At 55.1% G+C, this 56,189-nt stretch carries 59 protein-coding genes, 2 tRNA genes and 1 other RNA gene (2 of these 62 only partly in view); 22 read left to right on the plus strand and 40 right to left on the minus strand.

The window, feature by feature from the left end:
• The 4 genes from tdcA to garL form a co-directional block, all read right to left on the minus strand.
• Positions 1-366, minus strand: the 5' end (the start) of a protein-coding gene (gene tdcA, locus USF70_RS12850; RefSeq protein WP_008501504.1) for a transcriptional regulator TdcA. The gene continues 555 nt to the left of window position 1, outside the view; the window shows 366 of its 921 coding nt (coding positions 1-366); it begins with the start codon at positions 364-366; the stop codon falls past the left edge of the window.
• Positions 367-1,042: 676 nt separating this feature from the next.
• Positions 1,043-1,419, minus strand: an RNA gene (gene rnpB / locus USF70_RS12855) — RNase P RNA component class A.
• Between the two features lie 59 nt (positions 1,420-1,478).
• Entirely contained in the window at positions 1,479-2,369 is an 891-nt protein-coding gene (gene garR, locus USF70_RS12860; RefSeq protein WP_320735683.1) for a 2-hydroxy-3-oxopropionate reductase, read from the minus strand.
• Positions 2,370-2,390: 21 nt separating this feature from the next.
• Positions 2,391-3,161, minus strand: a complete 771-nt coding sequence (gene garL, locus USF70_RS12865) for a 2-dehydro-3-deoxyglucarate aldolase (RefSeq protein WP_064673356.1) — start codon at positions 3,159-3,161, stop codon at positions 2,391-2,393.
• Positions 3,162-3,534: 373 nt separating this feature from the next.
• Between garL and garD the strand changes: the two genes are divergently transcribed.
• On the plus strand, positions 3,535-5,106 hold the full coding sequence (garD, locus tag USF70_RS12870) for a galactarate dehydratase (RefSeq protein ID WP_087823151.1): 1,572 nt from the start codon (positions 3,535-3,537) through the stop codon (positions 5,104-5,106).
• A gap of 153 nt (positions 5,107-5,259) precedes the next feature.
• Here the strand turns inward: garD and rsmI are convergent, their stop codons facing one another.
• Positions 5,260-6,123, minus strand: coding sequence for a 16S rRNA (cytidine(1402)-2'-O)-methyltransferase (gene rsmI, locus USF70_RS12875; RefSeq protein WP_023309315.1), 864 nt, complete (start codon positions 6,121-6,123; stop codon positions 5,260-5,262).
• A gap of 62 nt (positions 6,124-6,185) precedes the next feature.
• Here rsmI and USF70_RS12880 point away from each other — a divergent pair, with 62 nt between their 5' ends.
• The 4 genes from USF70_RS12880 to dolP are packed head-to-tail and all read left to right on the plus strand — an operon-like array spanning position 6,186 to position 9,913.
• Positions 6,186-8,363: a penicillin-binding protein activator gene (locus USF70_RS12880; protein ID WP_320735684.1), complete on the plus strand. Its 2,178-nt coding sequence runs from the start codon at positions 6,186-6,188 to the stop codon at positions 8,361-8,363.
• A complete protein-coding gene (locus USF70_RS12885) occupies positions 8,321-8,716 on the plus strand; it encodes a YraN family protein (protein WP_320735685.1) in 396 nt (131 codons plus the stop codon). Before USF70_RS12880 ends, USF70_RS12885 begins: the two co-directional genes overlap by 43 nt.
• 21 nt (positions 8,717-8,737) lie before the next feature.
• Entirely contained in the window at positions 8,738-9,328 is a 591-nt protein-coding gene (gene diaA / locus USF70_RS12890) for a DnaA initiator-associating protein DiaA (RefSeq protein ID WP_003861754.1), read from the plus strand.
• A 9-nt stretch (positions 9,329-9,337) separates the two neighbouring features.
• Positions 9,338-9,913: a division/outer membrane stress-associated lipid-binding lipoprotein gene (dolP, locus tag USF70_RS12895; RefSeq protein ID WP_029739641.1), complete on the plus strand. Its 576-nt coding sequence runs from the start codon at positions 9,338-9,340 to the stop codon at positions 9,911-9,913.
• Between the two features lie 67 nt (positions 9,914-9,980).
• Here dolP and USF70_RS12900 read toward each other — a convergent pair whose 3' ends face one another.
• Entirely contained in the window at positions 9,981-11,018 is a 1,038-nt protein-coding gene (locus USF70_RS12900; RefSeq protein ID WP_064673360.1) for a permease, read from the minus strand.
• Positions 11,019-11,058: 40 nt separating this feature from the next.
• Positions 11,059-11,703, minus strand: coding sequence for an NAD(P)H-binding protein (locus tag USF70_RS12905; RefSeq protein ID WP_320735686.1), 645 nt, complete (start codon positions 11,701-11,703; stop codon positions 11,059-11,061).
• Between the two features lie 128 nt (positions 11,704-11,831).
• Between USF70_RS12905 and USF70_RS12910 the strand changes: the two genes are divergently transcribed.
• Positions 11,832-12,350, plus strand: coding sequence for a type 1 glutamine amidotransferase domain-containing protein (locus USF70_RS12910; RefSeq protein WP_023333577.1), 519 nt, complete (start codon positions 11,832-11,834; stop codon positions 12,348-12,350).
• Here USF70_RS12910 and USF70_RS12915 read toward each other — a convergent pair.
• Complete coding sequence (locus tag USF70_RS12915) at positions 12,330-12,764, minus strand: YhbP family protein (protein WP_064673362.1); 435 nt, start codon at positions 12,762-12,764, stop codon at positions 12,330-12,332. The genes USF70_RS12910 and USF70_RS12915 overlap by 21 nt on opposite strands.
• Positions 12,765-12,778: 14 nt before the next feature.
• Between USF70_RS12915 and USF70_RS12920 the strand changes: the two genes are divergently transcribed.
• Positions 12,779-13,108: a GIY-YIG nuclease family protein gene (locus tag USF70_RS12920; protein ID WP_023309323.1), complete on the plus strand. Its 330-nt coding sequence runs from the start codon at positions 12,779-12,781 to the stop codon at positions 13,106-13,108.
• Here USF70_RS12920 and USF70_RS12925 read toward each other — a convergent pair.
• Both USF70_RS12925 and ubiT read right to left on the minus strand, forming a co-directional pair.
• Positions 13,095-13,598, minus strand: coding sequence for a GNAT family N-acetyltransferase (locus USF70_RS12925; protein ID WP_023309324.1), 504 nt, complete (start codon positions 13,596-13,598; stop codon positions 13,095-13,097). The genes USF70_RS12920 and USF70_RS12925 overlap by 14 nt on opposite strands.
• Positions 13,592-14,116: a ubiquinone anaerobic biosynthesis accessory factor UbiT gene (gene ubiT / locus USF70_RS12930; RefSeq protein WP_029739636.1), complete on the minus strand. Its 525-nt coding sequence runs from the start codon at positions 14,114-14,116 to the stop codon at positions 13,592-13,594. The genes USF70_RS12925 and ubiT overlap by 7 nt, the downstream gene beginning before the upstream one ends.
• Before the next feature lie 211 nt (positions 14,117-14,327).
• On the opposite strand from ubiT, the gene ubiU reads away from it, so the two are divergent.
• The 3 genes from ubiU to USF70_RS12945 all read left to right on the plus strand — a co-directional run bounded on the left by ubiU (position 14,328) and on the right by USF70_RS12945 (position 17,295).
• Entirely contained in the window at positions 14,328-15,323 is a 996-nt protein-coding gene (gene ubiU, locus USF70_RS12935; protein ID WP_023309326.1) for a ubiquinone anaerobic biosynthesis protein UbiU, read from the plus strand.
• Between the two features lie 7 nt (positions 15,324-15,330).
• A complete protein-coding gene (locus USF70_RS12940; protein ID WP_033146738.1) occupies positions 15,331-16,209 on the plus strand; it encodes a U32 family peptidase in 879 nt (292 codons plus the stop codon).
• Between the two features lie 78 nt (positions 16,210-16,287).
• Positions 16,288-17,295 carry a luciferase-like monooxygenase gene (locus tag USF70_RS12945; RefSeq protein ID WP_047060267.1) on the plus strand — a complete coding sequence of 336 codons (1,008 nt, stop codon included), beginning with the start codon at positions 16,288-16,290 and terminating at the stop codon, positions 17,293-17,295.
• A 62-nt stretch (positions 17,296-17,357) separates the two neighbouring features.
• Here USF70_RS12945 and mtr read toward each other — a convergent pair whose 3' ends face one another.
• The 12 genes from mtr to USF70_RS13005 all read right to left on the minus strand — a co-directional run bounded on the left by mtr (position 17,358) and on the right by USF70_RS13005 (position 31,051).
• Entirely contained in the window at positions 17,358-18,602 is a 1,245-nt protein-coding gene (gene mtr / locus USF70_RS12950) for a tryptophan permease (protein WP_143346436.1), read from the minus strand.
• A 142-nt stretch (positions 18,603-18,744) separates the two neighbouring features.
• Positions 18,745-20,649, minus strand: a complete 1,905-nt coding sequence (locus USF70_RS12955; RefSeq protein WP_320735687.1) for a DEAD/DEAH family ATP-dependent RNA helicase — start codon at positions 20,647-20,649, stop codon at positions 18,745-18,747.
• Positions 20,642-20,722, minus strand: coding sequence for a protein YrbN (gene yrbN, locus USF70_RS12960; protein ID WP_097397692.1), 81 nt, complete (start codon positions 20,720-20,722; stop codon positions 20,642-20,644). Before yrbN ends, USF70_RS12955 begins: the two co-directional genes overlap by 8 nt.
• Positions 20,723-20,829: 107 nt before the next feature.
• Entirely contained in the window at positions 20,830-21,714 is an 885-nt protein-coding gene (gene nlpI, locus USF70_RS12965) for a lipoprotein NlpI (protein ID WP_023309331.1), read from the minus strand.
• A 108-nt stretch (positions 21,715-21,822) separates the two neighbouring features.
• On the minus strand, positions 21,823-23,961 hold the full coding sequence (pnp, locus tag USF70_RS12970; protein WP_024906369.1) for a polyribonucleotide nucleotidyltransferase: 2,139 nt from the start codon (positions 23,959-23,961) through the stop codon (positions 21,823-21,825).
• A gap of 242 nt (positions 23,962-24,203) precedes the next feature.
• Positions 24,204-24,473 (minus strand): 30S ribosomal protein S15, encoded by a 270-nt coding sequence (gene rpsO / locus USF70_RS12975; RefSeq protein ID WP_003861789.1) that lies wholly within the window; start codon positions 24,471-24,473, stop codon positions 24,204-24,206.
• A gap of 154 nt (positions 24,474-24,627) precedes the next feature.
• The gene (gene truB, locus USF70_RS12980) at positions 24,628-25,578 is read right to left on the minus strand and encodes a tRNA pseudouridine(55) synthase TruB (protein ID WP_221702924.1); all 951 of its coding nucleotides are present in this window, start codon (positions 25,576-25,578) and stop codon (positions 24,628-24,630) included.
• Entirely contained in the window at positions 25,578-25,982 is a 405-nt protein-coding gene (rbfA, locus tag USF70_RS12985; protein WP_003024988.1) for a 30S ribosome-binding factor RbfA, read from the minus strand. The genes truB and rbfA overlap by 1 nt, the downstream gene beginning before the upstream one ends.
• An 89-nt stretch (positions 25,983-26,071) precedes the next feature.
• Positions 26,072-28,759, minus strand: coding sequence for a translation initiation factor IF-2 (infB, locus tag USF70_RS12990; protein ID WP_029739629.1), 2,688 nt, complete (start codon positions 28,757-28,759; stop codon positions 26,072-26,074).
• Between the two features lie 24 nt (positions 28,760-28,783).
• The gene (gene nusA / locus USF70_RS12995; protein WP_029739628.1) at positions 28,784-30,286 is read right to left on the minus strand and encodes a transcription termination factor NusA; all 1,503 of its coding nucleotides are present in this window, start codon (positions 30,284-30,286) and stop codon (positions 28,784-28,786) included.
• Positions 30,287-30,314: 28 nt separating this feature from the next.
• On the minus strand, positions 30,315-30,767 hold the full coding sequence (gene rimP / locus USF70_RS13000) for a ribosome maturation factor RimP (RefSeq protein WP_014833432.1): 453 nt from the start codon (positions 30,765-30,767) through the stop codon (positions 30,315-30,317).
• A 207-nt stretch (positions 30,768-30,974) separates the two neighbouring features.
• A tRNA-Met gene (locus tag USF70_RS13005) sits at positions 30,975-31,051 on the minus strand.
• A gap of 287 nt (positions 31,052-31,338) precedes the next feature.
• Here USF70_RS13005 and argG point away from each other — a divergent pair.
• Positions 31,339-32,685, plus strand: a complete 1,347-nt coding sequence (gene argG / locus USF70_RS13010; RefSeq protein WP_024906366.1) for an argininosuccinate synthase — start codon at positions 31,339-31,341, stop codon at positions 32,683-32,685.
• Between the two features lie 192 nt (positions 32,686-32,877).
• Here argG and USF70_RS13015 read toward each other — a convergent pair.
• From USF70_RS13015 to rlmE, 6 genes are all read right to left on the minus strand, one after another.
• A tRNA-Leu gene (locus tag USF70_RS13015) sits at positions 32,878-32,964 on the minus strand.
• A gap of 9 nt (positions 32,965-32,973) precedes the next feature.
• Positions 32,974-33,306 (minus strand): preprotein translocase subunit SecG, encoded by a 333-nt coding sequence (secG, locus tag USF70_RS13020; protein ID WP_023333590.1) that lies wholly within the window; start codon positions 33,304-33,306, stop codon positions 32,974-32,976.
• Positions 33,307-33,529: 223 nt separating this feature from the next.
• The gene (gene glmM / locus USF70_RS13025) at positions 33,530-34,867 is read right to left on the minus strand and encodes a phosphoglucosamine mutase (RefSeq protein ID WP_023309339.1); all 1,338 of its coding nucleotides are present in this window, start codon (positions 34,865-34,867) and stop codon (positions 33,530-33,532) included.
• On the minus strand, positions 34,860-35,708 hold the full coding sequence (gene folP / locus USF70_RS13030; RefSeq protein WP_320735688.1) for a dihydropteroate synthase: 849 nt from the start codon (positions 35,706-35,708) through the stop codon (positions 34,860-34,862). Before folP ends, glmM begins: the two co-directional genes overlap by 8 nt.
• Positions 35,709-35,806: 98 nt before the next feature.
• Positions 35,807-37,741 carry an ATP-dependent zinc metalloprotease FtsH gene (ftsH, locus tag USF70_RS13035; protein WP_029739626.1) on the minus strand — a complete coding sequence of 645 codons (1,935 nt, stop codon included), beginning with the start codon at positions 37,739-37,741 and terminating at the stop codon, positions 35,807-35,809.
• A gap of 102 nt (positions 37,742-37,843) precedes the next feature.
• Positions 37,844-38,470, minus strand: coding sequence for a 23S rRNA (uridine(2552)-2'-O)-methyltransferase RlmE (rlmE, locus tag USF70_RS13040; RefSeq protein ID WP_003861812.1), 627 nt, complete (start codon positions 38,468-38,470; stop codon positions 37,844-37,846).
• Between the two features lie 127 nt (positions 38,471-38,597).
• Here rlmE and yhbY point away from each other — a divergent pair, with 127 nt between their 5' ends.
• A complete protein-coding gene (yhbY, locus tag USF70_RS13045) occupies positions 38,598-38,891 on the plus strand; it encodes a ribosome assembly RNA-binding protein YhbY (protein WP_003861814.1) in 294 nt (97 codons plus the stop codon).
• A gap of 151 nt (positions 38,892-39,042) precedes the next feature.
• Here the strand turns inward: yhbY and greA are convergent, their stop codons facing one another.
• Positions 39,043-39,519, minus strand: coding sequence for a transcription elongation factor GreA (gene greA / locus USF70_RS13050; protein WP_014171793.1), 477 nt, complete (start codon positions 39,517-39,519; stop codon positions 39,043-39,045).
• Positions 39,520-39,747: 228 nt separating this feature from the next.
• Between greA and dacB the strand changes: the two genes are divergently transcribed.
• The 3 genes from dacB to pmrB are packed head-to-tail and all read left to right on the plus strand — an operon-like array spanning position 39,748 to position 42,886.
• Complete coding sequence (gene dacB, locus USF70_RS13055) at positions 39,748-41,181, plus strand: serine-type D-Ala-D-Ala carboxypeptidase (protein ID WP_214580142.1); 1,434 nt, start codon at positions 39,748-39,750, stop codon at positions 41,179-41,181.
• Positions 41,182-41,183: 2 nt separating this feature from the next.
• On the plus strand, positions 41,184-41,846 hold the full coding sequence (gene pmrA, locus USF70_RS13060) for a two-component system response regulator PmrA (protein ID WP_213730044.1): 663 nt from the start codon (positions 41,184-41,186) through the stop codon (positions 41,844-41,846).
• On the plus strand, positions 41,843-42,886 hold the full coding sequence (gene pmrB, locus USF70_RS13065) for a two-component system sensor histidine kinase PmrB (RefSeq protein WP_064673369.1): 1,044 nt from the start codon (positions 41,843-41,845) through the stop codon (positions 42,884-42,886). The genes pmrA and pmrB overlap by 4 nt, the downstream gene beginning before the upstream one ends.
• Positions 42,887-42,920: 34 nt before the next feature.
• Here the strand turns inward: pmrB and cgtA are convergent, their stop codons facing one another.
• The 4 genes from cgtA to rplU form a co-directional block, all read right to left on the minus strand.
• A complete protein-coding gene (gene cgtA / locus USF70_RS13070; RefSeq protein WP_047347706.1) occupies positions 42,921-44,096 on the minus strand; it encodes an Obg family GTPase CgtA in 1,176 nt (391 codons plus the stop codon).
• 15 nt (positions 44,097-44,111) lie between these two features.
• Positions 44,112-45,077 (minus strand): DMT family transporter, encoded by a 966-nt coding sequence (locus USF70_RS13075; protein WP_023309346.1) that lies wholly within the window; start codon positions 45,075-45,077, stop codon positions 44,112-44,114.
• Positions 45,078-45,173: 96 nt separating this feature from the next.
• On the minus strand, positions 45,174-45,431 hold the full coding sequence (rpmA, locus tag USF70_RS13080; protein ID WP_004385076.1) for a 50S ribosomal protein L27: 258 nt from the start codon (positions 45,429-45,431) through the stop codon (positions 45,174-45,176).
• A 19-nt stretch (positions 45,432-45,450) separates the two neighbouring features.
• On the minus strand, positions 45,451-45,762 hold the full coding sequence (rplU, locus tag USF70_RS13085; protein ID WP_003025032.1) for a 50S ribosomal protein L21: 312 nt from the start codon (positions 45,760-45,762) through the stop codon (positions 45,451-45,453).
• Positions 45,763-46,019: 257 nt separating this feature from the next.
• Between rplU and ispB the strand changes: the two genes are divergently transcribed.
• Together ispB and sfsB are read left to right on the plus strand one after the other, a co-directional pair.
• Entirely contained in the window at positions 46,020-46,991 is a 972-nt protein-coding gene (gene ispB, locus USF70_RS13090; RefSeq protein ID WP_024906360.1) for an octaprenyl diphosphate synthase, read from the plus strand.
• 229 nt (positions 46,992-47,220) lie between these two features.
• Entirely contained in the window at positions 47,221-47,508 is a 288-nt protein-coding gene (sfsB, locus tag USF70_RS13095; RefSeq protein ID WP_023309348.1) for a DNA-binding transcriptional regulator SfsB, read from the plus strand.
• A 60-nt stretch (positions 47,509-47,568) separates the two neighbouring features.
• Here the strand turns inward: sfsB and murA are convergent, their stop codons facing one another.
• The 7 genes from murA to mlaF all read right to left on the minus strand — a co-directional run bounded on the left by murA (position 47,569) and on the right by mlaF (position 52,362).
• A complete protein-coding gene (gene murA / locus USF70_RS13100) occupies positions 47,569-48,828 on the minus strand; it encodes a UDP-N-acetylglucosamine 1-carboxyvinyltransferase (RefSeq protein WP_023309349.1) in 1,260 nt (419 codons plus the stop codon).
• Positions 48,829-48,878: 50 nt separating this feature from the next.
• Positions 48,879-49,133, minus strand: a complete 255-nt coding sequence (ibaG, locus tag USF70_RS13105; protein WP_008501458.1) for a BolA family iron metabolism protein IbaG — start codon at positions 49,131-49,133, stop codon at positions 48,879-48,881.
• A gap of 126 nt (positions 49,134-49,259) precedes the next feature.
• Complete coding sequence (mlaB, locus tag USF70_RS13110) at positions 49,260-49,553, minus strand: lipid asymmetry maintenance protein MlaB (RefSeq protein WP_033146747.1); 294 nt, start codon at positions 49,551-49,553, stop codon at positions 49,260-49,262.
• The gene (mlaC, locus tag USF70_RS13115) at positions 49,553-50,188 is read right to left on the minus strand and encodes a phospholipid-binding protein MlaC (protein ID WP_033146748.1); all 636 of its coding nucleotides are present in this window, start codon (positions 50,186-50,188) and stop codon (positions 49,553-49,555) included. Before mlaC ends, mlaB begins: the two co-directional genes overlap by 1 nt.
• A gap of 18 nt (positions 50,189-50,206) precedes the next feature.
• Positions 50,207-50,755 (minus strand): outer membrane lipid asymmetry maintenance protein MlaD, encoded by a 549-nt coding sequence (mlaD, locus tag USF70_RS13120; RefSeq protein ID WP_033147081.1) that lies wholly within the window; start codon positions 50,753-50,755, stop codon positions 50,207-50,209.
• Between the two features lie 4 nt (positions 50,756-50,759).
• Entirely contained in the window at positions 50,760-51,542 is a 783-nt protein-coding gene (gene mlaE / locus USF70_RS13125) for a lipid asymmetry maintenance ABC transporter permease subunit MlaE (protein WP_010436044.1), read from the minus strand.
• Positions 51,543-51,549: 7 nt separating this feature from the next.
• Positions 51,550-52,362 carry a phospholipid ABC transporter ATP-binding protein MlaF gene (gene mlaF, locus USF70_RS13130; RefSeq protein WP_024906354.1) on the minus strand — a complete coding sequence of 271 codons (813 nt, stop codon included), beginning with the start codon at positions 52,360-52,362 and terminating at the stop codon, positions 51,550-51,552.
• A 227-nt stretch (positions 52,363-52,589) separates the two neighbouring features.
• On the opposite strand from mlaF, the gene USF70_RS13135 reads away from it, so the two are divergent.
• The 5 genes in view from USF70_RS13135 to lptA are tightly spaced (at most 14 nt apart) and all read left to right on the plus strand, a layout consistent with a single transcriptional unit that may run on beyond the window.
• Positions 52,590-53,567, plus strand: coding sequence for a calcium/sodium antiporter (locus USF70_RS13135; protein ID WP_182382750.1), 978 nt, complete (start codon positions 52,590-52,592; stop codon positions 53,565-53,567).
• Positions 53,568-53,580: 13 nt separating this feature from the next.
• A complete protein-coding gene (gene kdsD / locus USF70_RS13140; RefSeq protein ID WP_032659705.1) occupies positions 53,581-54,567 on the plus strand; it encodes an arabinose-5-phosphate isomerase KdsD in 987 nt (328 codons plus the stop codon).
• A 14-nt stretch (positions 54,568-54,581) separates the two neighbouring features.
• The gene (gene kdsC, locus USF70_RS13145; RefSeq protein ID WP_023309356.1) at positions 54,582-55,148 is read left to right on the plus strand and encodes a 3-deoxy-manno-octulosonate-8-phosphatase KdsC; all 567 of its coding nucleotides are present in this window, start codon (positions 54,582-54,584) and stop codon (positions 55,146-55,148) included.
• Positions 55,145-55,720: an LPS export ABC transporter periplasmic protein LptC gene (gene lptC, locus USF70_RS13150; protein WP_033146749.1), complete on the plus strand. Its 576-nt coding sequence runs from the start codon at positions 55,145-55,147 to the stop codon at positions 55,718-55,720. The genes kdsC and lptC overlap by 4 nt, the downstream gene beginning before the upstream one ends.
• On the plus strand, positions 55,689-56,189 hold the 5' portion of the coding sequence (gene lptA, locus USF70_RS13155) for a lipopolysaccharide ABC transporter substrate-binding protein LptA (RefSeq protein WP_167818725.1). It continues 54 nt past the right edge of the window; the window shows 501 of its 555 coding nt (coding positions 1-501); its start codon is at positions 55,689-55,691; its stop codon lies off the right edge, out of view. Before lptC ends, lptA begins: the two co-directional genes overlap by 32 nt.

Below are 56,189 nucleotides of genomic sequence, written 5' to 3' on the forward strand. Positions count from 1 at the left end.
CACTTCCTTGAATTTTTTGATCATCTCGGACAGGAAGGTAAAGCCGATCAGCGACGGGTAGCCAAAGGAGACGTCCATGACGGTGCTGAAACTCAGGCTGTTAATCTCACTCACCATGTTTTTCATTTCGCGGGTGATCGACTCAGAGTACGAGAGCAGAACCTGGCCCGCGGCGGTGAGTTTTACGCCGGTGTTTTTACGCACCATCACTTCCACGCCGAAGTAGGACTCAATATCGCTGATGATTTTGCTGACGGCGGGTTGCGTCAGGCCAAGCTGTCTTGCTGCAGAACCTATGGAGCCACTTTTAATGACTTCCTGAAATACCACGAGGTGCTGTGTTTTCGGTAGAATAATAGTGTTCATAATATTCTGCGCTTATTTCCCTATGACGGAGCGAATTCTACCTAATAGTGTTTAAGGGGGTATGTGCTGTCACTCACAATTTGCTTTTCCGCACGCTTCACTGGAACAATGACAACCAAAAAACACATTTATTATCAATAACATGAATAAATTAGGCCACGCCATTACGCTGATGTCGATCAATAAAAGCAGTAGTAATAAATTTATTTTATGGCGATAACCTTGGTAAATTTTCCTGCGTTAAAAAAATCAATAAAGACGATCTTTCAGGCAATTAAAGACCAATAAATAACCGCTATTTGCTTGAAACATTCTTTCAATTTATTAAATTTTTCCGATGCGAATTTTCAGGTTTGCGGAAAAGAGTGGAATGCGTCACATATTCACGGGAGAAATGTATTTGATTTCAATATATGCATATCAAACGAGAAAAGATTCGCGATCATAAAAGCAACAAACATAACAAATTATCAATACTAAAAATCACCTGTTTTTTAGCGTGAAATTTTGTGATGGCGATCGTCTACAGGTACAGGATCGATACGAAAGGTATAAAAGCAGTGAAATGTGCTTAATGTCGCAAATATGAGAATTGATGTCGTTTGTCCGGCGCTGCGCTTACCCATCCAGCATCACCCGGAAAGCAAAAACCCCGCCGAAGCGGGGTTTTTTAAGAAGTTGAAGCTGACCGATAAGCCGGGTTCTGTCGTGGACAGTCATTCATCTAGGCCAGCAATCGCTCACTGGCTCAAGCAGCCTACCCGGGTTCAGTACGGGCCGTACCATGTGAACCCCTATTTGGCCTTGCTCCGGGTGGAGTTTACCGTGCCACGGACTGTTACCAGCCGCGCGGTGCGCTCTTACCGCACCCTTTCACCCTTACCTGATCCCGCTTGCGCGGGCCATCGGCGGTTTGCTCTCTGTTGCACTGGTCGTGGGTTTCCCCCCCAGGCGTTACCTGGCACCCTGCCCTATGGAGCCCGGACTTTCCTCCCCTCCGCCCGTCTCCCCCGAAAGGGACGACGACGAAGCGGCGACTGTCTGGTCAGCTTCGGCGCGCAGTATAGAGGGTTTGCGCGCCGCTGTCACCCTCAGGTGTGGGCAAGGCGTGATTAACGCGCCACTTCCACCTTCGCCAGTTTTTCGTAGTAGCACGCAATCGCGCTGTGATCGGCCGTGCCCAGGCCATCCGCACGCAGCGCCTGCATCATCTCCATGACCGCCGCGGTCAGCGGCAGCTGCGCGCCTACGCCGTGTGACGTATCCAGCGCGTTCGCCAGATCTTTAATGTGCAGGTCGATGCGGAAACCGGGTTTGAAATTACGATCCATCACCATCGGCGCTTTGGCATCCAGCACGGTACTGCCCGCCAGACCACCGCGAATGGCCTGATAGACCAGATCCGGGTTGACGCCCGCTTTGGTTGCCAGCGTCAGCGCTTCGGACATGGCGGCAATGTTTAGCGCCACAATCACCTGGTTGGCCAGCTTGGTCACGTTACCCGCCCCGATGTCCCCGGCATGCACCACCGAGCCCGCCATGGCTTTCATCAGGTCGTAGTATCTATCGAAAACGGCTTTATCTCCGCCGACCATCACCGACAGCGTGCCGTCGATCGCTTTCGGCTCACCGCCGCTGACCGGCGCATCCAGCATATCGACGCTCTTCGCTTTTAACGCCTCGCTGATTTCACGGCTTGCGAGCGGTGCAATAGAGCTCATATCAATCAACACCAGACCCGGCTTCGCACCGTCGATAATGCCGTTCTCACCCAGCGCAACCTCTTTAACATGCGGGGAGTTGGGCAGCATGGTGATGATGACATCGCACTGCTCGGCAATGGCCTTCGCGGTGGTGGCCGTTTCAGCGCCCGCCGCTATCACCTCTGCCACGGCCTGCGGATTGTGATCGGATACCACCAGTGAGTAACCCGCTTTGATGAGGTTCTTACTCATTGGTTTACCCATGATCCCCAGGCCAATAAAACCCACTTTCAGCGTCATAATCTGTTTCCTCAATGATGGTTATTTTTTAAAAGCGTCGGCTAATTTCTGCGTGGCCGAGCGGAATACCCCGAGGTCGCTGCCGACGGCAACAAACGTGGCTCCCCACTCCAGATAGCGACGGGCATCAGCCTCAACCGGCGCCAGAATGCCGCACGGTTTGCCGTGAGCTTTAGCGCGGGCAAAGATGTGCTGGATCGCGCGCTGCACGTCAGGGTGGCTGGCATTACCCAGATGGCCAAAGGCGGCCGCCAGATCGCTCGGGCCGACGAAGATACCGTCCACGCCGTTTGTGGCTGCAATCGCGTCAACGTTATCAACGCCCTGCTGGCTCTCGATCTGAACCAGAATAGTGATGTTGTTATTCGACTGCGTGAAGTAGTCCGGCACGGTGCCAAACATATTGGCGCGATGCGAAACGGAAACGCCGCGGATCCCTTCTGGCGGATAGCGCGTTGAGGCTACGGCCAGGGCCGCTTGTTCTTCCGTCTCCACAAACGGGATCAGGAAGTTGTAGAAACCGATATCCAGCAGGCGCTTGATAATTACCGGCTCGTTAGTTGGCACGCGCACTATCGGGGCGCTGGGGCTGCCTTTCAGCGCCATCAGCTGCGGAATAAAGGTGCTGATATCGTTCGGCGCATGTTCGCCGTCCAGCACCAGCCAGTCAAAACCGGCCAGGCCCAGCACTTCGGTGCTGATAGGGTTTGCCAGCGCGGACCAGCAGCCAATCTGAATCTGGTGTGCCGCGAGGGCCGCTTTAAATTTATTCGGGAAGATATCGTTACTCATCGTATTTACCTTTTTAATTCGCAGCCTATATCAGCATCATTTTATTTATCCAGACACCGCACCAGCATTATATTTATTATTCTGACGTATTTTGGCGTTATAAAATCGTCATTCAGTATAAAACGCAACCCACGACCGCACATTGTTTTAATGCTCAAGCATTGCGTAACATTTCAAAGAATTTTTTTGCATATGCACAAGGCGCTGGGCGCTAATGCACAGAATCAGGCATTACCGGTTCTGGAGCGATCGCGATCACATTTTCATATCCCCTATGCTGACATGCTTTAATTCTGAAAGCCGCGTATTTATTTCTACCATTAGAAAATTGGCTGAATTTATTATCAGACACTTTGCTGGAGAATACTGAACAATGGCCGACATTGAAATTCGACAGGCATCGCCGACGGCGTTTTATATAAAAGTCCACGACACCGATAATGTGGCGATAATTGTCAACGACAATGGCTTAAAAGCAGGCACCCGCTTCCCGGACGGGCTGGAACTGATTGAGCATATTCCGCAGGGACATAAGGTCGCCCTGGTGGATATCCCTGCTAACAGCGAAATCGTACGTTACGGTGAAGTCATCGGCTATGCCGTTCGCTCTATACCGCAGGGGAGCTGGGTTGAGGAGTCGCTGGTGGCGCTGCCGGAAGCGCCGCCGCTGAACACGCTTCCGCTGGCGACCCGCGTGCCGGAACCGCTTCCTCCGCTGGAGGGCTATACCTTCGAAGGCTACCGCAACGCGGACGGCAGCGTCGGCACCAAGAATCTGCTCGGCATTACCACCAGCGTGCACTGCGTGGCGGGCGTAGTGGATTACGTGGTGAAAATCATCGAACGCGACCTGCTGCCGAAATACCCGAACGTCGACGGCGTGGTGGGCCTGAACCACCTCTACGGCTGCGGCGTGGCGATTAACGCACCCGCTGCGGTAGTGCCGATCCGCACCATTCACAATATTGCCCTCAACCCGAACTTTGGCGGCGAGGTGATGGTAATTGGTCTGGGGTGTGAAAAATTGCAGCCAGAGCGCCTGCTGCAGGGCACCGAAGATGTCAAAGCCATTCCGGCAGACGAGGCCAGCATCGTGCGCCTGCAGGACGAACGCCACGTGGGTTTCCGCTCAATGGTCGACGATATCCTGCAGGTGGCTGAACGCCATCTGGACAAGCTCAACAAGCGCCAGCGCGAAACCTGCCCGGCGTCTGATTTGGTAGTGGGAACACAGTGCGGCGGCAGCGATGCCTTCTCCGGCGTGACGGCCAACCCGGCGGTGGGCTATGCGTCCGATCTGCTTGTCCGCTGCGGCGCCACGGTCATGTTCTCCGAGGTAACCGAAGTGCGTGACGCCATCCATCTGCTTACGCCGCGCGCCGTTAATGAAGAGGTCGGCAAGCGCCTGCTTGAGGAAATGGCCTGGTACGATAGCTATCTCGATATGGGCAAAACCGACCGCAGCGCCAACCCGTCTCCGGGGAACAAAAAAGGCGGCCTGGCCAACGTAGTGGAAAAAGCCCTCGGGTCGATTGCCAAATCCGGCCAGAGCGCGATTGTGGAAGTGCTCTCTCCGGGCCAGCGCCCGACGAAACACGGCCTGATTTACGCGGCAACGCCGGCCAGCGATTTCGTCTGCGGCACGCAGCAGGTGGCGTCCGGCATTACGGTACAGGTCTTTACCACCGGGCGCGGCACGCCGTACGGCCTGATGGCGGTGCCGGTGATCAAGATGGCGACCCGTACCGAGCTGGCAAACCGCTGGTATGACTTAATGGACATCAACGCGGGCACCATCGCCACCGGAGAAGAGAGCATTGAGGACGTGGGCTGGAAACTGTTCCACTTCATTCTGGATGTCGCCAGCGGGCGGAAGAAAACCTTCTCGGATCAATGGGGATTACATAATCAGCTGGCGGTGTTTAACCCGGCACCGGTGACGTGATTTTTCGCACCACATCTATCCCGCATTTAGGTAACCCGCCGGAGACGCCGCAAACCTTCCAGGTTGAGGCGATACCTGTTGGCTAAATGACGCATAACGACCTGCAGGCCGGGTTAGGCGCAGCCGCCACCCGGCAAAACAGGCGGCAGGGGCTTACTCCCCCTGCTGCTCCAGCGCATGCTTATACAGCGCATTTTTCTTCACGCCGTGAATCTCCGCCGCCAGCGCAGCGGCCTTCTTCAGCGGTAGTTCCGCCTGCAGCAGCGCCAGCGTGCGCAGCGCATCGGCAGGGAGCGCGTCTTCCTGCGCCTTATGCCCTTCGACGATCAGCACCATTTCACCCTTGCGGCGGTTTTCGTCTTCCTTCACCCACGCCAGCAGTTCACCCACCGGCGCGCCGTGGATCGTTTCCCAGGTTTTGGTCAGCTCGCGCGCCAGCACCACGTAGCGGGCTTCTCCCCACACGGTCACCATATCTTCCAGGCTCTCCAGCAGGCGGTGCGTGGATTCGTAGAAAATCAGGGTGCGCGGTTCCGCTTCCAGATCTTTTAACACGTCACGGCGGCCTTTGGATTTGGCAGGCAGGAAGCCTTCATAGCAGAAACGGTCAGACGGCAGACCCGCGGCACTCAGCGCAGCAATGGCGGCACACGGCCCCGGCAGCGGCACAACGCGAATACCGGCTTCACGACAGGTACGCACCAGGTGATAGCCGGGATCGTTGATCAGCGGCGTACCGGCGTCGGAGACCAGGGCAATGTTCTGCCCCTCTTTCAGCTTCGCCACCAGCGTTTCGGCTTTTTGTTGCTCATTGTGATCGTGCAGAGCAAACAGACGGGCGTTAATCGCGAAATGTTGCAGCAGCAGGCCGGTGTGGCGGGTATCTTCAGCAGCAATTAAATCAACAGCTTGCAGTACGGTGAGCGCACGTTGGGTAATATCAGACAAATTCCCGATAGGAGTAGGTACAATATAAAGCTGGCCTTGAGAATTATCTGCCGTTTCGTGTTGTTTCATTGTTTCGTCCGTATTGCCGATTTAATATTGAGCATTGCGTAAAAAAAATCACTGGATACAGTATGGTACCGTTAACGTTTCTTCGAAAAAAAGCCACGCGCAGCGTGCCGCTTCTGCTGGCAGCCCTGATCTTTGCAGGCTGTGGCACCCAGGCACCTGACCAGAGCACCGCCCATCTTCAGGGATCTGCTCAGGCTGATTCTGGCTTTTATCTGCAACAAATGTCGCAGAGTTCAAATGATACCAAGACCAACTGGCAATTACTCGCCATTCGTGCACTGCTGAAAGAGGGTAAAACCCAGCAGGCAGCCGAACTGTTTAACCAGTTGCCAAAAGATCTTAACGACGCCCAGCGTCGTGAGCAGAGCCTGCTCTCTGCCGAGCTGAAGGTCGCGCTGAAAGATTACGCCGCCGCGAAGAAGACCCTCGGTGACATTGACGTGAGCGCGCTGGATAAAAATCAGCAGGCTCGCTTCTGGCAGGCGGGCATTACCGCTGAGCAGGGACGTCCTTCTCTCACGCTGCTCCGCGCCCTCGTCGCGCAAGAGCCGCTGCTCGGCGGTGCCGATAAGCAAAAAAATATTGATGCCACCTGGCAAGCGCTTGCCTCGATGACCCAGGAACAGGCGCAGGCGCTGGTCATCAACGCCGATGAAAACGTCCTTCAGGGCTGGTTGGATCTGCAGCAGATGTGGTTTAACAACCGCAGCGATCCAAAGATGCTGAAAGCCGGTATTACGGACTGGCAGACGCGCTACCCGCAAAACCCGGGGGCGAAAATGCTGCCAACCCAGCTGGTAAACGTGCAGAACTTTAAGCCAGCGTCCACCAGCAAAATCGCCCTGCTTCTGCCGCTCAACGGCCAGGCGGCGGTGTTTGGCCGTACCATTCAGCAGGGCTTTGAAGCCGCGAAAAACGGTACCACTTCGGTAACCGGCAGCGCGGTTCCCGCGCAGGCGGCCCAGTCGGCTAACGTGAATGATGTGGTCAGCCCGTCCGCAGCGGAGACCAGCGATCTGACCACGGCGCAAGCGCCGGCACAGGGTACGATGCAAAACCCGGTGACGGCCCCGACGACGCCTCCGGCTACAGCAGCACCTGCTGCGGCAGCCCCGGCTACTACAGCACCTGCTACTCAGGCTCCGGCCGAGACGCAAGCGGCACCAGCACCTGAAGCGACAGCAGAACAGCCTCAACCGCAGCCTGCACAACCCGCGGCCCAGCCTGCTGCGCAGCCGCAGACCGTGGCAACCACCAGCGCCAACCCGGGCGCTGAGGTGAAAATTTACGACACCAGCTCGCAGCCGCTTGACCAGGTTCTGGCGCAGGTTCAGCAGGACGGGGCGAGCATCGTTGTCGGTCCGCTGCTGAAAAACAACGTGGAAGAGCTGATGAAGAGCAATACCACGCTGAACGTGCTGGCGCTCAACCAGCCTGAGCAGGTTCAGAACCGGGCCAATATTTGCTACTTCGCGCTTTCCCCTGAAGATGAAGCCCGCGATGCGGCGCGCCATATTCACGAGCAGGGTAAGCAGGCTCCGCTGCTGCTCATCCCACGCAGCGCGCTGGGCGATCGCGTGGCCAATGCCTTTGCCGATGAGTGGCAGAAGCTCGGCGGCGGCGTGGTGCTGCAGCAGAAATTCGGTTCCGTCTCTGAACTGCGCGCGGGCGTAAACGGTGGAGCGGGTATCGCGCTCAACGGCAGCCCTGTCACCGCGAGCCTGCCGCAGCAGCAGGGCGTGACGATTGGCGGCCTGACGATCCCTGCCCCGCCTACCGACGCGCAGATTAGCGGTGGCGGTAAAGTGGATGCGGCCTATATCGTTGCCACGCCGCAGGAGATCGCCTTTATCAAACCGATGATCGCGATGCGTAACGGCAGCCAGAGCGGCGCAACGCTTTACGCCAGCTCGCGCAGCGCGCAGGGCACCGCAGGCCCGGATTTCCGTCTGGAAATGGACGGTCTGCAGTACAGCGAAATTCCGATGCTGGCAGGCAGCAACCCGCCGCTGATGCAGCAGGCGCTGAGTACCGTACGTAACGATTATTCGCTGGCGCGTCTGTATGCGATGGGTGTCGATGCATGGGCGCTGGCGAACCACTTTACCCAGATGCGTCAGGTGCCGGGCTTTGAGCTTAACGGCAACACCGGCGATCTGACCGCGACTCAGGACTGCGTGATCAACAGGAAGTTATCATGGCTCAAATACCAGCAGGGGCAAATCGTCCCGGCCAGTTAAGCCGTAAAAAGACCGGCGATGCGTGGGAGTTAAAGGCGCGTCGCTGGCTTGAAGGCAAAGGACTGCGCTTTATCGCCGCTAACGTCCGCGGGCGCGGCGGCGAAATTGATCTGATCATGAAAGAGGGTCAGGTCATCGTGTTTGTAGAAGTCCGTTTTCGACAGTCCTCCCGTTTTGGCGGTGCTGCCGCCAGCGTGACGCTCGCCAAACAACATAAATTATTACAGACTGCCCACTTGTGGCTTGCCCGCCATAATGGGAGCTTTGATACTGTGGATTGCCGGTTCGATGTGATAGCCTTCACCGGAAATGAGATCGAATGGCTTAAAAACGCTTTTGGCGAAGACGCATAATTAAGATTTAAAAGGGATAACGTGCTCGAAAGAATTAAAGTGTGCTTCACAGAAAGCATCCAGACTCAGATTGCCGCGGCGGAAGCCCTTCCGGATGCTATCTCGCGTGCCGCAATGACGCTGGTGCAATCCCTGCTTAATGGCAACAAAATCCTCTGTTGTGGCAACGGCACGTCAGCCGCCAACGCACAGCATTTTGCTGCCAGCATGATCAATCGCTTTGAAACAGAACGCCCGAGTTTACCCGCCATTGCACTTAATACCGATAATGTGGTCTTAACGGCGATTGCTAACGATCGTCTGCATGATGAAATTTACGCAAAGCAGGTGCGAGCCCTGGGTCATGCGGGAGATGTGCTGCTGGCCATCTCCACGCGCGGCAATAGCCGGGACATTGTCAAAGCCGTTGAAGCCGCCGTCACCCGCGACATGACCATCGTGGCCTTAACCGGCTATGACGGGGGTGAGCTGGCGGGTCTGCTTGGGCCGCAGGATGTGGAAATCCGCATTCCTTCTCACCGAAGCGCGCGTATTCAGGAGATGCATATGCTCACGGTGAACTGCTTATGTGATTTGATCGATAACACGCTTTTCCCTCACCAGGATGATTAAGGAGTTCTTATGAAGGCTTTATCGACCCTCGCAGTCCTTATGTCTGCATTACTGCTTCAGGGATGTATCGCTGCGGCCGTTGTGGGTACCGCCGCGGTAGGCACCAAAGCGGCAACCGATCCACGCACCGTGGGGACACAGGTGGATGACGGTACGCTGGAGCTGCGCGTCAACAGTGCGCTGTCGAAAGACGAACAAATCAAGAAAGAAGCGCGTATCAACGTGACGGCTTATCAGGGCAAAGTGCTGCTGGCAGGCCAGGCGCCAAATCTGGAGCTCGCCTCGCGCGCGAAACAGATTGCGATGGGCGTCGAAGGGACCACAGAGGTGTTTAACGAGGTGCGCCAGGGCAAGCCAATTGGCCTGGGTGACGCCTCTTCCGATACCTGGATCACCACCAAAGTGCGTTCCCAGCTGCTGGGTTCGGACCAGGTGAAATCCTCCAACGTGAAAGTGACGACTGAAAACGGCGAAGTGTTCCTGCTGGGTCTGGTGACCGACCGTGAAGGGAAAGCGGCGGCGGATATCGCCAGCCGGGTGAGCGGCGTGAAGCACGTCACCACCGCGTTTACTTACATCAAATAAAAAAAATCCCCTCGCTTGAGGGGATTTTTTTGTAGGCCCGGTAAGCGCCAGCACCACCGGGCTTTTTTTACATCAACGCAATACTGCCCACAATCACCCCGCTCAACGCCACCAGCCCTGCGGTCAGCCACAGCGCTTTCGCCGGGAACGACTTACGCAGCATGATAAGCGACGGCAGGCTGATCGCCGGCAGCGTAATCAGCAGCGCCAGCGCCGGCGCGGTGCCCATACCGGCCAGCATCATGGTCTGAACAATCGGGATCTCCGCCGCCGTTGGGATCACAAACAGGCAGCCTGCGACGGCCATCGCAATGACCCACATCAGCGTGTTGTCGATAGCGCCATCCGCATGCGGGAAGAGCCAGACGCGCGCCGCCCCCAGCACCAGTACCGCCAGGATATAGACCGGGATGGTGCTCCAGAAAAGCTGCCATAGCGCCCTGCCCCAGCGCGCAAAGAAGCCACCCTGCGGCTCGCTGACGTCCAGCTCAACGGCTGCGGGTTCTGCGGCAGTATCCTTGACCAGTTTTTGCACCAGCGTCGCCACCACCAGCACGGTCAGCAGCCCGGCGACCAGACGGATGAACGCGAAATGCCAGCCCAGCACAAAGCCCATAAACACCAGCGTCGCCGGGTTGAGCAGCGGGTTCCCCATCCAGAACGCCAGCGCGCCGCCCATCGACACGCGCTGACGCCGCATCCCTGCGGCCACGGGCGCGGCGCAGCAGGAACACATCATCCCCGGCAGGGAGAAAATCGTCCCCAGCAGCGTGCCCTGAAAGCGCGGCTGCCCGAGGGTTTTCACCAGCCAGTTACGGGGGATAAGCACCTGAATCAGCGAGCCCAGAATGACGCCTAAAACGGCGGCCTTCCAGACGGCAAGGAAGTAGACCATGGCATAGTCCCACGCCGCCTGCAGCGGGCTGGAATCAGCCTGAGCGAGAATAGATTTACCGATGCTGTGCGTTTCGGCGGCGGTGAAGGCTTTGCCGTAGTACGGCTGCCATTTCACGTACCAGAGGCCAACAATGACCACGAGAAAGAAGAGTGCGGGCTTCCACCATTGGACAGGTGTTGCCGCCTGAGATGAAGACTGACCAGTCATAGCATTCCCCGGAGAGTATTAGGTTATTAGCCGGGGGAGTTTACGCCTCGCCCTGCGCGATTTCACGCAGTTTTGCCGAAGGGATAATGTTAACACCCGCTTTCGACGGGGCCAGCCCCTCTTTTAGCATCGCGCGCGCGACGTCCCGCGCCTCGATGGATTTCCAGTTGCCGGGAAGAATGCGAAAAAGCGGGGCAAATATCGACTCGTTAAACCGGCGTTCATCCCGGTGGCCGATCAGCATCGAAGGGCGCACAATCGTCAGCTGCTCCCATTTCTGCGCAATCAGCGCATCCTCCATCTTGCCCTTCACCTTGTTGTAGAAGAAAGGCGATCCGGCATTGGCGCCCAGGGCGCTGACCACCAGAAAATGTTTGGCCCCCAGCTTTTTCGCCGTGAGTGCGGTATCCACCACCAGCGTGTAGTCGGCGTGGATAAAGGCCTCTTTGCTGCCCGCCTCCCGCCGCGTGGTGCCCAGACAGCAAAAGGCGATATCAATGGGATCCTGCACCTGCGCCAGCGCGTCGGTCAGCTGAGGATCGTACGGATTAAAGACGCCGGATAAGTCCGCCAGCGGTCGACGCGTCGGGGCGGCGATATAGTTCACGCGGCGATCCTGAATCAGCAGCCGCAGCAGATGATCGCCCACTAACCCGGTAGCACCCGTAATCAATACCTGACTCATCTTTTCCCCTTTACAGAATTGTCCGTTTGCGAACTCAGCGTCGTCGACCACACTTAGAAGTCTGTTACAGGTAAGTATTTACCACAAACGGAGAAAAATCAGTCTGAAGCCAAAACAACGGAGGAAGCATGGGCAAGAAAATCGCAGTCTTGATTACCGACGAGTTTGAAGATTCAGAATTCACCTCTCCAGCAGAGGCGTTCCGCAAGGCGGGACATGAGGTCATCACCATTGAGAAAGAGGCGGGCAAAACGGTGACAGGCCATAAGGGCGAAGCGACCGTGACCATCGATGAGACCATCGATAACGTTAGCCCTTCAGATTTCGACGCTCTGCTGTTACCCGGCGGCCATTCCCCGGATTCCCTGCGCGGGGACGAGCGCTTCGTGACCTTCACGCGGGATTTTGTCTCGACCGGCAAACCGGTCTTTGCCATCTGCCACGGCCCGCAGCTGCTCATCAGCGCAGAAGTGGTCCGCGGGCGTAAGCTTACCGCCGTGAAACCGATCGTTATCGATCTGAAAAACGCGGGGGCCGAGTTTTACGATCAGGAGGTGGTCAACGACAAAGACCAGCTGATCACCAGCCGAACCCCGGACGATCTCCCGGCGTTTAACCGCGAAGCGCTACGCCTGCTCGGCGCGTAACCAGTGCAGCTTCTTGCCAAAGCCCAGGGTGTTGTCGGTAAATTTCAGCTCATCGAGGCGGATTTCCCACACCGGGGCTTTTAGCGCAGCGGCAACGGGAAAGCGGCGCGTGTAGAGCTTACGGCGCGCGTCGCTCTCTTCACCATCCAGACGACGGATCTCCCCTTTAAACTGCACGCCGCGGATCAGCGCGACCGTTTTCGGCTGGCCGTTTACCGTGCCTGCCACCTTTGCCTGCTGGCCGCTCATCTGCGCATGACGCGTTTTGTCTTCACTCATGACATAAAAAGCCACGCGCTCAGGGTCATAGTAGTAAAACGCATTTGCGCACCACATTTCACCCTCGTCACAGACGCACCAGGTGACAACATGCTGCTTCGCCAGCCAGCGGTTAATGGCGGCCAGTGTTTCCATTTTCGTTCTCTCTCATGCTATGGTGCGTTCACCTTAACATACTGAATCCGTTTACCGTGTGCTGGTTTCTCTATCTTGTCCGAACCGCTGATAACGCCCTCTACACCGGGATCACCACCGATGTGGCGCGGCGTTTTTTACAGCATCAAACGGGGAAAGGGGCAAAAGCGCTGCGGGGGAAAGGGGAATTACAGCTCGCCTTCTCAGCGGCCGTCGGCGACCGATCGCTGGCGCTCAGGCTGGAATACCGCATCAAGCAGCTGACGAAGCGCCAGAAAGAGCGCCTCGTGACCGGAGACGGCTCCTTTGAGGCGCTGCGCGAGAGCCTGATTAAAAGCGATTGAAATGGTCGTGATACTCGACCAGGCCATTGACGCCGTTGAGCGCGTCGTCCGCCAGTCGATGGACCTGGAAAGCAGATTCCGTACCCGGCCAGCGACAGCGCAGATCGTAATGCGCGGCCTGCTCAAAGCCCAATCGACCATAGAACGCCGGATCGCCCAGCGTGACCACGGCGGCATAGCCAAACTCGTTGAGCGAGTCCAGCCCTTCATAGACCAGCTGGCGTGCCAGCCCCTGCCCGCGATAGCTTTCATCTACCGCCAGCGGCGCCATGCCTACCCACTGCAGCTCTTCGCCCTGGACGATGACCGGACTGAAGGCAACATAGCCCACCACCTGACCTTCGTCATCGGTGGCAACCAGCCCCAGCGTAATCAGGCCGTCTTCGCGAAGGTCGTGGACCAGTTGGGCTTCGGCATCGCTCGCAAAGGCGCGGCGTAACAACGCATCGATCCCCGGCGCATCAATCCCAATTTCGACTCGAATCAGCATGGCTCACCTACTGAAGTGTGTTTACCGTCCGGCGGGGTTTTCAGCCCGGCCTCAACGAAATCTGCCATTTGCATTAACATCACGCGCAGCGCTTTCGGCATCTGCTCCAGCTCAATGGCATCCATTAAATTCTTCACGTACAGGCCCAGCTCCGTGTCGCCTTCAATTACCAGACGGCGCTGGAAGAAGAGCGTATCCGGATCCTGCTTGCGCGCGGCGATCATCAGCAGATCGCTGGCGTTGGCGCTAAAGCTCACATCCGCGTCGGCGGATTCGCGTACGATCAGCTGGTCATTCTCAACGGAGGTAAACCAGCGCAGCCCGATGTCACGCACCTCAATGCTTAACCAGCGGCCTTCCAGGAACTCCAGCTCGCCGTCCTGCAGCGCCTGGCGGAACTGCCAGCTCAGGACCTGCTCCAGCACCTGGCGTTTTAGCGCGAACGGCGCCAGCTTGACCGGCACGCTCAGCATTGATGGTCCAAATTGTACGAGACGTGAACGCAGTTTATCCAGCACGAGCTTTACTCCCTGATATCTATAGTCCTGCTATTTTGCCATATCCGAAGCGCAACATAGCGGCGTAAATCAACAAACCGTCGTCCGTCGTACCTCATTATTGGTGCCATCAATACGCCATTAGCTGCCTTAAATCAAAAATTGTCGCGTATGGGTTAATTAAAATCCCAGCTCGTTAACAATTTTGCGATCGACTACATCAGGATAAATTATGGAGCTGCTCTGCCCTGCCGGAAACCTTCCGGCGCTTAAGGCGGCCATCGAAAATGGGGCCGATGCGGTCTATATCGGGCTGAAAGATGACACCAACGCCCGCCATTTTGCTGGCCTCAACTTTACGGAGAAGAAGCTTCAGGAAGCCGTTAACTTCGTTCACCAGCACCGCCGCAAGCTGCATATCGCCATCAATACCTTTGCTCATCCTGACGGCTACGCCCGCTGGCAGCGCGCGGTGGACATGGCGGCACAGCTGGGTGCCGATGCGCTGATCCTGGCCGACCTCGCCATGCTTGAGTATGCGGCAGAACGCTATCCCCATATTGAGCGCCACGTCTCTGTTCAGGCATCTGCCACCAACGAAGAGGCGGTGCGTTTTTATCATCAACACTTTGACGTGGCCCGCGTGGTGCTGCCGCGCGTGCTCTCTATTCATCAGGTTAAGCAACTCGCGCGCGTCACGCCAGTACCGCTGGAAGTTTTTGCCTTTGGCAGCCTGTGCATCATGGCCGAAGGCCGCTGCTATCTTTCCTCTTATTTAACCGGTGAATCGCCGAATACCGTCGGGGCCTGCTCTCCTGCCCGCTTTGTTCGCTGGCAGCAGACCCCTCAGGGGCTGGAATCTCGCCTGAATGAGGTGCTGATTGACCGCTACCAGGACGGTGAAAACGCCGGTTATCCCACCCTGTGTAAAGGCCGCTATCTGGTCGACGGCGAGCGCTATCACGCGCTGGAGGAGCCGACCAGCCTTAACACGCTGGAGCTGCTGCCGGAACTGCTGGCGGCCAATATTGCCTCGGTGAAAATCGAAGGTCGTCAGCGCAGTCCGGCCTACGTGAGCCAGGTAGCGAAAGTGTGGCGTCAGGCCATCGACCGCTGCATGGCGGACCCGCAGAACTACGCTCCACAGCAGGCCTGGATGGAAACGCTTGGTTCGATGTCCGAAGGCACGCAAACCACGCTGGGCGCGTATCACCGTAAATGGCAGTGAGAAAATCATGAAATATTCATTAGGACCGGTGCTCTACTACTGGCCAAAAGAGACGCTGGAAGATTTTTACCAACAGGCCGCGACCAGCAGCGCCGACGTGATTTACCTCGGCGAAGCGGTGTGCAGCAAGCGCCGCGCCACCAAAGTGGGCGACTGGCTGGATATGGCGAAAGGCCTGGCCGGCAGCGGCAAACAGGTGGTGCTCTCCACGCTCGCGCTGGTGCAGGCGTCGTCCGAACTGGGCGAGCTGAAGCGCTACGTTGAAAACGGTGAGTTCCTGCTGGAAGCGAGCGATCTGGGCGTGGTGAACATGTGCGCTGAACGCAGGCTGCCGTTCGTCGCGGGTCATGCCCTCAACTGCTACAACGCCGTCACCCTGCGCCTGCTGCTCAAACAGGGGATGACCCGCTGGTGCATGCCGGTGGAACTCTCGCGCGACTGGCTGGCAAACCTGCTTAACCAGTGCGACGAGCTGGGCATTCGCAATCAGTTTGAAGTGGAAGTGCTGAGCTACGGCCATCTGCCGCTGGCCTACTCCGCCCGCTGCTTCACCGCGCGCTCGGAAGACCGCCCGAAAGACGAATGCGAAACCTGCTGCATCAAGTACCCGAACGGACGCAGCATGCTGTCGCAGGAGAATCAGCAGGTGTTTGTCCTCAACGGTATTCAGACCATGAGCGGCTATGTCTATAACCTCGGCAACGAGCTGGCGTCGATGGACGGGCTGGTGGATATGGTTCGTCTGTCGCCGCTGGATACCGGCGTGTTCGCGATGCTGGACGCCTTCCGCGCCAATGAAGACGGCGCCGCGCCGCTGCCGCTGACGGCAAACAGCGACTGCAACGGCTACTGGAGACGGCTCGCCGGGCTGGAGCTGCAGGCGTAAAAAAGGCTCACTTTGTTAACAACGGTTATCATTATTTAATGCAGTATTAAAGATTGACCGTCGACAAAGTGAGCTGTTATGACTGACAAAACCATTCCGTTTTCGGTGCTGGACCTGGCGCCGATCCCTCAGGGCTCCTCGGCAAGAGAAGCCTTTTCGCACTCTCTGGATCTGGCTCAGCTGGCCGAGAAGCGTGGCTATCACCGCTACTGGCTGGCCGAACACCACAACATGGTGGGCATCGCCAGCGCCGCGACCTCGGTACTGATTGGCTATCTGGCAGCAAATACCACCACCCTGCACCTGGGCTCCGGCGGCGTAATGCTGCCGAACCACGCCCCGCTGGTGATTGCCGAGCAGTTTGGTACGCTGAATACGCTCTACCCGGGCCGTATAGATTTAGGGCTTGGTCGTGCGCCCGGCAGCGATCAGCCAACCATGCGCGCCCTGCGCCGCCATATGAGCGGTGATATCGACAACTTCCCGCGCGACGTGGCCGAGCTGGTGGACTGGTTCGACGCGCGCGATCCGAACCCGCACGTGCGCCCGGTACCGGGCTACGGTGAGAAGATCCCGGTGTGGCTGTTAGGCTCAAGCCTCTACAGCGCACAGCTCGCCGCGCAGCTTGGGCTGCCGTTTGCGTTTGCCTCCCACTTTGCACCGGATATGCTGCATCAGGCACTGCATCTCTACCGCACGAACTTCAAACCGTCCGAGCGTCTTGAGAAGCCGTACGCGATGGTGTGCATTAACATCATTGCCGCCGACAGCAATCGCGACGCGGAATTCCTGTTTACCTCCATGCAGCAGGCGTTTGTGAAGCTGCGTCGCGGTGAGACGGGCCAGCTTCCGCCGCCGGTGGAGAATATGCATCAGCTGTGGTCCGCCTCCGAGCAGTATGGCGTGCAGCAGGCGCTGAGCATGTCGCTGGTAGGCGATAAATCGAAAGTGCGCCACGGGCTGGACGCGGTGCTGCGCGAAACGCAGGCGGATGAGATTATGGTTAACGGCCAGATTTTCGATCACCAGGCGCGTTTGCATTCGTTTGAACTGGCGATGCAGGTGAAAGAGGAACTGGTGGGGTAGTTTTTTGCTTTTCTCCCTCTCACTATGGGAGAGGGCCGGCGTGAGGGGTTCAACCCCTCGTCTTACTGATACACAGGCAACAGATTAAAACTCGACAGCACGTGTACCAGTGCGTTACCAACGCCGAATACCAGAATCAGCACAATCATCGGCTTGCCGCCCCAGACGCGGAATTTCGGGCTACCGAAGCGTTTACGTGATTTGCGCGCCAGCAGCGCCGGCACAATTGCTGCCCAGATAGTTGCCGCCAGCCCTGCATAGCCGATGGCGTACAGGAAGCCGTTCGGCCACAGCAGACCGCCCACAATCGGCGGCAGGAAGGTCAGCAGCGCGGTTTTTAAACGCCCCATCGCAGAATCATCAAAGCCGAACAGATCCGCCAGATAGTCAAACAAGCCCAGCGTCACGCCCAGGAAAGAGCTCGCCACCGCAAAGTTAGAGAAGATAACCAGCAGTAGATCCAGGCTGCGGCTGTTCAGCACGCCGCTCAGCGCCTGCACCAGCACGTCGATGTTACCCCCCTTCTGGGCAATGCCGATAAATTCCGGACGCGGGATGTTGCCCATCGTCCCCAGCAGCCAAATCACATACAGACCCAGCGCCAGCAGCGTGCCGTAGACCAGACACTTCACAATGGTGCGGGGATCTTTGCCGTAGTACTTCATCAGGCTCGGCACGTTACCGTGGTAGCCAAACGACGCCAGACAGAACGGCAGCGTCATCAGCAGGTACGGCGTGTAGGAGGTGTTCACTTCGGCGACGTTAGACAGCGTGGCGGGCGTCACGTGCCCCAGCAGGCTGCCGAAGGTCAGGAAGAAAGTGATGACCTTCGCGCCTAATACGATCGCCGTCATGCGGCTCACCGCTTTGGTACTCATCCAGACGATAAACGCCACAGCCAGCGCAAAACATAACCCTGCCAGACGCGCCGGAACGTTCAGCGACATCTCCGAGAAGGTGTGATGCAGAATCGAGCCGCTCGCCGAAATATACGCGTAGGTCAGGATATAGAGCACAAACGCGATGGACAGGCCGTTCACCAGGTTCCAGCCTTTGCCCAGCAGATCTTTGGTGATGGTGTCGAAGCTGGAGCCAATGCGGTAGTTCAGGTTTGCTTCAAGGATCATCAGCCCGGAATGGAGCATGCAGAACCAGGTGAAGACCAGCGCGGCCAGCGACCAGAAGAACCACGCACCGGACATGACCACTGGCAGGGAAAACATCCCGGCACCAATGATGGTTCCGCCGATGATCACCACGCCGCCAAGCAGCGAAGGTGACGTTTGGGTGGTGGTTAGTGTCGCCATACAGCCTTTTCTCCAGTCAATCATGCGGTTCTGCATTTTAATGTGACGCACTGTACCAGTACAAGAGTACAAAAGGAATAAAAAAAGCCCCGATAGCGTGTATCGGGGCTGTATATTTTACTTTACGTCAGAAGAGTGAGGCTTACGCGTCACCGAAACGGCGACGACTGGTGCCTTCTTCACGACGTGGGCCGCGGTTTTCGCGACGCTCGCCGGAGAAACGACGACCTTCACCACCGCGACCTTCGCTGCGGCCGCCTTCACGACGCTCGCCACCGAAGCTGCGACCACCGCCACGACGTTCACCACCGCGGTCTGGACGTGGCTGTGCATCGCCCATCAGCTGCATGTTCATCGGTTTGTTCAGGATGCGGGTACGCGTAAAGTGCTGCAGCACTTCGCCCGGCATGCCTTTTGGCAGCTCGATGGTAGAGTGGGATGCGAACAGCTTGATGTTACCGATGTAACGGCTGCTGATGTCGCCTTCGTTAGCGATCGCGCCAACGATGTGACGAACTTCAACGCCGTCATCACGGCCCACTTCAATGCGGTACAGTTCCATATCACCCGCGTCACGACGTTCACGACGTGGACGGTCTTCACCACCACGCTCTGGACGGTCACCACGTGGGCCACGGTCATTGCGGTCATTACGGTCGCCACGACGTTCGAAGCGATCGTCACGGTCACGGAATTCACGCTTAGGACGCATCGGCGCATCTGGTGGCACGATCAGGCTACGTTCGCCCTGAGCCATTTTCAGCAGTGCTGCAGCCAGGGTTTCCATGTCCAGCTCTTCGCCTTCAGCAACAGGCTGAATCTGCGACAGCAGCGCACGGTACTGGTCCAGATCGCTGCTTTCCAGCTGCTGCTGTACTTTCGAGGCGAATTTTTCCAGGCGGCGTTTGCCCAGCAGATCTGCGTTTGGCAGGTCAGCTTCTGGAATGGTCAGCTTCATGGTGCGTTCAATGTTACGCAGCAGACGACGCTCGCGGTTCTCAACGAACAGCAGCGCACGACCCGCACGACCCGCACGACCGGTACGGCCGATACGGTGAACGTAAGACTCGGAATCCATCGGGATGTCGTAGTTCACAACCAGGCTGATACGCTCAACGTCCAGACCACGTGCTGCCACGTCGGTTGCAATCAGGATATCCAGACGACCGTCTTTCAAACGCTCCAGAGTCTGCTCACGCAGGGCCTGGTTCATGTCGCCGTTCAGCGCTGCGCTGTTGTAGCCGCTACGCTCCAGGGCTTCAGCCACTTCCAGAGTCGCGTTTTTGGTACGCACGAAGATAATCGCCGCATCAAAATCTTCCGCTTCCAGGAAACGTACCAGCGCTTCGTTTTTGCGCATGCCGTACACAGACCAGTAGCTCTGGCTGATGTCCGGGCGAGTGGTTACGCTGGACTGAATACGCACTTCCTGAGGATCTTTCATGAAGCGCTTGGTGATACGACGAATCGCTTCTGGCATGGTGGCAGAGAACAGCGCGGTCTGATGACCGTCCGGGATCTGCGCCATGATGGTTTCGACGTCTTCGATGAAGCCCATACGCAGCATTTCATCTGCTTCATCCAGTACCAGGCCGCTCAGTTTAGAGAGGTCCAGAGTACCGCGCTTCAGGTGATCCAGCAGACGGCCCGGCGTACCGACAACAATCTGTGGGCCCTGGCGCAGGGCGCGTAACTGCACGTCATAACGCTGGCCGCCGTACAGGGCTACCACGTTTACGCCGCGCATATGTTTAGAGAATTCCGTCATGGCTTCTGCAACCTGAACAGCCAGTTCACGGGTTGGAGCCAGGACGAGGATCTGCGGTGCACGCAGGTCCGGATCAATGTTGTTCAGCAGCGGCAGCGAGAATGCTGCAGTTTTACCGCTACCAGTCTGGGCCATGCCCAGCACGTCACGACCAGAAAGCAGGTGTGGGATACACTCAGCCTGGATCGGAGATGGTTTTTCGTAACCCAGATCGTTAAGGGCTTCAAGGATAGGAGCCTTCAGGCCCAGATCTGCAAAAGTGGTTTCGAATTCAGCCATGTAGTACAAGTGCCTCGATATTAATGGCGGCCAGTCTACTTAGCTCATCGTGAAAATGATTAGCAATTTTCATTGAAAAGTGTGAACCGGCTCAAAGTAGGTGTATTGACGAACAACAACGCCCTCACCAGTTAAGGTGATGGCAATCAAAAGATTACGGGCTGATGTTTATGTCGTCAGCTATTGCTGGTCCGATTCTGCCAGGTCGTCATGCTCCTGGCCCAAGAGCGATAATTCCAACAATGCATAACGGTGCTCAACGAAGTTGTGTACGTTGTTAGCAACCGCTAATTTGAACAGTGCCGTAGCGCTGTCCATATCCCCCAGACTTAGGTAGTACTTACCTAAATAGAAGTTGGTTTCACTGAGATGCTCAGCGAGCGAGGTGTTATCCGTTGCGTCCGCCTTGAGGCGTTCCATCAGCGTTGCTTCGCTAATGTTGCCCAGGTAGAACTCGACAATGTTCCATCCCCACTGTTCCTTGTCCGATTTATCGAAGCGCTGTTTCAGTGCCTCTTTTGCCTGCTTCTCATCGAGTTTCCGCTCAACGATGTAAAGCCACAGGCTACGGAAAGGATCATTAGGATCGTCTTGATAAAACGCCAGCAGATCATCTTGCGCTAACTTATCACGACCGCCGTAATACAATGCGATACCGCGATTCAAGTGCGCGTAGTTGTAAGTTGGATCAAGCTCAAGTACAGAATCAAACGCTTCATAGGCAGCATCAAAATTGCCTGCCTGCGTTAAATAAATGCCTAAGTAATTGAATACTTCAGGCATATCAGGTCGGATAGCCAGCGCTTGTGAAAAATCATTTCGCGCCAATGCCCTCAGACCGAGACTATCATACAACACTCCGCGCTCATATAAAAGCTGTGCGCGTTCTTCATCGGTTAAAGCCCGACTGGCAAGTATTTGTTCCATGCGTGCCAGAATCACTTCCTGCTGCAAAGTCGGTTGCAATGGCACTGCGAGGACTTCGCTCTTACGCCAGGCAGAGTTGCTGCATCCTGCCAGCGTTAAAGCTGTCGCAACGAAACACCAGCGCAAAAAAGGCTTCATTTCCCACTCCCGAAGACAACTATTGGATGAACGTCCTGTCCCCCGGCGGCTTAACAAGGCGTCCTGCCTGATAATAGGCCCTCCGCAAAGCGGAGGGCAAATGGCAACTTATTCGCCTTGCTGTTCTGCTGCCTGTGCTTCTGGCGCAGCAGCTGGCTGAGACTGCTCGGTTGCTTCTTTAATGCTCAGACGGATACGGCCCTGGCGATCAACTTCCAGAACTTTCACCGGTACTTCCTGACCCATCTGCAGGTAATCGGTCACTTTCTCAACGCGCTTGTCAGCGATCTGAGAGATGTGAACCAGACCTTCTTTACCGCCACCGATGGCAACGAACGCGCCAAAGTCAACGATACGGGTCACTTTACCTGCGTAGACGCGGCCCACTTCGATCTCTGCCGTGATTTCTTCGATGCGACGGATCGCGAATTTCGCTTTCTCGCCGTCGGTTGCTGCGATCTTCACAGTACCGTCATCTTCGATTTCGATCGTGGTGCCAGTCTCTTCGGTCAGCGCACGGATTACGGAACCGCCCTTACCGATAACATCTTTGATCTTGTCTGGATTGATCTTGATGGTGTGGATACGTGGAGCGAACTGAGAAATGTCGCCACGCGGCGCGTTAATCGCCTGTTCCATCACGCCCAGGATGTGCAGACGCGCACCTTTAGCCTGGTTCAGAGCAACCTGCATGATCTCTTTGGTGATACCTTCAATTTTGATATCCATCTGCAGCGCAGAGATACCTTCGCGGGAACCCGCTACTTTGAAGTCCATATCGCCCAGGTGGTCTTCGTCACCCAGAATGTCAGACAGAACAACGAAGTTGTCGCCTTCTTTCACCAGGCCCATTGCGATACCCGCAACGGCGGCTTTGATTGGCACGCCTGCATCCATCAGCGCCAGAGAAGCACCACACACGGAAGCCATGGAAGAAGAACCGTTGGATTCGGTGATTTCAGAAACCACACGAACGGTGTACGGGAACTTGTCAGCTTCTGGCATTACTGCCAACACGCCGCGCTTCGCCAGACGACCGTGACCAATTTCACGACGCTTCGGCGAGCCAACCATACCGGTCTCACCTACGGAGTACGGAGGGAAGTTGTAGTGGAACAGGAAGCTGTCAGTGCGCTCGCCCATCAGTTCGTCGATGATCTGTGCGTCACGTGCAGTACCCAGGGTCGCGGTTACCAGCGCCTGCGTTTCGCCACGGGTGAACAGCGCGGAACCGTGAGTACGTGGCAGAACGCCAGTACGCACATCCAGACCACGGATCATGTCTTTTTCGCGGCCATCGATACGCGGCTCGCCTGCCAGTACGCGGCTACGAACAACGTTTTTCTCGATTGCGTGCAGGATGTCGCTCAGTTCGTTAGCGTCCAGCGTTTCGTCTTCAGCAACCAGCGTCGCGATAGTTTCAGATTTGATCACGTCAACCTGAGCGTAACGCTCCTGTTTGTCAGTGATGCGGTATGCATCGCTCAGACGAGATTCTGCCAGAGCTGCAACGCGTGCGTTCAGCGCGTCGTTTGCTGCTTCTGGCTGCCAGTCCCAACGTGGTTTACCGGCTTCTTTCACCAGGTCGTTGATGTTCTGGATAACGATCTGCTGCTGGTCGTGGCCAAATACCACAGCGCCCAGCATCTGGTCTTCGCTCAGCAGTTCAGCTTCGGATTCAACCATCAGCACAGCCGCTTCAGTACCTGCAACAACCAGGTCCAGCTTACTTTCTTTCAGCTCTTCCTGGGTTGGGTTCAGCACGTACTGGTCGTTGATGTAGCCAACGCGCGCGGCACCGATTGGGCCATTGAATGGAATACCAGACAGTGACAGGGCAGCGGATGCGCCGATCATGGCAACGATGTCCGGGTTAACCTGTGGGTTAACGGAAACAACGGTCGCGATAACCTGTACTTCGTTAACGAAGCCTTCCGGGAACAGCGGACGAACCGGGCGGTCAATCAGACGCGCAATCAGGGTTTCGCCTTCGCTTGGACGGCCTTCACGACGGAAGAAACCACCCGGGATTTTACCGGCAGCGTAGGTACGCTCCTGGTAGTTAACGGTCAGCGGGAAGAAGTCCTGACCTGGTTTAGCTTTTTTCTGGCCAACAACGGTAACGAATACCGCAGTGTCATCCATGCTTACCATAACGGCAGCAGTAGCCTGACGTGCCATCATGCCGGTTTCCAGCGTGACGGTATGTTGACCATACTGGAATTTACGAACGATCGGATTCAGCAAAGTTCTGTCCTTTCTTAAATGTTTGACAGCACACCACCGGTGTGCTGTCGATTTAACCCGACCTTCTTCGCATCCTCGCGACTAATGACAACCAACACCCCCATGGGTGAAGCCTCTCATTAGCCGCGCGAACCTCTGCAATGAAGATCATTTATAGCAACAATACAATAGTTTCCAGTGAATTGCTGCCGTCTGGTTGAAAAAAGGGGCCATCAGGCCCCCTTTTCTGAAACTCGCAAGAATTAGCGACGCAGACCCAGACGCTCGATCAGCGCGGTGTAGCGTGCAACATCTTTACGTTTCAGGTAGTCGAGCAGTTTACGACGCTGAGAAACCATACGCAGCAGACCACGACGGCTGTGGTGATCTTTTTTGTGCTCTGCAAAGTGACCCTGCAGGTGGTTAATCTGTGCAGTCAGCAGTGCAACCTGAACTTCGGTAGAACCGCTGTCGTTAGTACCACGACCAAACTCAGAAACGATTTTAGCTTTAGCTTCAACGCTTAGAGACATTTTCAAACTCCAAAGTATAAAGAATGTAAGGATGCCGATCTCTAATTCAGCAATCCCATGTACGCCCCGCAGATTGTTAAACAATTTACCAGGCGTTAAGCGGCGATATTCTACTCGTCTCCCCTGCTTATCGCAAGGTGAGCCGTTATCACCGTCACGCGTCGACCGGATATTCGACAACCAGACGACGCGGCGCAACGCGCCCTTCGCCATCCATTTCGCCCATACCGATGAATTTCCCTTCGTCACCTTCGGTCACGCGTACCAGTCCTTCCAGCGGCGCTTGTGCCGTACGAACCGGGTTGCCGTTCTTAAAGTAAACGGACGATGTTAAAGGAAGATTAACAACCGGGAAGTCCGCTGCCGGACTGTCCATCGGCATCAGCAAAGGATCCAGCAAATCTGCCGGCGGAATCCCCTGCGCTTCCGCCTGTTCTACCAGCTCGCGCAGATATTCCAGGGTGACCATCCGCTCCACCGGATACTTGCTCACCGCCAGGCGGCGCAGGTAAATCACATGCGCACCGCAGCCCAGCTTTTCACCGAGGTCGTCGATGATGGTGCGAATATAGGTCCCTTTCGAACAGTGTACTTCCAGCTCCAGCTCATCACCTTCGTGGCGAATAAACAGCAGCTCATACACGGTTATCGGACGGGCTTCACGCGGGACATCAATGCCCTGGCGCGCATATTCGTAGAGCTTCTTGCCCTGATATTTCAGCGCCGAATACATCGACGGCACCTGCATCGTGTCTCCACGGAAGCTCTCCAGCGCAGCATCAAGCTGCTCCGCGCTGAACGTCACCGGACGCTCTTCCACCACCTGGCCATCCGCGTCGGAGGTATCCGTGCGCTGGCCCAGTTTAGCGATAACGCGGTAGCGCTTATCGGAGTCAAGCAGGTACTGGGAAAACTTTGTCGCCTCTCCCAGGCAGACCGGCAGCATGCCCGTTGCCAGCGGATCGAGCGCGCCGGTGTGGCCCGCACGGTTGGCGTTATAAATACGCTTAACTTTCTGCAGCACGTCGTTGCTGGAAGCGCCCTGGGGTTTATCCAGCAGCAGCACACCATGCACGTCGCGACCGCGACGACGAGGACGACTCATTAGTCCTCCTTGCTGTCGTCCGCCGGGTTAACACGACGCTCGTCATCATGTTTAACCACGCTGGTCACCAGGTTGGACATACGCATACCTTCGACCAGCGAGTTGTCGTAGAAGAAGGTCAGCTCAGGCACGATGCGCAGGCGCATCGCTTTGCCGAGCAGGGAGCGGATGAAACCAGAGGCTTCCTGCAGCGCTTTAATGCCGTTTTTCACTGCCGCTTCGTCCTGATCGTTCAGGAAGGTGACGAACACTTTTGCATACGCCAGATCGCGGGACATTTCGACACCGGAAACGGTGGTCATCATGCCGACGCGCGGGTCTTTAATTTCACGTTGCAGAATGAGCGCGATCTCTTTCTGCATTTCCTGCGCTACGCGCTGAGGGCGACCAAATTCTTTCGCCATAATAAATTCTCCAGACAAAAAAGGGGCTAAAAGCCCCTTTTAAAATTATTGCCGGGTGGCGCGAGGCGATCCCGGCTTACAATCGGTAATTAAGCGATGGTACGCTGAATTTCGATGATCTCGAACACTTCGATCATATCGCCAACGCGAACGTCGTTGTAGTTCTTCACGCCGATACCACATTCCATGCCGTTACGGACTTCGTTAACGTCATCTTTGAAGCGGCGCAGGGATTCCAGCTCGCCTTCGTAGATAACCACGTTGTCACGCAGTACGCGGATTGGGTTGTGACGCTTGATGTTACCTTCGGTAACCATACAGCCCGCGATCGCACCGAATTTCGGTGATTTGAACACGTCACGTACTTCAGCCAGACCGATGATCTGCTGTTTCAGCTCAGGAGACAGCATGCCGCTCATCGCTGCTTTCACTTCGTCGATCAGGTTATAGATGACGGAGTAGTAACGCAGATCCAGGCTTTCGGCTTCAATTACTTTACGCGCAGATGCATCCGCACGAACGTTGAAGCCAACCAGGATAGCGTTGGAAGCAGCAGCCAGGGTTGCGTCGGTTTCGGTGATACCACCTACGCCAGAACCGATGATCTTCACTTTCACTTCGTCGGTAGACAATTTCAGCAAGGAGTCGGAGATCGCTTCCACAGAACCCTGAACGTCAGCTTTCAGAACGATGTTCACTTCGTGAACTTCGCCCTCGGTCATGTTGGCAAACATGTTCTCGAGTTTAGATTTCTGCTGGCGAGCCAGTTTAACTTCACGGAATTTGCCCTGACGATACAGCGCAACTTCACGCGCTTTCTTCTCGTCACGCACAACCGTCACTTCGTCACCGGCAGCCGGAACACCGGACAGACCCAGGATTTCCACTGGAATGGACGGACCCGCTTCCAGAACTTCCTGACCCAGTTCGTTACGCATCGCACGAACGCGGCCGTATTCGAAGCCGCACAGAACGATGTCGCCCTTGTTCAGGGTACCTTCACGAACCAGAACGGTTGCAACCGGACCACGACCTTTATCCAGGAAGGATTCGATTACCGCGCCGCTCGCCATACCATTACGGATCGCTTTCAGCTCCAGTACTTCAGCCTGCAGCAGGATCGCGTTCAGCAGGTCGTCGATACCGGTACCCGCTTTCGCAGATACTGGGATGAACTGCGCTTCACCGCCCCACTCTTCCGGCATAACGCCGTACTGAGACAGTTCGTTCTTCACGCGGTCCAGATCGGCTTCTGGCTTATCGATTTTGTTGACTGCAACAACCAGAGGCACCTGCGCCGCTTTCGCGTGCTGGATAGCTTCGATGGTCTGTGGCATCACGCCGTCGTCTGCGGCAACAACCAGTACAACGATATCCGTTGCCTGAGCACCACGAGCACGCATTGAGGTAAACGCTGCGTGGCCTGGGGTATCCAGGAAGGTGATCATGCCGTTTTCGGTTTCTACGTGGTAAGCACCGATGTGCTGGGTAATACCACCCGCTTCACCAGAGGCAACCTTAGTAGAACGAATGTAGTCAAGCAGAGAGGTTTTACCGTGGTCAACGTGACCCATGATGGTCACAACCGGTGCACGCGGTTCAGCCGCAGCGCCAGTATCACGGTCGCTCATTACTGCTTCTTCCAGCTCGTTTTCACGACGCAGGATAACTTTGTGGCCCATCTCTTCAGCAACCAGCTGTGCGGTTTCCTGGTCGATGACCTGGTTGATGGTCGCCATGGCGCCCAGTTTCATCATCGCTTTGATGACCTGAGAGCCTTTAACCGCCATCTTGTTCGCCAGATCGCCAACGGTGATGGTTTCGCCAATCACGACGTCACGGTTAACGGCCTGAGCAGGCTTCTGGAAGCTCTGCTGCAGAGCGGAACCTTTACGCTTACCGCCTTTACCGCCGCGAACAGCAGCGCGTGCTTCTTCACGGTCAGCTTTGGATTCAGCGTGTTTGTTGCCTTTTTTCGCCGGACGCGCTGCTTTTGCATTACGGCCACGGCCACGACCGCCTTCAACTTCACGGTCGTTATCATCTTCAGCCTGACGCGCATGCTGAGAAGTGGTCACGTGATAGTCGCTGGTGTCTTCAGTCGGCTCAACGGTATTCACACCATTCTTCTCGTTTTCTTCTGCCATACGGCGCGCTTCTTCGGCGACGCGGCGAGCTTCTTCTTCCAGCTTACGGCGGGCTTCTTCTTCCGCTTTACGCTTCAGCTCGGCAGCTTCATTTTCACGGCGGGCTTTTTCAGCCTGGGCGGTTTTGGTCATTTCGTCTGTCTGTTGATTGCTCACTTTGTCTTTTTCCGCAGCGTCACGCTTCACTTTATCACTTGCGTCGCGTTTCGCTTTTTCTGCGGCCTCACGTTCAGCTTTTAATTCTGCTTCACGTTTGGCGGTTGCTTCCGCCTCACGCTGAGCTTGTTCTTCCGCTTCACGCTGTGCCTGCTCTTCCGCGGCAAGGCGTTCTGCCTCTTGCGGATCACGTTTTACAAAGGTGCGCGTCTTGCGGACTTCAATTTGGACCGATTTGCTTTTGCCACCGGTACCAGGGATGTTTAACGTGCTACGCGTTTTGCGCTGCAGCGTTAACTTGTCAGGCGTAGAACCGTGTTCACGGTTCAGGTGCGTTAACAAGGTTTGTTTTTCTTGCGCGGTCACCGAGTCATCAGCGGACTTCGGGATCCCTGCATCAGCAAATTGCTGTACCAGGCGGTCCACGGAGGTCTGAATCTCAGCAGCCAGCGATTTTACAGTTACATCAGTCATGCTGTTCCTTCCTGCTACAGTTTATTACGCTTCGTCGCCGAACCAGCAAATATTACGTGCGGCCATGATGAGCTCGCCGGCTTTCTCGTCGGTTAAACCTTCGATATCAGCCAGGTCATCAACGCCTTGCTCAGCGAGATCTTCCAGCGTACAAACACCACGGGCAGCCAGCTTGAACGCAATCGCACGATCAAGACCTTCCAGATTCAGCAGGTCATCAGCCGGCTTCTTATCGCCAAGGCTTTCTTCCTGAGCCAGTGCCAGGGTGGTCAGTGCGTTTTTAGCGCGTTCACGCAGGGCTTCAACGGTTGGTTCATCCAGACCGTCAATTTCCAGCAGCTCTTTCATTGGCACATAGGCCAGTTCTTCCAGCGTAGAGAAACCTTCTTCAACCAGAACAGTGGCGAAGTCTTCGTCAATATCCAGGTATTTAGTGAAGGTATCGATCGCCGCATGGGCTTCAGCCTGATGCTTAGCCTGCAGGTCATCAACGGTCATTACGTTGAGTTCCCAGCCGCTCAGCTGTGACGCCAGGCGTACGTTCTGGCCGTTACGGCCAATTGCCTGCGCCAGGTTGCCCGCTTCAACAGCGATATCCATGGTGTGTTTGTCTTCGTCAACAACGATAGACGCCACATCAGCTGGAGCCATTGCGTTGATCACGAACTGCGCCGGGTTGTCATCCCACAGAACGATATCAATACGTTCGCCGCCCAGCTCAGTCGAAACTGCCTGAACGCGCGCACCGCGCATACCGACGCAAGCACCGACCGGGTCGATACGCTTGTCGTTGGTTTTCACCGCAATTTTCGCACGGGAGCCCGGATCGCGAGCCGCCGCTTTAATCTCGATAACTTCTTCACCGATTTCCGGCACTTCGATACGGAACAGTTCTACCAGCATTTCTGGTTTAGAACGGGTCACGAACAGCTGTGCACCACGCGCTTCAGGGCGAACGGCGTACAGAACACCGCGAATACGGTCACCTGGGCGGAAGTTTTCACGCGGCAGCATATCTTCACGCAGGATCACGGCTTCAGCGTTACCCGGCAACCCTTCGGATTTGATCTCCAGGGAGATGTTGTCGCGGTTCACTTTCTTCACCACGCCGGTGATGATTTCGCCTTCCTGATCGCGGAACTGATCGACAACCAGCGCGCGCTCGGCTTCGCGCACTTTCTGCACGATAACCTGTTTAGCGGTCTGGGTCGTGATACGGTCAAAGGTGACAGATTCAATCTGATCTTCAACGTACTCGCCCACGTTCAGACTTTCGTCTTCAAAACGGGCAGCTTCCAGCGTGATCTCTTTGGTCGGCTGGGTCACTTCTTCAACGATTACCCAACGACGGAATGTATCGAAGTCACCGCTTTTACGATCGATTTCTACGCGAACATCGATCTCTTGTTCGTATTTTTTCTTGGTTGCTGTAGCCAGTGCACTTTCCAGCGCTTCGAAAATCTTCTCACGCGGCAGTGATTTCTCGTTGGAGACGGCTTCAACAACAGCCAAAATTTCTTTGTTCATCGCGGGCTTTTCACCTCAATCCAGACTGTTAAAAGTGGGGAACCAGGTTCGCCTTCTGGATATTACTCAGCGCGAACACTTCATCTTTGCCTTCGACTGTCACCGTGATCATTTCACCATCAACGGCTTTGATAATTCCCTGCCATTTACGGCGGTTCTGTACGGCCATACGCAGAACGAGAGCCACTTCTTCACCGGTAAAGCGCACATAGTGCTCGGCCGTGAACATCGGGCGATCGAGGCCAGGTGAGGAAACTTCCAGGTTGTACGCAACGGTAATCGGGTCTTCAACATCAAGAACCGCACTCACCTGGTGGCTGACATCAGCACAATCATCAACATTGATGCCATCTTCACTATCAATATAGATGCGCAGCGTCGATGTACGGCCGCGAACGAATTCGATGCCGACCAGTTCGTAGCCCAGTGCTTCGACCGGTGCAGTAATCATCTCTGTTAATTTTTGCTCTAATGTGGACAAGCCCACCCCCAAGACATAAAAAAAGGGCGTAAAGCCCAGTTATTCTGTAGTCAGATAACAAAAAACCCCGATAAATCGGGGCTTTAGATAACTGAACCCTATAGCCACAACTGTGGCCTGGAGCACTTTCCGAAAGAATTTTTTCAAATCCAGCTACGAAGGCTCTAAGTCTTCACAGTATATTTGAAAAAGAACTTTATGGGAAAGTGGTTGCGGGGGCCGGATTTGAACCGACGACCTTCGGGTTATGAGCCCGACGAGCTACCAGGCTGCTCCACCCCGCGCCTGAAACGTGGCAAATTCTACGCGTTTTGGACAGAATTTGCAAATAATGCTGGGATTTGGTACCGAAGACGGGACGTAAAATCGGCGTTTAGTATATTGATAGTTGACCCCACCTGTCAACCCAACTTCCGCCAGATCAATTAGACCAAAATTTTTACAAAAAACGCACGACTCTCTTCCGGTCTTCGCCAAAAGATGATTAAATGAATACTCACTTATTTTGCATAAAAATGCACAAGAGAGCGAAAGCGGTCTCTAATCAGTCAATCAAGCAGGGTTTTATTCTATGACGACGATTCTCAAGCATCTTCCGGTAGGACAACGTATTGGCATCGCTTTCTCAGGCGGCCTGGATACCAGCGCTGCACTGCTGTGGATGCGCCAGAAGGGAGCGGTTCCGTACGCCTATACTGCGAACCTGGGTCAGCCGGATGAGGACGACTACGATGCCATTCCTCGTCGCGCTAAAGAGTATGGTGCAGAGAACGCGCGCCTGATTGACTGCCGTAAGCAACTGGTCGCTGAAGGTATCGCGGCTATTCAGTGCGGTGCGTTCCATAACACCACCGGCGGCCTGACCTATTTCAACACTACCCCGCTGGGCCGTGCGGTCACCGGCACCATGCTGGTTGCGGCGATGAAAGAAGACGGCGTGAACATCTGGGGTGACGGTAGCACCTATAAAGGTAACGATATTGAACGTTTCTATCGTTATGGCCTGCTGACCAACGCCGAACTGCAGATCTACAAGCCGTGGCTGGATACCGACTTCATCGACGAACTGGGTGGCCGTCATGAAATGTCCGAGTTTATGATCGCCTGCGGCTTCGACTATAAGATGTCAGTCGAGAAGGCCTACTCCACCGACTCCAACATGCTGGGTGCGACGCACGAAGCGAAAGACCTGGAATTCCTGAACTCCAGCGTGAAGATCGTTAACCCGATCATGGGCGTGAAGTTCTGGGACGAGAACGTAAAAATCCAGGCTGAAGAAGTGACCGTGCGTTTCGAACGCGGCCATCCGGTTGCGCTGAACGGTAAAACCTTCTCTGATGATGTTGAGCTGATGCTGGAAGCTAACCGTATTGGCGGTCGTCACGGTCTGGGCATGAGCGATCAGATTGAAAACCGTATCATCGAAGCGAAAAGCCGTGGCATCTATGAAGCCCCGGGAATGGCACTGCTGCACATCGCTTACGAGCGTCTGCTGACCGGCATTCACAACGAAGACACCATCGAGCAGTATCACTCTCATGGCCGTCAACTGGGTAAACTGCTGTATCAGGGCCGCTGGTTCGATCCACAGGCGCTGATGCTGCGTGATGCGCTGCAGCGTTGGGTGGCAAGCGCGATCACCGGTGAAGTCACGCTGGAGCTGCGTCGCGGAAACGACTACTCCATCCTGAACACCGTGTCTGACAACCTGACCTATAAAGCAGAGCGTCTGACCATGGAGAAAGGTGAATCCGTGTTCTCACCGGACGATCGTATTGGTCAGCTGACCATGCGTAACCTGGACATCACCGATACCCGCGAGAAGCTGTTCAACTATGTTGAGAATGGCCTGCTCTCCGCCAGTTCAGGTAACGGTCTGCCGCAGGTTGAAAACCTGGAGCACAGCGATAAGAAGTAATCGCTGATATAACGTGCAAAAGGCGCCCACAGGGCGCCTTTTTTATTTTGATTTTCGCAGGCCCGGTAAGCGCAGCGCCACCGGGCAACATGGCGGTTGACGCATGCGCTTACCCGCCCTACAAAAGATCGGAGATCTCGCAGTCTACAGACGAAAAAAAAGACGTCTTTCGACGTCTTTCTTCTGGAATATTGGTACCGAGGATGGGACTCGAACCCACAAGCCCGTTAGGGCACTACCACCTCAAGGTAGCGTGTCTACCAATTCCACCACCTCGGTACAGAATACTTAGTGCGGGATATCGCTGGTTGGCTTAGCCGGTGCAGCTGGCTGAGTTTGCTCAGTTTTCGCTGGCGCGCTCAGATTTTCCCACTCGCTTCCTTTGCTGGTCTTGTTGCTGTTGATATTGCCAAGCACAAGGCTGATGATGAAGAACAGCGTAGCCAGAATCGCCGTTGTGCGGGTCATGAAGTTCGCAGAACCACTTGAACCGAACAGCGTACCGGAAGCGCCTGCTCCGAAGGAGGCTCCCATATCAGCGCCTTTACCTTGCTGCAGCATGATCAGCGCTACGAGAGCGATGGCTACAATAAGGAAAATAACTAAAAGAGCTTCGTACATAATCAACCTGTTCCTTGCGGATTTGCCGCATACCAATGCTTCGACCAATTAGCAGGATTTTTGTTTCCCACTGAAGCGGGTGTGAATACTAACCAAAGCGAATGACCTTCGCAAGGGCATTTTTGACGCATTGTATCAACTGCGGAAAAAAACAGCAAAAAGCCATTAGTTGCTTAAAACAAAGGCGACAAAAGCCGCCTTTTTATACATTTAGCGTGCACGATTATGCAGCTTTTACAGCATCCGCAATACGGTGTGCAAATTCGGTTACCTGCGCTTCGTCTTCACCTTCCACCATCACGCGGATCAGCGGTTCAGTACCGGACTTACGCAACAGCACACGTCCACGATTGCCCAGGGCCGCTTCAACGTCAGCCATCACCGCTTTAACGTTCTCATTTTCCAGAGGATCGCCTTTACCGGCAGTGAAGCGTACGTTAACCAGGATCTGTGGGAACATTTTCATCCCGCTGCACAGATCGTGCAGGCTCATATGGTTGCGCGCCATCGCGGCAACCACCTGCAGCGCGGCCACGATACCGTCCCCGGTAGTAGTTTTGTCGAGCAGGATCACGTGACCCGAGTTTTCTGCACCGATGCGCCAGCCCTTCTCCTGCAGTTTTTCCAGCACATAGCGGTCACCCACTTTCGCGCGGACAAACGGAATACCGAGCTGTTTCAGCGCCAGTTCCAGGCCCATGTTACTCATCAGCGTGCCCACCGCACCGCCGCGCAGCTGGCCCTGACGCAGGCCCTCACGGGCAATGATGTAGAGGATCTGATCGCCGTCGACCTTATTACCTTCGTGGTCGACCATGATCACGCGGTCACCGTCGCCGTCCAGCGCAATGCCCAGGTCGGCTTTCTCTGCCAGAACGCGTGCCTGCAGGGCACGAACATCAGTTGCCCCCACCTGCTCGTTAATGTTCAGACCATCCGGCTCGCAGCCAATGGTGATGACTTTCGCACCCAGTTCGCGGAAAACATTCGGGGCGATGTGATAGGTCGCGCCATTAGCACAGTCCACCACAATTTTGAGGTGAGCCAGGCTCAGCTCATTCGGGAAGGTACCTTTACAGAATTCGATATAACGGCCCGCCGCATCAACGATACGGTTCGCTTTACCCAGCTCTGCGGAATCTACACAGGTGATCTCTTTTTCCATTTCGGCTTCAATGGCTTCTTCCACGTCATCCGGGAGCTTGGTGCCGTCAATGGAGAAGAATTTAATGCCGTTGTCGTAGAACGGGTTGTGAGAAGCTGAGATAACAATCCCCGCTTCCGCACGGAAGGTGCGCGTCAGATACGCGACAGCAGGCGTTGGCATTGGGCCCGTAAAGGACGCGGACAGTCCAGCCGCCGCCAGACCCGCTTCCAGCGCGGACTCCAGCATATAGCCGGAAATACGGGTGTCTTTACCGATAATGATCTTACGGGAACCATGACGCGCCAGCACTTTGCCAGCAGCCCAGCCGAGCTTCAGGACAAAATCAGGGGTAATGGGAGCATCGCCTACACGCCCACGGATACCATCGGTACCAAAATACTTACGATTACTCATAGCGTTTGTTTTCCTTCGCTGCCAGTGTGGCTTCCACCACACGCATGGCTTCTACTGTTTCTTTGACGTCATGGACACGAATAATGTGCGCGCCCTGCATCGCCGCAATCACCGCGCAGGCCAGGCTGCCGCTCAGGCGTTCGCTCGGCCCCACGTTCAGCAACTGCCCAATCATCGACTTTCTCGACATCCCCACCAGCAGCGGCAGGTCAAAGTGATGGAATTCCGATAAGCGCGCAAGCAACGCATAATTGTGGGAGAGATTTTTACCGAAACCGAACCCCGGGTCGAGCAGCAATTTCTCTTTTGGGATACCTGCACGTTCACAGCGCGCAATATGCTCAATAAAGAAGCGATTCACGTCGGCAAAGACATCGTCGTACTTCGGTGCTTCCTGCATGGTTTTTGGTTGACCCTGCATGTGCATCAGGCATACCGGTAACCCCGTCTCTGCCGCGGCTTCAAGGGCGCCAGGCTCGGTAAGTGAACGAATATCATTGATAATGTGAGCGCCCACTCTCGCCACTTCATGAATCACTTCGGGTTTAGAGGTATCAACGGAGATCCATACTTCAAACCGCTGCGCGATAGCTTCAACCACCGGCACCACGCGCGCCAGCTCTTCTTCCACAGACACGTCCACCGCACCAGGACGCGTCGATTCGCCGCCCACGTCAATAATGGTGGCACCCGCATTAATCATTAGATTCGCGTGTTTAACCGCCTCGATAAGCGTGTTATACGTGCCGCCGTCAGAGAAGGAGTCAGGGGTAACATTCAGGATCCCCATCACATGGGGATGTGAAAGATCGAGATGCGAGTCCTGAGCGAATAATTTCATGGCGAAATCCCTGGTATCTATATCGTTAAACAGAAATGAAAAACCCCGGAGCAAGCTCCAGGGTTTGAGGTACGGACAAACGCTTCAACAGCAGTGACTTACTTATCGCCCAACTGTTCTGACATGGTGTTGCCCGGGTTTGGCGTACGCGGTTCATCAACCGGACGCGGCGCACGCGGGGTGCCATTGTTGTCAGAATTATTGGAAGCGCCTGGGTCTTCCCAGCCCGCTGGCGGACGCACTTCACGGCGCGCCATCAGGTCGTCAATCTGCGGTGCATCGATGGTCTCATATTTCATGAGCGCATCTTTCATCGAATGCAGGATGTCCATATTGTCGGTCAGGATCTGGCGTGCACGTGCGTAGTTACGCTCTACCAGAGATTTTACTTCCTGGTCGATGATACGAGCCGTCTCATCGGACATATGTTTCGCTTTAGCCACAGAACGGCCGAGGAATACTTCACCCTCTTCCTCTGCATACAGCAGCGGACCGAGTTTGTCGGAGAAGCCCCACTGCGTCACCATGTTACGCGCCAGGTTTGTCGCAACTTTAATGTCGTTGGACGCACCGGTAGAAACATGTTCCACACCGTAGATAATCTCTTCTGCCAGTCGACCGCCGTACAGGGTCGAAATCTGGCTTTCCAGCTTCTGACGGCTGGCGCTGATCGCGTCGCCTTCAGGCAGGAAGAAAGTCACACCCAGCGCACGACCGCGCGGAATAATCGTCACTTTATGCACCGGATCGTGTTCCGGCACGAGGCGACCGATAATCGCGTGACCCGCTTCGTGGTATGCCGTGGACTCTTTCTGCGCTTCCGTCATCACCATGGAGCGACGTTCCGCACCCATCATGATTTTGTCTTTCGCTTTCTCAAACTCCACCATCGACACGACGCGCTTGTTACCGCGAGCGGCAAACAGAGCAGCTTCGTTGACCAGGTTCGCCAGGTCAGCACCGGAGAAGCCCGGGGTGCCGCGCGCAATGATTGCCGCGTCGATATCTGGCGCAAGCGGTACGCGACGCATGTGAACTTTCAGAATCTGTTCACGACCGCGAACGTCCGGCAGACCCACAACAACCTGACGGTCGAAACGGCCTGGACGCAGTAGCGCGGGGTCAAGTACGTCCGGACGGTTAGTCGCCGCGATAACGATGATACCTTCGTTACCTTCGAAGCCGTCCATCTCAACCAGCATCTGGTTCAGCGTCTGTTCACGTTCATCATGACCACCGCCCAGGCCCGCGCCACGCTGGCGGCCTACGGCGTCGATTTCATCGATGAAGATAATGCACGGTGCTGCCTTCTTGGCCTGCTCGAACATGTCACGCACACGAGATGCGCCGACACCCACGAACATTTCGACGAAGTCAGAACCTGAAATAGTAAAGAACGGCACCTTCGCTTCACCTGCGATGGCTTTCGCCAGCAGGGTTTTACCGGTACCCGGAGGGCCAACCATCAGCACGCCTTTCGGGATCTTACCGCCCAGCTTCTGGAAACGGCTCGGTTCACGCAGGTACTCAACCAGTTCACCCACCTCTTCTTTCGCTTCGTCACAACCGGCGACATCAGCAAACGTGGTCTTGATCTGGTCTTCCGTCAGCATACGCGCCTTGCTCTTACCGAACGACATGGCACCTTTGCCACCGCCGCCCTGCATCTGGCGCATAAAGAAGATCCAGACGCCGATAAGAAGCAGCATCGGGAACCAGGAAATGAAGATAGAAGCCAGCAGGCTTGGTTCTTCTGGCGGCTCACCTACCACCTTGACGTTTTTGGTCAGAAGGTTATCAAGCAGCTTAGGATCGTTCACCGGGATGTAAGTCGTGTAACGGTTACTATCTTTCTTGGTAACGTTGATCTCACGTCCGTTGATACGCGCTTCGCGAACCTGGTCCTGATTGACCTCCTGCAGGAAGGTAGAATAATCCACCTTGCGGCCATTCGACTCGCTGGGCCCAAAGCTCTGGAATACTGACATCAGCACAACGGCAATGACCAGCCAGAGTATTAGGTTTTTCGCCATGTCACTCAAGGGATTAACCTCATATTACAACTGTGTTAAAAACAGCGTCAGGATACTCTATATCCAGTTTCATTCAAACTTTCGCCTGAAATCTACCGGTTATCATTTTCGCCCGGTCGCTACAATATACACTTCTCGGGAACGGGCCCGGGAAGAGTCCGGCTTACGAACTTTAACCTTCGCAAACAGGGAGCGAATTTCCTTAAGATACTCCTCGAAACCTTCGCCCTGAAACACCTTCACAACAAAACTACCACCAGGCGCTAGTACATCACGACACATTTCTAACGCTAGCTCCACCAGATACATGGCGCGGGGGATATCCACCGCCGGTGTTCCGCACATATTTGGTGCCATATCTGACATGACAACCTGGACCTTACTGTCACCTACACGATCAAGTAACGCTTTCAGCACTAATTCATCACGAAAGTCGCCCTGAAGGAAGTCGACACCGACGATGGGATCCATTGGTAAAAGATCGCACGCGATGATTCGGCCCGTTCCGCCGATCTGCGTTACCGCATACTGGGACCATCCGCCAGGTGCAGCACCGAGGTCAACAACCGTCATCCCCGGCTTAAAAAGTTTGTCACTTTGCTGTATTTCATCAAGTTTAAACCAGGCACGGGAACGCAACCCCTTTTTCTGTGCCTGTTGAACATATTTATCGCTAAAGTGTTCCTGAAGCCAACGGCTGGAGCTGGCAGAACGCTTTTTACCTGTCATTTAACATTTCCGTCCTGGTTCATCGTTACCTGCCTGTGACGTAAATTTCTACGCAGCTATTTGGCGATATAAGGGAGATGGCGGTAGAATGAACCGTTTTCAATCCCAACGTAAGCAAAAATATACGATGAATCTGAGTACTAAACAAAAACAGCACCTTAAAGGTCTGGCACATCCGCTCAAGCCTGTAGTCATGCTTGGCAACAATGGTTTGACCGAAGGGGTGCTTGCCGAGATTGAACAAGCGCTGGAACACCACGAGCTGATCAAGGTGAAAATCGCCTCTGAAGACAGAGACACTAAAAACCTGATCGTGGAAGCCATCGTGCGCGAAACCGGCGCCTGTAATGTACAGGTCATCGGTAAAACGCTGGTGCTCTACCGCCCATCTAAAGAGCGTAAAATCTCGCTGCCACGCTAAGGATATCCTGAATCAAACACATTTTCTGTGTGAAACGAGGGATTTCTGTCAGCAGGCGAGCAAAATGCCATGCTCCTTGAGTTGATAAAAGGCCGCTATGCGGCCTTTTTCTTTTCTTTACAATGTATCAACATCTTAGTAGAGAAGCGAATTACAGGTATTCAACCTTAATAATTTCATATTCCACTTCACCGCCAGGGGTGCGAATGGTGACAACATCGTCCTGCTCTTTGCCAATCAGGCCGCGAGCAATCGGGGAGTTCACTGAAATCAGGTTCTGTTTGAAGTCTGCTTCATCATCACCCACGATGCGATAGGTCTGCTCTTCGTCGTTGTCCAGGTTCAGCACGGTCACGGTAGAACCAAAGATCACACGCCCGTTGTTAGGCATTTTGGTGATATCGATAACCTGTGCATTGGACAGTTTTGCTTCGATATCTTTAATACGCCCTTCACAGAAGCCCTGTTGCTCACGCGCGGCGTGGTATTCAGCATTCTCTTTCAGGTCGCCATGCTCGCGCGCATCCGCGATAGCGGCGATGATTTCAGGACGACGCACGGATTTCAGGAAATCCAGCTCTTCGCGCAGTTTTTCGGCACCACGTAAGGTCATCGGAATAGCTTGCATTTGTTATACCTCTTAAACATTCCTGTTGGGAGCAGTGTTCCCTGCTCCTGCCCCCCTAAGCGGGCAAGAAGCAAAAAGAAAACCGACCCGGGAGCAATGCCCCAGGTCAGCAGCAATTTTTCAATTTGATATGCATTTTACCGCGAAGTTCACTATGGGTCATCGTTTACTTTGCAGTGCCATGCACCGTAGTATGACGGTTTGTTTTCGGGTTGTTAGCGCGAGATTATGCGATTTTCCAGATTTATCATCGGATTGACTACCAGTATAACGTTCACCGCCCAGGCCGCGAATGTTGATGAGTACATTAATCAGCTCCCCGCAGGCGCGAACCTTGCCCTGATGGTGCAGAAGGTTGGCGCACAGGCTCCCGAGATTGACTATCACAGTCAACAGATGGCGCTGCCTGCCAGTACCCAAAAGGTGATCACTGCCCTCGCCGCCCTGCTCCAGCTCGGGCCTGACTTCCGTTTTACGACCACACTCGAGACCAAAGGTAACGTCGAGGGTGGCGCACTGAAAGGCGATCTTATCGCCCGTTTTGGCGGCGATCCGACCTTTAAGCGCCAGGATATCCGCAATATGGTTGCGGTACTGAAAAAATCTGGCGTGCAGAAAATTGATGGCAATGTACTGATCGACACGTCCATCTTTGCCAGCCACGATAAAGCCCCAGGCTGGCCGTGGAACGACATGACCCAATGTTTCAGCGCCCCGCCCGCCGCCGCGATTGTTGACCGTAACTGCTTCTCGGTTTCGCTTTACAGCGCGCCAAAGGCAGACGATTTAGCGTTTATCCGCATAGCGTCCTACTACCCGGTCACAATGTTTAGCCAGGTCCGCACGCTGGCGAAAGGCTCCCCGGATGCGCAATATTGTGAGCTGGACGTCGTGCCGGGCGATCTTAACCGCTTCACGCTTACCGGCTGCCTGACGCAGCGCGCCGATCCGCTGCCGCTGGCCTTTGCGATACAGGATGGAGCAAGCTACGCGGGTGCCATTCTGAAAGATGAGCTGAAACAAGCGGGCATAACCTACACCGGCACGCTGCTTCGCCAGACGCAGGTCAATCAGCCCGGCACGGTCATCGCCAGCAAACAGTCTCCTCCGCTGCACGATTTACTGCGAATCATGCTGAAAAAGTCGGACAACATGATTGCCGACACCGTGTTCCGCATGATTGGCCACGCGCGTTTCGGCGTGCCGGGAACCTGGCGCGCGGGTTCAGACGCCGTTCGTCAGATCCTGCGCCAGCAGGCCGGGATCGAACTGGGTAATACCATCGCCGTCGATGGCTCCGGATTATCGCGTCATAATTTGATCTCTCCGGCCACGATGATGCAGGTGCTTCAGTACATTGCACAGCATGACACTGAGCTAAACTTTATTTCAATGCTGCCGCTGGCCGGGCATGACGGTTCGCTGCAGTATCGCGCCGGGCTTCACGCTGCCGGCGTGGATGGTAAAGTATCCGCTAAGACAGGCTCGCTGCAGGGGGTTTACAACCTTGCAGGCTTCATCACTACCGCCAGCGGACAACGCATGGCATTCGTGCAGTATCTTTCCGGCTATGCCGTCGAACCGACCGACCAGCGCAATCGCCGTATTCCGCTTGTTCGCTTCGAAAGCAGGCTTTATAAGGACATCTACCAGAATAACTAGCGATGAAACTACTCATAGTTGAAGACGATCTGTTATTGCAGGAAGGGCTGGCGCTGGGGCTGGCCAATGAAGGGTATGCCCTCGACTGTGCTGGCACCGCAGCGGACGCGGACGCCCTGATCCAGAGCGGCGAATACAGTCTGGTGATCCTCGATTTGGGCTTGCCTGATAAAGATGGCGCCACGCTGCTCAGCCAGTGGCGACGCCGCGGTATCGCCAACCCGGTGTTGATCCTGACGGCACGCGATGCCATTGAAGATCGCATCACCGGCCTCGATGCAGGCGCAGATGATTACCTGGTGAAGCCTTTTGCGCTTGCTGAGCTTCAGGCGCGAGTGCGGGCGTTGATTCGCCGCTATCAGGGCCATAGCGATAACTTACTCACCGACGGCGATATTACGCTGAATCTGCAAACCCAGCAGGTACTGCGCCGGGACCAGGCGGTAGAGGTGACGCCAAAAGAGTTCGCCCTGCTTACGCGTCTGATCATGCGCAGCGGGCAAACGGTGCACAGAGAAACGCTCCAGCAGGATATCTACTCCTGGCAGGACGATCCGGGGTCAAATACCCTTGAAGTTCACATCCATAACCTGCGTCGCAAGCTCGGCAAGGACAGAATCAAAACCGTCCGTGGCGTTGGCTATCGCCTTGAGAGCCAGAAATGAACAGCATGCGTCGGCGTTTGATGGTGCTGCTGGCGGTCATTCTCTTATTTTTCCAGCTGATAAGCGTCATCTGGCTGTGGCATGAAAGCCGCGAGCAGATCGGTTTTCTGGTGAATGAAACGCTGTCGGCAAAAGCCCGTAATAACCATGTCGAAAAAGAGATCCGCGAAGCGATTGCTTCCCTTCTCGTCCCTTCTCTGGTGATGGTAGGCTTTACGCTGTTTTTCTCTTTCTGGGCAGTCACCTGGATAACCCGACCGCTGAATAAACTGCGTGACAGCCTGGCTAACCGTTCGGCAGATAACTTAACTCCGCTTCCTATGTATTCCGACATGGAAGAAATCGGCGCGGTGACAACCTCCCTGAATCAGCTGCTCGCCCGGCTGGACAATACCATTCAGCAGGAGCGTCTCTTCACCGCTGACGCCGCACACGAGCTTCGAACGCCCCTTGCCGGTATCCGGCTCCATCTGGAGCTTATGGCGCAGTCAGGCGCACCACAGGCCGCGACGTTAATTAGCCGTATCGATCAGCTCATGCATACCGTTGAGCAACTGCTGATGCTGGCCCGTGCCGGACAGGCAATGGCCAGCGGACACTACGAAACCGTGAGCTGGACGGAAAATATCATTGAACCTCTCGGCCTGGGCCATGAAGCCAAAGAGCATACGGTGATTTGGCCCGCTAAAAGCGCGCTCACGGTTCAGGGAGACGCCGTGCTCCTGCGTCTGATGCTGCGCAACCTGCTGGAGAATGCCGGGCGCTACAGCCCGGCAGGGACAACGATTACAGTGACATTAACCGGGGTCGACGGGGGGACGCAGATCAGCGTGATCGATCAGGGGCCCGGTATTGATGACGCGCACCGACAGTCAATTACCGAGCCATTCCGCCGTCTTGACCAGCGCTACGGTGGCAGCGGTCTGGGGCTGAGTATCGTGCAGCGCATTGTACAGCTCCACCACGGCAGGCTGACGCTTGAGAACGGCGCTGAAGGTGGTTTGATCGCCAGCTGCTGGCTGCCCGCAACGCTGGAATAAAAAAAGCCCCCATAATGGGGGCTTTGGACAGATATTAGTGCTTGTAGATGAACTCGACGCCTTCTTCGTCATCTTCATCCCAGTCATCGTCCCAGTCTTCATCATCCTCTTCCGCTTCCAGCTCTTCAAGCTGCTGGCGGTGGTAGTCATCCCACATGAATTCGACTTTTTCAGGCTGTTTCACTTCTTCCGCCTGAACAATTGGGTTCTCAATGATGAAGGTCATCACATCCCAGCACAGATCTTTCACGCCAACCTGGCTTGCCGCAGAGATCAGGTAGTATTTATCTTCCCAGCCCATCGCTTCAGCAATCGCTTTAGCTTTCGCTTCCGCTTCGGCCTTGTCCATCAGGTCGATCTTGTTGAAGACCAGCCAGCGTGGTTTATTCGCCAGTTTTTCGCTGTATTTTTCCAGCTCACCGATGATGATGCGGGCGTTTTCAACCGGATCGGAACCGTCGATAGGATCGATATCGATAAGGTGCAGCAGCACGCGGCAACGCTCAAGGTGTTTCAGGAAGCGAATACCCAGACCCGCGCCTTCCGCAGCGCCTTCAATCAGACCCGGAATATCGGCAACCACAAAGCTCTTCTCGTTATCCATACGGACAACGCCCAGGCTTGGTACCAGCGTGGTAAACGGATAGTCCGCCACTTTTGGTTTCGCCGCAGAAACGGCGCGAATGAACGTCGATTTACCGGCGTTTGGCATACCCAGCATGCCCACGTCTGCCAGAAGCATCAGCTCCAGCTGCAGATCGCGCTTATCGCCCGGCGTACCCATCGTTTTCTGACGCGGAGTACGGTTAACGGAGGATTTGAAACGGCTGTTACCCAGACCGTGCCAGCCGCCTTTCGCCACCATCAGGCGCTGACCGTGTTTGGTCATGTCACCCATGGTTTCACCGGTCCCCTGGTCAATCACACGCGTACCGACCGGAACCTTAATGGTGACGTCTTTACCGCGTTTCCCGGTACAGTCACGGCTCTGGCCGTTCTGGCCACGTTCAGCGCGGAAGGATTTTTCGAAACGGTAGTCGATCAGCGTGTTGAGGTTCTCATCCGCCTCCAGCCACACGTCACCACCATCCCCGCCGTCGCCGCCGTCAGGACCGCCACGTGGGATATACTTTTCACGGCGGAAGCTCACGCAACCATTGCCGCCATCACCAGCCACGACCAGGATCGTCGCTTCATCAACAAACTTCATTTTACTCTCCGTAACTCATTCGCCTGAGCGGGGGACTACTACAACCGCTTCATTTTTGCGCCAACGTCCCCAAAGACGATGACCAATGGCGGAATACATCGCGCCCGCAACCACGACAAACGCACCGAGATAACCCAACAGGTTGAGCATCGGTCTGACGAAGACATCGGGCCAGGCCATTGATAACAAATCTGAAAATAACAGCGTAAACAGCGGAGTAAGCGTAATTAACGCGCTCACCTGTGCCGCCTGCCAGCGCGCCATCGCTTCGGCCAGCGCGCCATAACCGACCAGCGTGTTCAGCCCACAAAAAATGAGGCACGCCAGTTGCCAGTCGCTAAGCTGGGAAATCACACCCGGCTTTGCTAATGGCAGCAATGCTATTGTACACAAAGTGTACAGCAAAAAGAGGATCTGCTGTGAGGCAAGACGACGCAATAACACCTTTTGCGCGACGCCATAGCTCACCCAGACCGTTGCCGCCCCCACGCCGAAAATTACACCCCATGTGTAATCCGTCAGGCGGGTGAAAATCTCAATCAGACTGGTGTTGAAAAACATCACCAGACCGCACAGCAGCATGCTCGCCCCGATAATCTGCGTACCGCGCATTTTCTCCTTGAGGATAAAGACGCTGGCGACCATCATGCCCACCGGTGAAAGCTGACCTATCACCTGCGACGCCGTGGGGCTGAGATATTGCAGGGAAGAGCTGAACAGGATGAAGTTACCGAACAGACCGCCCGTCGCGATAGCCAGCAATACCAGCCAGCGCGGTTTGCGGAAGAGCCGCAAGGGTGGAAGCTTACCTTTGATAGCCAGAATGGCCCCGAGGCCGATGCTTGCCATCAGAAAGCGATAAAAGACCACCGTAGGCGGCTCCATCACTTCCAGTACCTGCTTCATTGCAATTGGCAGCGCACCCCAGCACATTGCGGTAGTGAGCGCCAAAAGAATACCAATGCCGGCCTGCTGCTTCATGCCCGTTTTCCCTACAGAAAAAATTACCGGGTTTCCAATGTAAAAAGCCCCGCAACAGGTTGCGGGGCTTTAATCCGTTACCGGACCGAGAAAACCTTACTCAGCAACGATGCTGATGTATTTACGGTTGTTCGGGCCTTTAACTTCAAATTTCACTTTACCGTCTGCTTTAGCAAACAGAGTGTGGTCACGACCGCAACCTACGTTGTTGCCAGCGTGGAATTTGGTACCACGTTGACGAACGATGATGCTACCCGCCAGAACGGATTCGCCACCGAAACGCTTAACGCCAAGGCGTTTAGCTTCTGAATCGCGACCGTTACGTGTGGAGCCGCCAGCCTTTTTATGTGCCATTTAAATCTCTCCTCAGGTCTTAGGCGCTGATGCCAGTAATTTTCACATCAGTGAACCACTGACGGTGGCCCTGCTGCTTACGGTAGTGCTTACGACGACGAAACTTAACGATTTTAACTTTCTCGCCACGACCGTGTGCAACAACTTCAGCTTTGATAACGCCGCCATCAACGAAAGGAACGCCGATTTTGACTTCTTCACCGTTTGCGATCATCAGAACTTCTGCGAACTCAACAGATTCGCCAGTTGCGATGTCCAGCTTTTCCAGGCGAACGGTCTGACCTTCGCTTACTCGGTGTTGTTTACCACCACTTTGGAAAACCGCGTACATATAAACTCCGCTTCCGCGCACGTCCTCGTATGAATCAGAGTGCGCTATAAATATTCACAATAGGGCGCGAATATTACGCAAAACGCGAGCCTTTGACAAGTGCTACCGTCAATACATGAAGAAAAAAAACACAACACGTACGGTAACGTTTATCTGTGCCGTTTTTTCAGTACAATCAGCACTACTATTGATAAACCGAAACCCTTCGTTACCCCATTGAAGATGGGATCAACAGGATAAAAAGCCCGGCTTTTGCGATGAATTTAGAAAAAATCAACGAGTTAACCGCGCAAGATATGGCGGGTGTGAATGCAGCAATCCTGGAGCAACTCAACTCTGACGTTCAGCTGATCAATCAGTTGGGCTATTACATCGTCAGCGGCGGCGGTAAACGCATTCGTCCGATGATTGCCATTCTGGCTGCCAGAGCCGTTGGCTATCAGGGAAATGCTCACATCACTATCGCAGCGCTCATCGAATTTATTCACACGGCGACGCTTCTGCATGACGATGTTGTGGATGAATCGGATATGCGTCGTGGCAAAGCCACGGCAAACGCCGCTTTCGGAAACGCAGCCAGCGTCCTGGTGGGGGATTTTATCTATACCCGCGCCTTCCAGATGATGACCAGCCTGGGCTCCCTGAAAGTGCTGGAAGTGATGTCCGAAGCCGTAAACGTCATTGCTGAAGGCGAAGTGCTGCAGCTGATGAACGTCAACGACCCTGATATCACCGAAGAAAACTACATGCGCGTCATCTACAGCAAAACGGCGCGCCTGTTTGAAGCGGCTGCCCAGTGTTCCGGCATTCTGGCCGACTGTACTGAAGCCCAGGAAAAAGGCCTGCAGGACTATGGCCGCTATCTGGGTACGGCCTTCCAGCTGATTGATGATTTGCTGGACTACAGTGCGGACGGCGAGACGCTCGGTAAAAACGTGGGCGATGACCTGAACGAAGGTAAACCCACCCTGCCGCTGCTTCATGCTATGCGCAACGGAACAGCCGACCAGGCGAAAATGATCCGTGAAGCGATTGAGCAGGGAAATGGCCGCCATCTTCTGGAACCTGTACTGGAAACTATGGCTATCTGCGGATCGCTGGAATGGACGCGTCAGCGCGCGGAAGAAGAAGCCGACAAAGCCATCGAAGCGCTTCAGGTCATTCCAGACAGCCCGTGGCGCGAGGCACTGATTGGTCTTGCCCACATCGCCGTTCAGCGCGACCGTTAATCCCCTTGTTTCTCCCCGCAGCGATAGCGGGGAGATTCCAGTACACACCTGTAAATTCCGTGTTCATGTAAATTCATCGGTTTAGAGACCGCATGAATAAAGCCGTGTCTTATTCTGAATATCCCTTCAAGTAACGCGAACTTTTTAGAACAAGAAGTTGAAATGGGTATAGTAACCGCGTCGTTTCAGAAGAAACGGCGTAGGTGAATCCGAACTTAAGGACGGCGTTATGGATACGAAATTTATCGACTGGCACACGGCTGATATTATTGCCGCGCTGCGCAAAAGAGGCACTTCACTGGCAGCAGAGTCCCGCCGCCATGGACTGAGTTCTTCCACTCTGGCAAACGCCCTCACCCGCCCCTGGCCCAAGGGAGAATTAATTATCGCGACGGCGCTGGATACGCATCCGTGGGTAATTTGGCCTTCACGCTATCACGATCCCATCACCCATGAATTTATCGACAGATCGCGCATGATTCGCCAGAGAAAGGTAAAAAGAGAACCGCAGGAATAACGCATTTTTGACAGGAACAGCAACCCCCCGGTCATTGCTGGCAGGGGGCTGCCGGAACGATTACTCGCCCTTCACACGCTCGATGTTGGCACCCAGCGCGCGCAGTTTATCTTCGATACGTTCATAACCACGATCGATGTGATAGATACGATCCACGATCGTTGTACCTTCCGCGATACAACCCGCCAGCACCAGGCTTGCAGACGCACGCAGATCGGTTGCCATCACCTGAGCACCTGACAGTTTCTCAACGCCGTGGCAAATCACGGTATTACTTTCGATCTCAGCATGCGCGCCCATACGGATCAGCTCCGGTACGTGCATAAAGCGGTTCTCGAAAATGGTTTCTGTGATGAAGCCAGTGCCTTCGGCAACCAGGTTCAACAGGGTGAACTGCGCCTGCATGTCCGTAGGGAACGCCGGATGCGGTGCCGTACGCACATTGACCGCTTTTGGACGCTGGCCGTGCATATCGAGGCTGATCCAGTCTTCACCGATTTCGATATCCGCACCCGCATCGCGCAGTTTCGCCAGCACCGCATCCAGGGTATCTGGCTGCGCGTTGCGACAAACAATCTTACCGCCAGAAATCGCCGCAGCGACCAGGAAGGTGCCGGTTTCGATACGGTCCGGCAGAACGCGATAGACACCGCCGCCCAGACGCTCAACGCCCTCGATGGTGATACGATCGGTACCCTGACCGGAAATCTTTGCCCCCAGCGCCACGAGGAAGTTGGCGGTATCCACAATCTCCGGTTCGCGCGCGGCATTTTCGATGATGGTGGTACCTTCTGCCAGCGTCGCCGCAGACATAATGGTGACCGTTGCGCCCACGCTCACTTTGTCCATGACGATGTGCGCGCCTTTCAGACGACCATTAACGGACGCTTTAACGTAACCTTCTTCCAGCTTGATCTCGGCGCCCAGCTTCTCCAGACCAAAGATGTGCAGGTCAACCGGACGCGCACCGATGGCGCAACCGCCCGGCAGAGAGACCTGACCCTGACCAAAACGCGCCACCAGCGGGCCAAGCGCCCAGATGGATGCACGCATGGTTTTCACCAGATCGTAAGGGGCTGAGAAGTTGTTCACCTTGCTGGCGTCAATCCAGACGGAACCGTTACGCTCAACTTTCGTGCCCAACTGGGTGAGCAGCTTCATGGTGGTGTCGATATCTTTCAGCTTCGGTACGTTCTGAATTTCTACCGGCTCTTCGGCCAGCAGCGCAGCAAAGAGGATTGGCAGCGCGGCGTTTTTTGCGCCAGAAATTGTGACTTCGCCCTGGAGGCGCGTTGGCCCCTGTACACGAAATTTATCCATTGTGTGCTCTCTTATAAATTCAACCGTGCTGCGGGCCTGTCGCCCTCAGCTCAAAAACCGTTTAGTTTGCGATCGCGTGCCCACTCTTGCGGGGTGAACGCTTTAATCGACAGGGCGTGGATGCGGTTATCCGCAATATATTCCATCAGCGGCGCGTACACAGCCTGCTGTTTCTTCACGCGGCTCATACCGTCGAACATCTCACCCACAGCAATAACCTGGAAGTGACTGCCATCGCCAGTGACGTGGGCTTCCTGAAGGGAGAGTGCATTCATCAGCACTGTCTGGATTTCATGATTTTCCATGGGCTCTTAATCATCTGATAGTGAAAACAAGCCCAACATCTTAGAGCAAAGTGGCGTTGTCTTAAACAAGCAAAAAGCCCCGACGATGAAACAGTCAGGGCTTTCGGAAGTAACGCACTGAAAATATTAACGAGGCAGTACGTCCTGAGGGAGATTGTAGAGCTGCGCAAGAGTCACGACATTATCGCTCGCGCCGTGAAGTTTGACGCTTGTCCCCTGCTTTTTCCCCACGGCAATCAGATGGGCAAGCAGCGCAACGCCTGCCGTATCTACCCGCGTGACGTCTGTCAAATCGATAAGCGTCACGCCCTGCATCGCTTCGTGGCGTTTGTCCCACAGTGGGTTCAGCAGATCCTGATCCAGTTCACCGGACAACTTTAATGTCTCGCCTTCACGCGACCAGCTGAGTTGCTGTGACATTACTTCTTCTCATCCAGAGTAATTTTCTGGCGAGAGATAGACTGCAGCTGAGCGGTCAGGCCATCAATGCCTTTGGTGCGCAGTAGGTCGCTCCATTCGTTCTGTTTGGTGGTGATCATGCTTACCCCTTCGGCAATCATGTCATACGCCTGCCAGTGACCGGTCTGGCTGTTTTTACGCCACTGGAAATCCAGACGAACCGGCGGACGACCGTTAGGATCGATGATCGTCACACGGATAGGGACGATGGTCGCATCGCCCAGCGGCTGCTCAGGCGCAATCTGATAGGTCTGGCCGTGATACATCGCCAGCGCCTGGCCATAAGCCTGTTTCAGGTATTCACGAAACGCGGCAAAGTAGGCATCACGCTGCGCAGGGGTCGCGTCTTTGTAATAACGTCCCAGCACCAGCGCACCCGCATATTTAATCTGCACGTACGGCAGCAGTTCCTGGTCAACAACGTCACGCAGATAATCAGGATTAGCACGAATTTTAGGCTGTTCGTTTTTAAGACGGTCGAAGGTCTTCTTCGCCGCTTCGTCCATCAGTTTGTACGGGTTACTCTGATCCGCAGCGTGGGCGGCGGTTAGAGGGGCGATGACCAGCATGGCAACCATTAACAGTCGTTTAAACATGAATGACTTCTCCTGATATTAATTCGCAGCACCTGGCGTCGGTGCGACGTCGGTATGATCTTCGCTCTGCGCAGGGGCAGCGTCGGATTTTTTCTCATCCCCTTTACTGTTGTAAAGGAACTGACCAATCATATCCTCCAGAACCATCGCGGATTTCGTATCCTGAATGACGCTACCGTCTTTAAGGATAGTCGTTCCCAGCTCGGGATCTTCAAAGCCAACGTTAAGCGCCAGATATTGTTCGCCCAGCAGGCCGGAAGTACGGATAGAAAGGGAACTGGTGTCCGGGATATGGTTGTAACGCTCTTCGATATCCATCGCGACGCGGGGCAGATAGGTTTTCTCATCCAGCGTAATGTCAGATACGCGTCCGATCACCACGCCGCCGATGCGGACCGGTGAACGCGCCTTCAGCCCGCCGATGTTATCGAAGGTGGCATAGATGCGATACGTCGGCTCGGTGCGTACAGACGTGATATCCGCCGCTCTCAGGCAGATAAACAGCGCGGCCAGCAGCGCCAGCAGCAGGAATACACCGACCCAAATTTCATTTTTTCTCGTTTGCATGAACTCAATTCCCAAACATCAGTGCGGTGAGCACAAAATCCAGACCCAGTACGGCCAGCGACGAATGTACGACTGTACGTGTAGTTGCGCGGCTAATGCCCGCCGACGTCGGGATGGCATCGTAACCATTGAACAATGCAATCCAGGTGACCGTAATGGCAAATACCACGCTTTTAATCAGGCAGTTAACCAGATCCATTCGCAGGTCGATGGCGTCCTGCATCGCGGACCAGAAGAAACCGGCATCAATGCCTTTCCAGTGCACACCAACCAGCGAACCGCCCCAGATACCCACGGCGACAAACAGAATAGTCAGTAACGGTAAAGAGATCACCCCAGCCCAGAAACGCGGCGAGATCACGCGACGCAGCGGATCGACCGCCATCATCTCCATGCTGGAGAGCTGCTCGGTCGCACGCATCAGGCCAATTTCAGCCGTTAATGCCGACCCCGCGCGCCCGGCGAACAACAGCGCCGCCACAACCGGCCCCAGCTCGCGCAGCAGCGAGAGCGCCACCAGCATCCCGAGGCTGGTTTCCGCACTGTAGGTTGTCAGAACCAGATAGCCCTGCAGCCCAAGCACCATACCGATAAACAGACCGGAGACAATGATGATGAGCATCGACAGCACGCCGACATTATAAAGCTGCCGCACCAGCAGCGGTGCGTGCTTACGGAATTCCGGCTTGCCGACCAGCGCGTTGAATAACATCAATCCGGCACGCCCGAACGTCCTGATGGTTTTTATGCCACGGTGTCCGAGAGCGGCCAACGCATTTAACAGCATGAGTGGCTTAACTCCCTATTCCCAGTAAATCGTCACGATAGTCGCCCGCCGGGTAGCGGAACGGCACAGGGCCATCGGCAATACCGTCAAGGAACTGCCGCACGCGCGGATCGCAATTTTCCTGCAGCGCCTGAGCGCTACCGTGTGCGACGATCTTTTTGTCCGCCACAATATAGGCGTAATCGGCAATGCTCAATACTTCCGGTACATCGTGAGATACCACAATGCAGGTGACGCCAAGCGCGCTGTTCAGTTCAGAGATGAGCTTCACCAGCACGCCCATCGTGATGGGATCCTGTCCAACAAACGGTTCGTCGAACATGATTAAATCAGGTTCTAATGCAATGGCGCGTGCCAGCGCGGCGCGGCGCGCCATCCCGCCGGACAGCTCCGAAGGCATCAGCTTTGCGGCGCCCCGCAAACCGACGGCCTCAAGCTTCATCATCACCGTGCTTTTCAGCAGTTCAGGCGGCAGGCTGGTATGCTCACGCAGCGGATAGGCCACGTTATCAAAGACATTCATGTCGGTGAACAAGGCTCCCGACTGAAAGAGCATGCTCATGCGTTTGCGGACAGTATACAGACGCGAGCGTGACATCTCCGGGATGTTTTCGCCATCAAAGAGGATTTCACCGCTATCAGGTGGGATCTGCCCACCAATAAGGCGCAGCAGGGTCGTTTTACCGATCCCGGACGGCCCCATGATGGCAGTGATTTTGCCACGCGGTACGGTCAACGAAATATCATCAAATATCAATCTGTTGGCGCGAGAAAAACTCACGCCGCGAACATCGACTAAATTCGCCATCGTTTGGCTCATTTATGGTTCCTTTATTACCCTGCTCACGTTAAGGCATGCCGCCTGAATCAGCCCTCAACTCCGCATTTTTACAGAATAATAGCCGTTGAGGTTAGCGAAAGCTGGCATTTGTTTTACTTTTCCGGCGCATAAAGTCAAAATTAGGAATTCGTTACGCCTCAGACTGTATGCAGTCCAGCCATTCCCGTGCGATGGACCGACGAGTATACCTGAAGAAAGGACTTTTGATGCTTTTAGCAACAGCACTGTTAATAATTGGTTTACTTTTGGTGGTCTACAGTGCTGACCGTTTAGTGTTTGCCGCATCGATCCTGTGTCGCCTGACGGGCGTACCGCCTGTCGTCATCGGGATGACCGTGGTGAGTGTTGGAACGTCACTTCCTGAAATCATCGTCTCTGTCTCGGCATCGCTGCATGGTCAGTTAGACCTGGCAGTAGGTACCGCGATTGGCTCCAACATCGTCAATATACTCTTGATTTTGGGCCTGGCCGCACTGCTCCATCCATTTCGCGTGCATTCTGATGTTCTGCGCCGTGAATTGCCGCTAATGTTAATCGTAAGCCTGCTGGCAGGCTGCGTATTTTACGATGGTGTTCTGAGCTACAGCGACGGCATTTTCCTGCTGGCGCTGGCCGTCATCTGGCTGCTGTATAGTGTTAAAATCGCCCGTCTGGCTGAGAAGCAGGGTCAGGATAGCCTCACGCGGGAGCAGGTCGCCGAACTGCCGCGAGAAGGTACGCTGCCTGTTGCCCTCCTCTGGCTTGGCATTGCGCTGATCATCATGCCGATGGCAACGCGCATGGTCGTGGATAACGCGACCGTGCTGGCGAACTATTTCGCCATCAGTGAACTGACCATTGGCCTGACGGTGATTGCCATCGGCACCAGCCTGCCGGAGCTGGCCACGGCCATTGCGGGGGCACGTAAAGGTGAGGATGACATTGCCATTGGTAATATCATCGGTTCCAACATATTTAATATCGCCATTGTGATGGGCCTGCCGGCCCTGATAACGCCAGGGCCTTTTAACCCCCTGGCGTTCTCACGCGACTACGGCGTGATGTTATTGGTCAGCGTGATATTTGCCCTGCTCTGCTGGCGGCGGCAACGACAGATCGGCAAAGGCGCAGGCGCGCTGCTGACGGGTGGATTTATCGTATGGATGGCGATGCTGTACTGGCTCTCGCCTCTTCTCTCTGGGTAAACGGAAACGCATTATGTCGCAAATAGAATTGCAGCCGGGTTTTGACTTTCAGAAAGCAGGCAAAGAGGTTCTGGAGATTGAACGTGAAGGTCTGGCGCAGTTAGATCGGTACATTAATCAGGATTTTAGTCTGGCATGTGAGAAGATGTTCTACTGTGCCGGCAAAGTCGTGGTGATGGGGATGGGTAAGTCCGGCCACATTGGACGCAAAATGGCGGCAACGTTTGCCAGCACCGGAACCTCTTCCTTCTTTGTACATCCGGGGGAAGCCGCGCACGGTGACCTGGGTATGGTCACGCCGCAGGATATCGTCATCGCGCTGTCCAACTCCGGGGAGTCCAATGAAATTCTGGCGCTGATCCCGGTACTGAAGCGACTGCAGGTGCCGCTTATTTGCATGACCAGCCGTCCGGAAAGCAGCATGGCGCGGGCGGCCGATATTCACCTGTGCGTGAAAGTGCCCAAGGAGGCCTGTCCGCTCGGCCTGGCGCCGACGTCCAGCACTACCGCCGCGCTGGTCATGGGTGATGCGCTTGCCGTCGCGCTGCTCGAAGCCCGCGGTTTTACGCCGGAAGATTTCGCGCTTTCCCACCCGGGCGGCGCGCTGGGGCGCAAGCTTCTGCTTCGGGTAAACGATATTATGCACACCGGGGATGAGATCCCTCACGTCAGTAAAGAAGCCTCCCTGCGCGATGCGCTGCTGGAAATCACCCGTAAGAATCTGGGTATGACGGTCGTGTGCGACGATCTGATGAAAATTCAGGGGATCTTCACCGATGGCGACCTGCGCCGCGTGTTCGACATGGGTGTAGATGTCCGCACGCTTGGCATTGCCGATGTGATGACGCCGGGCGGTATCCGCGTCCGTCCGGGTACGCTGGCCGTGGATGTGCTGAACCTGATGCAGTCCCGCCACATTACCTCAGTGATGGTTGCCGATGGCGACCAGTTGCTGGGTGTGGTACATATGCATGATCTGCTGCGCGCAGGCGTAGTGTAATGAAGGATAAAACAATGAGTAATGCGGGTGCATCCCTTGCAACCTGTTATGGACCGGTCAGTACCCAGATGATGGCAAAGGCGGAAAACATTCGTCTGCTCATCCTGGACGTGGATGGCGTACTTTCCGATGGCCTGATTTACATGGGCAATAATGGTGAAGAGCTGAAAGCGTTTAACGTTCGCGACGGCTACGGTATCCGCTGCGCGCTCACCTCGGGTATTGAGGTGGCTATCATCACCGGGCGAAAAGCTAAACTGGTAGAAGACCGCTGTGAAACCTTAGGAATTACCCATCTGTATCAGGGTCAATCCGATAAGATGGCGGCGTTTAAGGATTTACTGGGTAAACTGGCTATCGCACCGGAAAACGTAGCCTACGTCGGGGACGATCTGATTGACTGGCCCGTGATGGCTGAAGTCGGGCTGAGCATCGCCGTTGCCGATGCGCATCCGCTGCTGATCCCGCGCGCTGACTACGTTACCCACATCAACGGGGGCCGTGGTGCCGTACGTGAAGTCTGCGATCTGCTTTTGCTGGCGCAGGGCAAGCTTGATGAGGCCAAAGGGCAATCGATATGAGTAAAACCAGACGCTGGATTATCATTTTGCTTTCGCTTGTCGCACTGGTATTGATTGGCGTGAACCTTGCCGATCGCGACGATCCGCAAACGGAAGTGGTCAACAATAACGATCCAACCTATAAAAGCGATCACAGCGACACCGTGGTCTACAGCCCGGAAGGCGCGCTGAACTATCGCCTGATTGCCCAGCATGTTGAATATTTTTCAGATGACGGTATTTCGTGGTTTACCCAACCTGTCATGACCACATTTGATAAGGACAAAGTGCCGACGTGGTCAATTAAGTCAGATCGGGCAAAACTGACAAATGACCGTATGCTTTATCTGTATGGCCACGTTGAAGTCAACGCCCTGACCGCTGACTCGCAACTGCGAAAAATTACGACGGATAATGCCCAAATTAACCTGGTAACCCAGGACGTGACCTCGCAGGATCTGGTCACACTGTATGGCACAACATTTAATTCCAGCGGTTTGAGAATGCGCGGGAACTTACGCAGCAAGAACGCCGAGCTGATTGAAAAGGTTAGAACCTCCTATGAAATTCAAAACAAACAAACTCAGCCTTAAAGTAATGATCGCCAGCGCGATGCTGGCGACCAGTCTCCCCGCGCTTGCTGTAACGGGCGATACCGACCAACCGATCCATATCGAGTCTGATACCCAGTCTCTCGATATGCAGGGCAACGTCGTCACCTTCACGGGTAACGTCGTCATGACTCAGGGCACCATCAAAATTAACGCCGACAAAGTGGTCGTGACCCGTCCGGGTGGCGAGCAGGGCAAAGAGATCATTGATGGTTACGGCAACCCGGCCACCTTCTACCAGATGCAGGATAACGGCAAGCCGGTGAAAGGCCGCGCTTCGCATATGCACTATGAGCTGGCGAAGGACCTGGTCATCCTGACCGGAAACGCGTATCTGGAACAGCTGGACAGCAACATTACCGGCGACCAGATCACCTATCTGGTGAAAGAGCAAAAAATGCAGGCCTCCAGCGAGAAAGGCAAACGCGTCACGACCGTCCTGGTTCCGTCG

Origin of the sequence: Enterobacter sp. 237C8 (genome assembly GCF_034106865.1) — a bacterium.
Taxonomy (GTDB): domain Bacteria; phylum Pseudomonadota; class Gammaproteobacteria; order Enterobacterales; family Enterobacteriaceae; genus Enterobacter; species Enterobacter asburiae_B.

Bases quoted from the DNA above. Each gene is read 5' to 3' on its own strand.
- truB (WP_221702924.1), bottom strand. From the start codon at position 25,578: ATGAGTCGTCCTCGTCGTCGCGGTCGCGACGTGCATGGTGTGCTGCTG.
- USF70_RS12920 (WP_023309323.1), top strand. From the start codon at position 12,779: ATGCTATGGTGCGTTCACCTTAACATACTGAATCCGTTTACCGTGTGC.
- yrbN (WP_097397692.1), bottom strand. From the start codon at position 20,722: ATGAAAATTGCTAATCATTTTCACGATGAGCTAAGTAGACTGGCCGCC.
- dolP (WP_029739641.1), top strand. From the start codon at position 9,338: ATGAAGGCTTTATCGACCCTCGCAGTCCTTATGTCTGCATTACTGCTT.
- infB (WP_029739629.1), bottom strand. From the start codon at position 28,759: ATGACTGATGTAACTGTAAAATCGCTGGCTGCTGAGATTCAGACCTCC.
- folP (WP_320735688.1), bottom strand. From the start codon at position 35,708: ATGAAATTATTCGCTCAGGACTCGCATCTCGATCTTTCACATCCCCAT.
- greA (WP_014171793.1), bottom strand. From the start codon at position 39,519: ATGCAAGCTATTCCGATGACCTTACGTGGTGCCGAAAAACTGCGCGAA.
- kdsC (WP_023309356.1), top strand. From the start codon at position 54,582: ATGAGTAATGCGGGTGCATCCCTTGCAACCTGTTATGGACCGGTCAGT.
- ibaG (WP_008501458.1), bottom strand. From the start codon at position 49,133: ATGGAAAATCATGAAATCCAGACAGTGCTGATGAATGCACTCTCCCTT.
- ubiU (WP_023309326.1), top strand. From the start codon at position 14,328: ATGGAGCTGCTCTGCCCTGCCGGAAACCTTCCGGCGCTTAAGGCGGCC.
- kdsD (WP_032659705.1), top strand. From the start codon at position 53,581: ATGTCGCAAATAGAATTGCAGCCGGGTTTTGACTTTCAGAAAGCAGGC.
- rsmI (WP_023309315.1), bottom strand. From the start codon at position 6,123: ATGAAACAACACGAAACGGCAGATAATTCTCAAGGCCAGCTTTATATT.
- murA (WP_023309349.1), bottom strand. From the start codon at position 48,828: ATGGATAAATTTCGTGTACAGGGGCCAACGCGCCTCCAGGGCGAAGTC.
- rplU (WP_003025032.1), bottom strand. From the start codon at position 45,762: ATGTACGCGGTTTTCCAAAGTGGTGGTAAACAACACCGAGTAAGCGAA.
- ispB (WP_024906360.1), top strand. From the start codon at position 46,020: ATGAATTTAGAAAAAATCAACGAGTTAACCGCGCAAGATATGGCGGGT.
- USF70_RS12910 (WP_023333577.1), top strand. From the start codon at position 11,832: ATGGGCAAGAAAATCGCAGTCTTGATTACCGACGAGTTTGAAGATTCA.
- sfsB (WP_023309348.1), top strand. From the start codon at position 47,221: ATGGATACGAAATTTATCGACTGGCACACGGCTGATATTATTGCCGCG.
- USF70_RS12885 (WP_320735685.1), top strand. From the start codon at position 8,321: ATGGCTCAAATACCAGCAGGGGCAAATCGTCCCGGCCAGTTAAGCCGT.
- secG (WP_023333590.1), bottom strand. From the start codon at position 33,306: ATGTACGAAGCTCTTTTAGTTATTTTCCTTATTGTAGCCATCGCTCTC.
- nlpI (WP_023309331.1), bottom strand. From the start codon at position 21,714: ATGAAGCCTTTTTTGCGCTGGTGTTTCGTTGCGACAGCTTTAACGCTG.
- USF70_RS12880 (WP_320735684.1), top strand. From the start codon at position 6,186: ATGGTACCGTTAACGTTTCTTCGAAAAAAAGCCACGCGCAGCGTGCCG.
- USF70_RS13135 (WP_182382750.1), top strand. From the start codon at position 52,590: ATGCTTTTAGCAACAGCACTGTTAATAATTGGTTTACTTTTGGTGGTC.
- rpmA (WP_004385076.1), bottom strand. From the start codon at position 45,431: ATGGCACATAAAAAGGCTGGCGGCTCCACACGTAACGGTCGCGATTCA.
- USF70_RS12905 (WP_320735686.1), bottom strand. From the start codon at position 11,703: ATGAGTCAGGTATTGATTACGGGTGCTACCGGGTTAGTGGGCGATCAT.
- USF70_RS12915 (WP_064673362.1), bottom strand. From the start codon at position 12,764: ATGGAAACACTGGCCGCCATTAACCGCTGGCTGGCGAAGCAGCATGTT.
- mlaC (WP_033146748.1), bottom strand. From the start codon at position 50,188: ATGTTTAAACGACTGTTAATGGTTGCCATGCTGGTCATCGCCCCTCTA.
- cgtA (WP_047347706.1), bottom strand. From the start codon at position 44,096: ATGAAGTTTGTTGATGAAGCGACGATCCTGGTCGTGGCTGGTGATGGC.
- USF70_RS12945 (WP_047060267.1), top strand. From the start codon at position 16,288: ATGACTGACAAAACCATTCCGTTTTCGGTGCTGGACCTGGCGCCGATC.
- mtr (WP_143346436.1), bottom strand. From the start codon at position 18,602: ATGGCGACACTAACCACCACCCAAACGTCACCTTCGCTGCTTGGCGGC.
- garL (WP_064673356.1), bottom strand. From the start codon at position 3,161: ATGAGTAACGATATCTTCCCGAATAAATTTAAAGCGGCCCTCGCGGCA.
- mlaF (WP_024906354.1), bottom strand. From the start codon at position 52,362: ATGAGCCAAACGATGGCGAATTTAGTCGATGTTCGCGGCGTGAGTTTT.
- USF70_RS12940 (WP_033146738.1), top strand. From the start codon at position 15,331: ATGAAATATTCATTAGGACCGGTGCTCTACTACTGGCCAAAAGAGACG.
- yhbY (WP_003861814.1), top strand. From the start codon at position 38,598: ATGAATCTGAGTACTAAACAAAAACAGCACCTTAAAGGTCTGGCACAT.
- argG (WP_024906366.1), top strand. From the start codon at position 31,339: ATGACGACGATTCTCAAGCATCTTCCGGTAGGACAACGTATTGGCATC.
- garD (WP_087823151.1), top strand. From the start codon at position 3,535: ATGGCCGACATTGAAATTCGACAGGCATCGCCGACGGCGTTTTATATA.
- lptC (WP_033146749.1), top strand. From the start codon at position 55,145: ATGAGTAAAACCAGACGCTGGATTATCATTTTGCTTTCGCTTGTCGCA.
- mlaB (WP_033146747.1), bottom strand. From the start codon at position 49,553: ATGTCACAGCAACTCAGCTGGTCGCGTGAAGGCGAGACATTAAAGTTG.
- rbfA (WP_003024988.1), bottom strand. From the start codon at position 25,982: ATGGCGAAAGAATTTGGTCGCCCTCAGCGCGTAGCGCAGGAAATGCAG.
- mlaD (WP_033147081.1), bottom strand. From the start codon at position 50,755: ATGCAAACGAGAAAAAATGAAATTTGGGTCGGTGTATTCCTGCTGCTG.
- dacB (WP_214580142.1), top strand. From the start codon at position 39,748: ATGCGATTTTCCAGATTTATCATCGGATTGACTACCAGTATAACGTTC.
- mlaE (WP_010436044.1), bottom strand. From the start codon at position 51,542: ATGCTGTTAAATGCGTTGGCCGCTCTCGGACACCGTGGCATAAAAACC.
- glmM (WP_023309339.1), bottom strand. From the start codon at position 34,867: ATGAGTAATCGTAAGTATTTTGGTACCGATGGTATCCGTGGGCGTGTA.
- USF70_RS13075 (WP_023309346.1), bottom strand. From the start codon at position 45,077: ATGAAGCAGCAGGCCGGCATTGGTATTCTTTTGGCGCTCACTACCGCA.
- USF70_RS12955 (WP_320735687.1), bottom strand. From the start codon at position 20,649: ATGGCTGAATTCGAAACCACTTTTGCAGATCTGGGCCTGAAGGCTCCT.
- USF70_RS12900 (WP_064673360.1), bottom strand. From the start codon at position 11,018: ATGACTGGTCAGTCTTCATCTCAGGCGGCAACACCTGTCCAATGGTGG.
- USF70_RS12925 (WP_023309324.1), bottom strand. From the start codon at position 13,598: ATGCTGATTCGAGTCGAAATTGGGATTGATGCGCCGGGGATCGATGCG.
- pmrB (WP_064673369.1), top strand. From the start codon at position 41,843: ATGAACAGCATGCGTCGGCGTTTGATGGTGCTGCTGGCGGTCATTCTC.
- rpsO (WP_003861789.1), bottom strand. From the start codon at position 24,473: ATGTCTCTAAGCGTTGAAGCTAAAGCTAAAATCGTTTCTGAGTTTGGT.
- pmrA (WP_213730044.1), top strand. From the start codon at position 41,184: ATGAAACTACTCATAGTTGAAGACGATCTGTTATTGCAGGAAGGGCTG.
- garR (WP_320735683.1), bottom strand. From the start codon at position 2,369: ATGACGCTGAAAGTGGGTTTTATTGGCCTGGGGATCATGGGTAAACCA.
- nusA (WP_029739628.1), bottom strand. From the start codon at position 30,286: ATGAACAAAGAAATTTTGGCTGTTGTTGAAGCCGTCTCCAACGAGAAA.
- rlmE (WP_003861812.1), bottom strand. From the start codon at position 38,470: ATGACAGGTAAAAAGCGTTCTGCCAGCTCCAGCCGTTGGCTTCAGGAA.
- ftsH (WP_029739626.1), bottom strand. From the start codon at position 37,741: ATGGCGAAAAACCTAATACTCTGGCTGGTCATTGCCGTTGTGCTGATG.